Annotated in this window: 56 protein-coding genes and 3 pseudogenes (1 of these 59 running past the window's edge); 34 read left to right on the forward strand and 25 right to left on the reverse strand. The window is 59.4% G+C overall.

The features are described 5' to 3' along the window. Positions 1-379: 379 nt before the first annotated feature. A complete protein-coding gene (locus AC1D1N_RS24100; protein ID WP_436260131.1) occupies positions 380-622 on the forward strand; it encodes a hypothetical protein in 243 nt (80 codons plus the stop codon). Positions 623-693: 71 nt separating this feature from the next. Here AC1D1N_RS24100 and AC1D1N_RS24105 read toward each other — a convergent pair whose 3' ends face one another. Continuing rightward, positions 694-1,377, reverse strand: a complete 684-nt coding sequence (locus tag AC1D1N_RS24105) for an outer membrane protein (protein ID WP_436260132.1) — start codon at positions 1,375-1,377, stop codon at positions 694-696. 229 nt (positions 1,378-1,606) lie between these two features. Here AC1D1N_RS24105 and AC1D1N_RS24110 point away from each other — a divergent pair, with 229 nt between their 5' ends. Then, positions 1,607-1,921 (forward strand): hypothetical protein, encoded by a 315-nt coding sequence (locus AC1D1N_RS24110; protein WP_436260133.1) that lies wholly within the window; start codon positions 1,607-1,609, stop codon positions 1,919-1,921. 135 nt (positions 1,922-2,056) lie between these two features. On the opposite strand, the gene AC1D1N_RS24115 is transcribed toward AC1D1N_RS24110, so the two are convergent. Beyond that, the gene (locus AC1D1N_RS24115; RefSeq protein ID WP_352585903.1) at positions 2,057-2,278 is read right to left on the reverse strand and encodes a DUF768 domain-containing protein; all 222 of its coding nucleotides are present in this window, start codon (positions 2,276-2,278) and stop codon (positions 2,057-2,059) included. Positions 2,279-2,596: 318 nt separating this feature from the next. On the opposite strand from AC1D1N_RS24115, the gene AC1D1N_RS24120 reads away from it, so the two are divergent. The 3 genes from AC1D1N_RS24120 to AC1D1N_RS24130 all read left to right on the forward strand — a co-directional run bounded on the left by AC1D1N_RS24120 (position 2,597) and on the right by AC1D1N_RS24130 (position 6,413). Next, complete coding sequence (locus AC1D1N_RS24120; protein WP_436260135.1) at positions 2,597-4,015, forward strand: coiled-coil domain-containing protein; 1,419 nt, start codon at positions 2,597-2,599, stop codon at positions 4,013-4,015. 1,849 nt (positions 4,016-5,864) lie between these two features. Next, positions 5,865-6,071, forward strand: a complete 207-nt coding sequence (locus AC1D1N_RS24125; protein ID WP_112567323.1) for a hypothetical protein — start codon at positions 5,865-5,867, stop codon at positions 6,069-6,071. A gap of 135 nt (positions 6,072-6,206) precedes the next feature. Beyond that, on the forward strand, positions 6,207-6,413 hold the full coding sequence (locus AC1D1N_RS24130) for a hypothetical protein (RefSeq protein WP_112567296.1): 207 nt from the start codon (positions 6,207-6,209) through the stop codon (positions 6,411-6,413). Between the two features lie 220 nt (positions 6,414-6,633). Here AC1D1N_RS24130 and AC1D1N_RS24135 read toward each other — a convergent pair whose 3' ends face one another. Further along, the gene (locus tag AC1D1N_RS24135) at positions 6,634-7,605 is read right to left on the reverse strand and encodes an ATP-grasp fold amidoligase family protein (RefSeq protein WP_477351492.1); all 972 of its coding nucleotides are present in this window, start codon (positions 7,603-7,605) and stop codon (positions 6,634-6,636) included. Between the two features lie 283 nt (positions 7,606-7,888). Here AC1D1N_RS24135 and AC1D1N_RS24140 point away from each other — a divergent pair, with 283 nt between their 5' ends. Then, complete coding sequence (locus AC1D1N_RS24140; RefSeq protein WP_436261995.1) at positions 7,889-9,394, forward strand: HAL/PAL/TAL family ammonia-lyase; 1,506 nt, start codon at positions 7,889-7,891, stop codon at positions 9,392-9,394. Positions 9,395-9,415: 21 nt separating this feature from the next. Here AC1D1N_RS24140 and AC1D1N_RS24145 read toward each other — a convergent pair whose 3' ends face one another. Then, positions 9,416-9,994 (reverse strand): NUDIX domain-containing protein, encoded by a 579-nt coding sequence (locus tag AC1D1N_RS24145; protein WP_112567320.1) that lies wholly within the window; start codon positions 9,992-9,994, stop codon positions 9,416-9,418. A 143-nt stretch (positions 9,995-10,137) separates the two neighbouring features. On the opposite strand from AC1D1N_RS24145, the gene AC1D1N_RS24150 reads away from it, so the two are divergent. The 4 genes from AC1D1N_RS24150 to AC1D1N_RS24165 all read left to right on the forward strand — a co-directional run bounded on the left by AC1D1N_RS24150 (position 10,138) and on the right by AC1D1N_RS24165 (position 12,310). After that, positions 10,138-11,235 carry an NADH:flavin oxidoreductase/NADH oxidase gene (locus AC1D1N_RS24150; protein WP_477351494.1) on the forward strand — a complete coding sequence of 366 codons (1,098 nt, stop codon included), beginning with the start codon at positions 10,138-10,140 and terminating at the stop codon, positions 11,233-11,235. A gap of 125 nt (positions 11,236-11,360) precedes the next feature. Beyond that, on the forward strand, positions 11,361-11,687 hold the full coding sequence (locus AC1D1N_RS24155; protein WP_477351496.1) for an SH3 domain-containing protein: 327 nt from the start codon (positions 11,361-11,363) through the stop codon (positions 11,685-11,687). Between the two features lie 62 nt (positions 11,688-11,749). Next, entirely contained in the window at positions 11,750-12,028 is a 279-nt protein-coding gene (locus AC1D1N_RS24160; RefSeq protein WP_032891817.1) for a DUF982 domain-containing protein, read from the forward strand. Between the two features lie 42 nt (positions 12,029-12,070). Continuing rightward, on the forward strand, positions 12,071-12,310 hold the full coding sequence (locus tag AC1D1N_RS24165; RefSeq protein ID WP_112567278.1) for a DUF2188 domain-containing protein: 240 nt from the start codon (positions 12,071-12,073) through the stop codon (positions 12,308-12,310). Between the two features lie 79 nt (positions 12,311-12,389). Here AC1D1N_RS24165 and AC1D1N_RS24170 read toward each other — a convergent pair whose 3' ends face one another. Together AC1D1N_RS24170 and AC1D1N_RS24175 are read right to left on the reverse strand one after the other, a co-directional pair. Continuing rightward, a complete protein-coding gene (locus tag AC1D1N_RS24170; protein ID WP_436260139.1) occupies positions 12,390-12,668 on the reverse strand; it encodes a hypothetical protein in 279 nt (92 codons plus the stop codon). Positions 12,669-12,765: 97 nt separating this feature from the next. Next, positions 12,766-13,734 (reverse strand): alpha/beta fold hydrolase, encoded by a 969-nt coding sequence (locus AC1D1N_RS24175; RefSeq protein WP_477351498.1) that lies wholly within the window; start codon positions 13,732-13,734, stop codon positions 12,766-12,768. A 172-nt stretch (positions 13,735-13,906) separates the two neighbouring features. Here AC1D1N_RS24175 and AC1D1N_RS24180 point away from each other — a divergent pair, with 172 nt between their 5' ends. From AC1D1N_RS24180 to AC1D1N_RS24210, 7 genes are all read left to right on the forward strand, one after another. Continuing rightward, entirely contained in the window at positions 13,907-14,647 is a 741-nt protein-coding gene (locus AC1D1N_RS24180; RefSeq protein WP_436260141.1) for a competence/damage-inducible protein A, read from the forward strand. 98 nt (positions 14,648-14,745) lie between these two features. Continuing rightward, on the forward strand, positions 14,746-15,579 hold the full coding sequence (locus tag AC1D1N_RS24185; RefSeq protein WP_436260142.1) for a universal stress protein: 834 nt from the start codon (positions 14,746-14,748) through the stop codon (positions 15,577-15,579). Between the two features lie 105 nt (positions 15,580-15,684). Next, positions 15,685-16,185, forward strand: a complete 501-nt coding sequence (gene gpt / locus AC1D1N_RS24190) for a xanthine phosphoribosyltransferase (RefSeq protein ID WP_112567259.1) — start codon at positions 15,685-15,687, stop codon at positions 16,183-16,185. Between the two features lie 207 nt (positions 16,186-16,392). Then, a complete protein-coding gene (locus AC1D1N_RS24195; protein ID WP_477351501.1) occupies positions 16,393-16,890 on the forward strand; it encodes an NUDIX hydrolase in 498 nt (165 codons plus the stop codon). Positions 16,891-17,095: 205 nt separating this feature from the next. Next, entirely contained in the window at positions 17,096-17,416 is a 321-nt protein-coding gene (locus tag AC1D1N_RS24200; protein WP_112567254.1) for an ArsR/SmtB family transcription factor, read from the forward strand. Beyond that, positions 17,413-17,877 carry an SRPBCC family protein gene (locus AC1D1N_RS24205; protein WP_192251097.1) on the forward strand — a complete coding sequence of 155 codons (465 nt, stop codon included), beginning with the start codon at positions 17,413-17,415 and terminating at the stop codon, positions 17,875-17,877. Before AC1D1N_RS24200 ends, AC1D1N_RS24205 begins: the two co-directional genes overlap by 4 nt. Before the next feature lie 26 nt (positions 17,878-17,903). Then, positions 17,904-18,317 (forward strand): GFA family protein, encoded by a 414-nt coding sequence (locus tag AC1D1N_RS24210; RefSeq protein ID WP_436260144.1) that lies wholly within the window; start codon positions 17,904-17,906, stop codon positions 18,315-18,317. 44 nt (positions 18,318-18,361) lie between these two features. Here the strand turns inward: AC1D1N_RS24210 and AC1D1N_RS24215 are convergent, their stop codons facing one another. The 3 genes and pseudogenes from AC1D1N_RS24215 to AC1D1N_RS24225 all read right to left on the reverse strand — a co-directional run. Then, a complete protein-coding gene (locus tag AC1D1N_RS24215; RefSeq protein WP_477351504.1) occupies positions 18,362-20,167 on the reverse strand; it encodes an ABC transporter ATP-binding protein in 1,806 nt (601 codons plus the stop codon). Between the two features lie 527 nt (positions 20,168-20,694). Beyond that, positions 20,695-22,377 carry an NAD+ synthase gene (locus tag AC1D1N_RS24220; RefSeq protein ID WP_112567247.1) on the reverse strand — a complete coding sequence of 561 codons (1,683 nt, stop codon included), beginning with the start codon at positions 22,375-22,377 and terminating at the stop codon, positions 20,695-20,697. Between the two features lie 97 nt (positions 22,378-22,474). Next, positions 22,475-23,014: pseudogene (locus AC1D1N_RS24225) on the reverse strand (DNA-3-methyladenine glycosylase I); the annotation flags it as partial. An 88-nt stretch (positions 23,015-23,102) separates the two neighbouring features. Between AC1D1N_RS24225 and AC1D1N_RS24230 the strand changes: the two are divergent. Continuing rightward, the gene (locus tag AC1D1N_RS24230) at positions 23,103-23,888 is read left to right on the forward strand and encodes a hypothetical protein (RefSeq protein WP_477351506.1); all 786 of its coding nucleotides are present in this window, start codon (positions 23,103-23,105) and stop codon (positions 23,886-23,888) included. 46 nt (positions 23,889-23,934) lie between these two features. Here AC1D1N_RS24230 and AC1D1N_RS24235 read toward each other — a convergent pair whose 3' ends face one another. Next, on the reverse strand, positions 23,935-24,213 hold the full coding sequence (locus tag AC1D1N_RS24235; protein WP_477351508.1) for a hypothetical protein: 279 nt from the start codon (positions 24,211-24,213) through the stop codon (positions 23,935-23,937). A 127-nt stretch (positions 24,214-24,340) separates the two neighbouring features. Here AC1D1N_RS24235 and AC1D1N_RS24240 point away from each other — a divergent pair, with 127 nt between their 5' ends. The 4 genes from AC1D1N_RS24240 to AC1D1N_RS24255 all read left to right on the forward strand — a co-directional run bounded on the left by AC1D1N_RS24240 (position 24,341) and on the right by AC1D1N_RS24255 (position 27,039). Continuing rightward, positions 24,341-25,117, forward strand: coding sequence for a hypothetical protein (locus AC1D1N_RS24240; protein ID WP_477351510.1), 777 nt, complete (start codon positions 24,341-24,343; stop codon positions 25,115-25,117). Between the two features lie 153 nt (positions 25,118-25,270). Next, a complete protein-coding gene (locus tag AC1D1N_RS24245) occupies positions 25,271-25,582 on the forward strand; it encodes a TM2 domain-containing protein (protein ID WP_127383438.1) in 312 nt (103 codons plus the stop codon). Between the two features lie 62 nt (positions 25,583-25,644). Beyond that, positions 25,645-26,400: a hypothetical protein gene (locus tag AC1D1N_RS24250; RefSeq protein ID WP_477351512.1), complete on the forward strand. Its 756-nt coding sequence runs from the start codon at positions 25,645-25,647 to the stop codon at positions 26,398-26,400. A gap of 336 nt (positions 26,401-26,736) precedes the next feature. After that, a complete protein-coding gene (locus AC1D1N_RS24255) occupies positions 26,737-27,039 on the forward strand; it encodes a hypothetical protein (RefSeq protein ID WP_477351514.1) in 303 nt (100 codons plus the stop codon). 100 nt (positions 27,040-27,139) lie between these two features. On the opposite strand, the gene AC1D1N_RS24260 is transcribed toward AC1D1N_RS24255, so the two are convergent. Further along, positions 27,140-27,841, reverse strand: coding sequence for a nucleotidyltransferase domain-containing protein (locus tag AC1D1N_RS24260; RefSeq protein WP_477351516.1), 702 nt, complete (start codon positions 27,839-27,841; stop codon positions 27,140-27,142). Positions 27,842-27,845: 4 nt separating this feature from the next. After that, the gene (locus tag AC1D1N_RS24265; RefSeq protein ID WP_477351518.1) at positions 27,846-28,721 is read right to left on the reverse strand and encodes a pentapeptide repeat-containing protein; all 876 of its coding nucleotides are present in this window, start codon (positions 28,719-28,721) and stop codon (positions 27,846-27,848) included. 199 nt (positions 28,722-28,920) lie between these two features. On the opposite strand from AC1D1N_RS24265, the gene AC1D1N_RS24270 reads away from it, so the two are divergent. The 3 genes from AC1D1N_RS24270 to AC1D1N_RS24280 all read left to right on the forward strand — a co-directional run bounded on the left by AC1D1N_RS24270 (position 28,921) and on the right by AC1D1N_RS24280 (position 31,169). Beyond that, a complete protein-coding gene (locus AC1D1N_RS24270; protein WP_477351520.1) occupies positions 28,921-29,475 on the forward strand; it encodes a recombinase family protein in 555 nt (184 codons plus the stop codon). Next, on the forward strand, positions 29,475-29,663 hold the full coding sequence (locus AC1D1N_RS24275) for a hypothetical protein (RefSeq protein WP_477351522.1): 189 nt from the start codon (positions 29,475-29,477) through the stop codon (positions 29,661-29,663). The genes AC1D1N_RS24270 and AC1D1N_RS24275 overlap by 1 nt, the downstream gene beginning before the upstream one ends. Before the next feature lie 900 nt (positions 29,664-30,563). Next, positions 30,564-31,169, forward strand: coding sequence for a hypothetical protein (locus tag AC1D1N_RS24280; protein WP_477351524.1), 606 nt, complete (start codon positions 30,564-30,566; stop codon positions 31,167-31,169). 115 nt (positions 31,170-31,284) lie between these two features. Here AC1D1N_RS24280 and AC1D1N_RS24285 read toward each other — a convergent pair whose 3' ends face one another. Then, positions 31,285-32,286: a hypothetical protein gene (locus AC1D1N_RS24285; protein ID WP_477351526.1), complete on the reverse strand. Its 1,002-nt coding sequence runs from the start codon at positions 32,284-32,286 to the stop codon at positions 31,285-31,287. Positions 32,287-32,293: 7 nt separating this feature from the next. Then, positions 32,294-32,725, reverse strand: a complete 432-nt coding sequence (locus AC1D1N_RS24290; protein WP_477351528.1) for a hypothetical protein — start codon at positions 32,723-32,725, stop codon at positions 32,294-32,296. 305 nt (positions 32,726-33,030) lie between these two features. Between AC1D1N_RS24290 and AC1D1N_RS24295 the strand changes: the two genes are divergently transcribed. Further along, complete coding sequence (locus AC1D1N_RS24295) at positions 33,031-33,831, forward strand: thermonuclease family protein (RefSeq protein WP_477351530.1); 801 nt, start codon at positions 33,031-33,033, stop codon at positions 33,829-33,831. Positions 33,832-33,856: 25 nt separating this feature from the next. Here the strand turns inward: AC1D1N_RS24295 and AC1D1N_RS24300 are convergent, their stop codons facing one another. Both AC1D1N_RS24300 and AC1D1N_RS24305 read right to left on the reverse strand, forming a co-directional pair. After that, on the reverse strand, positions 33,857-35,773 hold the full coding sequence (locus AC1D1N_RS24300; protein ID WP_477351532.1) for a recombinase family protein: 1,917 nt from the start codon (positions 35,771-35,773) through the stop codon (positions 33,857-33,859). 82 nt (positions 35,774-35,855) lie between these two features. Further along, positions 35,856-36,032 (reverse strand): annotated as a pseudogene (locus tag AC1D1N_RS24305) (DNA-3-methyladenine glycosylase I); the annotation flags it as partial. A 189-nt stretch (positions 36,033-36,221) separates the two neighbouring features. Between AC1D1N_RS24305 and AC1D1N_RS24310 the strand changes: the two are divergent. Together AC1D1N_RS24310 and AC1D1N_RS24315 are read left to right on the forward strand one after the other, a co-directional pair. Next, a complete protein-coding gene (locus AC1D1N_RS24310; RefSeq protein WP_477351534.1) occupies positions 36,222-36,785 on the forward strand; it encodes a DUF1003 domain-containing protein in 564 nt (187 codons plus the stop codon). Then, positions 36,782-37,387, forward strand: coding sequence for a DedA family protein (locus AC1D1N_RS24315; RefSeq protein ID WP_436260150.1), 606 nt, complete (start codon positions 36,782-36,784; stop codon positions 37,385-37,387). The genes AC1D1N_RS24310 and AC1D1N_RS24315 overlap by 4 nt, the downstream gene beginning before the upstream one ends. A gap of 4 nt (positions 37,388-37,391) precedes the next feature. On the opposite strand, the gene AC1D1N_RS24320 is transcribed toward AC1D1N_RS24315, so the two are convergent. The 3 genes from AC1D1N_RS24320 to AC1D1N_RS24330 all read right to left on the reverse strand — a co-directional run bounded on the left by AC1D1N_RS24320 (position 37,392) and on the right by AC1D1N_RS24330 (position 38,886). Then, the gene (locus tag AC1D1N_RS24320; protein WP_436260151.1) at positions 37,392-37,985 is read right to left on the reverse strand and encodes a hemerythrin domain-containing protein; all 594 of its coding nucleotides are present in this window, start codon (positions 37,983-37,985) and stop codon (positions 37,392-37,394) included. A gap of 41 nt (positions 37,986-38,026) precedes the next feature. Beyond that, positions 38,027-38,386, reverse strand: coding sequence for a diacylglycerol kinase (locus AC1D1N_RS24325; RefSeq protein ID WP_112392261.1), 360 nt, complete (start codon positions 38,384-38,386; stop codon positions 38,027-38,029). Between the two features lie 80 nt (positions 38,387-38,466). After that, complete coding sequence (locus tag AC1D1N_RS24330) at positions 38,467-38,886, reverse strand: GFA family protein (RefSeq protein WP_477351537.1); 420 nt, start codon at positions 38,884-38,886, stop codon at positions 38,467-38,469. Positions 38,887-39,210: 324 nt separating this feature from the next. Here AC1D1N_RS24330 and AC1D1N_RS24335 point away from each other — a divergent pair, with 324 nt between their 5' ends. From AC1D1N_RS24335 to AC1D1N_RS24345, 3 genes are all read left to right on the forward strand, one after another. Beyond that, entirely contained in the window at positions 39,211-40,281 is a 1,071-nt protein-coding gene (locus AC1D1N_RS24335) for a GGDEF domain-containing protein (protein ID WP_477351539.1), read from the forward strand. 105 nt (positions 40,282-40,386) lie between these two features. After that, complete coding sequence (locus AC1D1N_RS24340) at positions 40,387-40,770, forward strand: MbcA/ParS/Xre antitoxin family protein (RefSeq protein ID WP_436260154.1); 384 nt, start codon at positions 40,387-40,389, stop codon at positions 40,768-40,770. Continuing rightward, positions 40,730-41,500, forward strand: coding sequence for an RES family NAD+ phosphorylase (locus AC1D1N_RS24345; protein ID WP_436260155.1), 771 nt, complete (start codon positions 40,730-40,732; stop codon positions 41,498-41,500). The genes AC1D1N_RS24340 and AC1D1N_RS24345 overlap by 41 nt, the downstream gene beginning before the upstream one ends. 57 nt (positions 41,501-41,557) lie before the next feature. On the opposite strand, the gene AC1D1N_RS24350 is transcribed toward AC1D1N_RS24345, so the two are convergent. The 3 genes from AC1D1N_RS24350 to AC1D1N_RS24360 all read right to left on the reverse strand — a co-directional run bounded on the left by AC1D1N_RS24350 (position 41,558) and on the right by AC1D1N_RS24360 (position 46,922). Beyond that, positions 41,558-42,931, reverse strand: a complete 1,374-nt coding sequence (locus AC1D1N_RS24350; protein ID WP_436260156.1) for a class II 3-deoxy-7-phosphoheptulonate synthase — start codon at positions 42,929-42,931, stop codon at positions 41,558-41,560. A gap of 134 nt (positions 42,932-43,065) precedes the next feature. Further along, positions 43,066-46,563 (reverse strand): transcription-repair coupling factor, encoded by a 3,498-nt coding sequence (gene mfd / locus AC1D1N_RS24355; protein WP_477351542.1) that lies wholly within the window; start codon positions 46,561-46,563, stop codon positions 43,066-43,068. Positions 46,564-46,634: 71 nt separating this feature from the next. Then, complete coding sequence (locus tag AC1D1N_RS24360; protein ID WP_436260158.1) at positions 46,635-46,922, reverse strand: succinate dehydrogenase assembly factor 2; 288 nt, start codon at positions 46,920-46,922, stop codon at positions 46,635-46,637. A gap of 357 nt (positions 46,923-47,279) precedes the next feature. Here AC1D1N_RS24360 and recG point away from each other — a divergent pair, with 357 nt between their 5' ends. After that, positions 47,280-49,388 carry an ATP-dependent DNA helicase RecG gene (recG, locus tag AC1D1N_RS24365; RefSeq protein ID WP_436260159.1) on the forward strand — a complete coding sequence of 703 codons (2,109 nt, stop codon included), beginning with the start codon at positions 47,280-47,282 and terminating at the stop codon, positions 49,386-49,388. On the opposite strand, the gene AC1D1N_RS24370 is transcribed toward recG, so the two are convergent. Further along, the gene (locus AC1D1N_RS24370; protein WP_352557568.1) at positions 49,340-50,098 is read right to left on the reverse strand and encodes a DUF502 domain-containing protein; all 759 of its coding nucleotides are present in this window, start codon (positions 50,096-50,098) and stop codon (positions 49,340-49,342) included. The genes recG and AC1D1N_RS24370 overlap by 49 nt on opposite strands. Before the next feature lie 93 nt (positions 50,099-50,191). After that, positions 50,192-52,015, reverse strand: a complete 1,824-nt coding sequence (gene glmS / locus AC1D1N_RS24375; protein ID WP_477351545.1) for a glutamine--fructose-6-phosphate transaminase (isomerizing) — start codon at positions 52,013-52,015, stop codon at positions 50,192-50,194. A 208-nt stretch (positions 52,016-52,223) separates the two neighbouring features. Here glmS and AC1D1N_RS24380 point away from each other — a divergent pair. Then, a pseudogene (locus tag AC1D1N_RS24380) lies at positions 52,224-52,588 on the forward strand (ADP-ribosylation/crystallin J1). Positions 52,589-52,591: 3 nt separating this feature from the next. Here AC1D1N_RS24380 and glmU read toward each other — a convergent pair. Continuing rightward, positions 52,592-53,962, reverse strand: coding sequence for a bifunctional UDP-N-acetylglucosamine diphosphorylase/glucosamine-1-phosphate N-acetyltransferase GlmU (gene glmU, locus AC1D1N_RS24385; protein WP_477351547.1), 1,371 nt, complete (start codon positions 53,960-53,962; stop codon positions 52,592-52,594). A gap of 334 nt (positions 53,963-54,296) precedes the next feature. Here glmU and AC1D1N_RS24390 point away from each other — a divergent pair, with 334 nt between their 5' ends. Next, positions 54,297-54,443: the beginning of a universal stress protein gene (locus AC1D1N_RS24390; RefSeq protein WP_352557565.1), read on the forward strand. 303 nt of this gene lie beyond the right edge of the window; only the first 147 of its 450 coding nucleotides appear in the window; it begins with the start codon at positions 54,297-54,299; its stop codon lies off the right edge, out of view.

A 54,443-nucleotide genomic window follows, 5' to 3' on the forward strand; every position in this document is an offset into this window, starting at 1 on the left:
CTCGAAACCCTCCAAGCTGTAGGATCCCTCCAAGCTGTAGGATTCCCAGGTGCCGCTGAGGGGCTGAGCGTCTTCTCGTAGTTTCAAATACCCGGTGCGACCGCATTCGCAAACCAGCTTTTCCCGCAATACAGTTGAGAGCACTTAGGACAGCCTTCTGATAATGCGGCGAACTGGTCCGATGCTACCCATGGGACATTTGGTATTCGGGTTTCCCGCACTGCCCAAGCTACAGGCATATTAGCGATCGCTCAACTAAGACTGAAGTCCCCTAAGCCCCCTCTCGAAGGTCGGCCTCCGCTCAAAAACGCTTGTCAGCTGGTCTGCCATGTAGGATTATAATCCTCGTTGCGGCGATCTCCTCAAACCGAGTTCGCCAATGGCCAGAACCAAACCTTCAAAACAGCTTTCGCAGGAGGAAATCGAGCGCTTCCTCGTGGCAGCAGAGGCGCTGCACAAGAGCATCATCGGTCCCCTCCTGGCGTACCACAGCGAGCACTACCAAGCGCTTCGTGAGGTCCACGGACCGTTGTTGAAGTCGATTGAGACCATTACCGGCAAGAGGGCGCCATTCATCCAGCCGAACGGCACAGGGCCGGTGAAGCCCCCCACGGCTGGATAGCGTTCAAGGGCGGCTTGACGGCCAAAGCATCACGAGTATGCCGTACAGCCGCTTGAAGTCGGGAAGCCGCTTTAGAAGTGGTAGTTGATACCCACGCGGACCGTGTCGAAGTCGATTCTGGAAGTCGAAGGATCTGGAGGATTAAGTGTGTTGAAGTCGGGAGTGCCCAGGTCGACGTGCATGTACTCAGCCTTGAACGACAGCTTCTGGTTCAGCGCCCATTCAACACCTGCGCCGGCCGCCCAGCCCCACCGGGTCTCGTCGTACCCGCAGGTCGGGGTAAAGCCACAGGCTCCAATGTCAGCCGTGCCTTTGACCTTGCCGACAGCAAAGCCACCCGTGACATAGGGAAGAAAGTTCTCGAAGGCATAGCCTAGGCGCGCACGGCCTGTGCCATACCAGTCGATATCCGCCGAACAGCCCTCGTCCCCGCAAGGCGGTACAAACGGCACCTTGAGGACGCTGCCGTTAATATCGGCGTAAGACACGTCACCTTCGACGCCGAAGACGATCTGCCCCGCCTGCCAATTGTAACCAGCGGTTATACCGCCGACAAAGCCGTCCGCATCGACGTCAACGGTGCTGCCACCGTAACGGTAGGGATCGCTGCTCCAGCCCCACCCGGCCACGGCGCCGAGATAGGCTCCCGACCAATTGATGCTTTCGGGCGGAGCATCGATGACAGCATCTGCGGCATACGCCGACCCAGCCAGCATCGCGAAAATACCTGCAATTGCAATTGAAAGGCTGCGCATCGTTGTCCCCACGCTAAAAGTCCCAGCACCTAATGTATCAGAGTTCGCTAAAGTTATTGTCTCATTCCTGCAACACTTGAGACTTGCTTCGTTCGCGGGATTTCTGCCCTTACACCGCAGACGCGTCCCGCGCGTCCTGGCGCCCGAACCAGCCCAGTTCCGCCCCCCACCGGCGGCAGTATATTAGCAGCTTCTTGACTAAGCGGCGGACAGCGCCAGAATCATCGGCATGGCTCGGGGCAATATCAAGGTAGGCGATGAAGTCGCCGTCACGGCGGTTGTGCGCGGTCGGGTGACACGCGATCGCATCAGTGTGACGATCCCCTCCTATGCCTTCCCGCATTCGGTTGTCGATTCCACTTCAAAGGCCGTGATCGGCCAGCATATGGAGCTAACCGGCCATGTCACTCGCATCGACGGCGATAAGGTAACCATCAGCCTCCGGCCGTTGGTGACGGTCGACGCCGAGCATGTCCGCCTGGTGGAGAGCTACGTCCCGCCGAAGCGAAAAACTCCACTAATCGGCAACCCTTCCCGAAAATGACCAAGCTCTCTGATCTCGTGCCACCTGCCCCCGGCTAGAGACATGGCGCCGAGCCAGCCGATCCGCGGAGGACAATGTTTTATCACCAAGGAGGAGCGGTGTAGGGCACAAGGCATCTCTCGCTACAGGAACGTTCTACTCTGCCCAATCGCTTCCGCGACGCTGCATCATATCGAGAATGACTTTGAATACGCTGCCAACTTCCTCGCTAATCTCGTCGGCGCTTATACCTTGCTCTTTCGCCGCTTCAATCACCTGGTCGGCCAGGTCGACGGCCGTGGCTGGATCATCGTTGGTGACGTGCAGAAGGTGTTCTGCCATCCATTCGTCCAGGAAGTGAATGCCGCGATCGCTCATGAACGAATAGATGCCTAACGCACGTATCCGATGGAAGGCGCGAAACCTGCGGTTGCGTTTCCAAGTCTGGATACACAAGCACGCGCTGCGAGTTGGCGGAAGTCCCGCGATCTGTCCTGACCGCAGAAAGCCCCGCCGGCGCCTGTTTCGGTCAGCGTGTCTTGAGGTCAGGTGACGGATATATCCGAAGATCTTAGATATCCACGGATAGCGTTGTAATCACTCCAGCATCTTGCCCTTCAAATGCATGAACCTCTCGCCTTAAAGGTGGCTTAAAGTGGCGTCGCAAAAGGTTATGTTGCGTAGGGAGTGCTTGATATGAATTTGCCGAACTTTATCAAACGTTATGACAAAGTGGAAAAGGCTGCCGAGGAACTCCAGATAGAGCTAGCCGAGGCTTTGAACAACTCCCTGAGCCTCGACGATATGGCCCCATCTCAGGACGATAGTGTCCCGAAAGACGACCTCGCGATAGCGACCGATGCCCCTCAACTTGAGGGCGTTTCCATTGAAGCTCCGCGACAGCTGACTCCGCATACGCAGAGCCGGCTCGATGCTTTGGGCTCTTTTGAGAGGCTGTTCCACGATGCTGAGGAGCATTTGGAGGAAGTCAAAGCGAAGCTTCTGGAGGTTGCAACCTCACACCACTACACACGCGAATTCTTCCACATCCTTCAAGCAGACTTCTTTCGCGCCAACGAACTGGAAATAGCAAACGCCAACCTGACTGCGGAACAGAAGGTCCTGTCTGAACAACTGCACGATGTGACGAGGAAGCAGCGCGAGCACGAGAGCGCGTTCGGTGCCATGCAGCAGCGTGAGGCGAGTCTGGTTCAGGACAGGGACGCTCTTCGCGGCGCACTGGCCGCAGTAAGGCTGGAACTGGTCGAGGCAGCCAATGCCAGCGCAAAGCGGGAAGCGGAATTCAGCGAGGTTGCCAAAGCTCTTGCGGTGAGAACGGCCGAGGCCGATAGGCGCTCACGGGAAAACGACACTTTGCGGGAAAAGCATGTGAGGCTTTCGATCGACCTCGACAAGGCACAAAAGCGCGAAGCTGAGGCGCGGCGCAGGCTCGATGAACTATCGACCATCCATGCCAACGATGCGGCGCGGCATTCCGAACTGCTGGCTGCGCTTGGCAAGAGCGAGAAAGAGGAAACGCGGCTGCAGAAGTCGCTTGAGATCATGCAGGCGAAATTGTCGGAAATGACAGAAGCCGCACGCATCACGGAAGATGACAGAGAAGCCGAACGCGCACGCACTCTTGCGGAGATACGCGGCTTGCGTTCTGAAATTCAAAGCCTTCAATCGCGACTGGATATGGCGCTGAGCAAGGCAAGCGAAGCATCCAGCGAGATCGCCAGGCTGACGGCTCAATTGAGCGATACCATGGCTGAAAAGCAGGTTGCAGATGAAAGGTATTCTGATCTCATGAAAGAGAGCGAAGCTGATAAGCTGAGCATTTCGAGGTTGACCGCGGACCTCTCGCAGCTCTCTGTCCAATACGCCTCCGAACAGATGCAATCCGATGTCCAGAGGCAGGAATGCGAGGACATGCGGGGAGAAATCGCTGCGCTCAGTGCGCGCGTCAAAGGGTTGTTGCCATATGAGCGCTTGCACAAAGTAACGAGTGCAAGGGAACGTGAGGGCGCCATTGGTGTTGACAGCGTGGCAGCGGAACCGGCCCGACCCAGGACCAGGCGACGTTCCCGCACAAGCCTGCGTGCAGCGTCATAGACGTGGCGGCGGCGTTACTGATGTTGGCGGGTATAAAGTGATCAGTGGGTAACGCGATCGGAACACTCAACCACGGAAAACCGGTATAGGTTCCTCTCAAGAAAAAAGCCCGCAAGGGGGCCAGCGAGCGTCAGAGATTGACGAGGGTAAGGGTTTGAATTCTCGTCGCAAGATAATTTAGCCGAAGCTTACATCTGGGCAACTGGTCCTTCGGGTGTCCGGCTAAGCCGCCTGTGTCAGTCGTCACCGCCGCCGTCGCCACCACCTTCGCCACCACCAGATGGTACGGAATCGTACAAAACGGCATCACGCATCCTGGCAGGGCGGCAAGTGGCAAACTCGCCGGGCGAAGACCCCCACGACCTCAAGCCCGGCGAGCCTCACAAACCTGATCAGAGTACGCGATCAGGACCGGGGTCAGCCGGCAAACCTGCGCTGCAAGATTGATGCCGACAAATCTTATTCGAAATGGCACAGGCTCACATCTGCGCGTCAATCAGAGATTGGAGGAGCCGCTATAGCCTCATTGACCATACACTACCAGTGCCACCTCCGCCGGCGCGGTTCTTCATCGCCTCCAAGATGACTTCGAACACGCTGCCTACGTCTTCGCTGGTGGCTGCCTCAGAAACGGCTTCTTGGTCGACTGGCCGTCAGGATTTTTTGTCGCCGTTTGGATTTGGCGCCGGCGCCTCGCGTACATCGCGCGGTGGCGGGTCGATATGTTGAGGCTCCGGCGATGCGTCCTTGTCCGGACGGACTGGCGCCTTCCTCTGGCTGGGTTTCGGCGGCGGATCCTTGATCTTGCCTCGCATGCTCAAAGAACCGACATAGCCGCTTCTTGTTCCCACTCACGCTCTGATATTTTAGCAGCTGCGAAACAAAGTACCCGCTCCCGCGTTGAGATTTCGTCCACGAAGGGGAGAAACTCGCAAATGGATTCGGCAACTGCAGCAATGATGGTTCTGCTGTCGTGCAGTCCAGGCCAGGCTGTCTGCAAACCGCTCGATCCGTCACCGGCCAAGATGTTCGTATCCCTTGACGAATGCCGGGTTGCTTTGGCCAACAGGCTCGCAGGCGCCCCCAACGGGGAGATCGTCGGGCGATGCAGTCCAGTCGACCCATCCGCTACAGGTTCCCTTCCCGCGGGATACAGGACGGTTGTCGTCACGCGGGGCAAGGGCGCGAATGCGGTGAGCAGTCGCTACATCGTGCTGCACAAAGACTGAAGCCCGCCACCGTGAGGAAGCCGGCACGGCCGCCCGAGCTACTCCAAAGGCGGCCCTTCGCTCGGTGGAGTCAAAACGGTAATATCCATTCTGGCGATTGTCGACGCGGCGCGCCCCTGCGCACCAGGATCTGTGTCGCCACTTTCTGCCACCATAGCCTTGGCGCGATGTCCTACGCTGTCTGCGCTTTTGCCTGGCACAAATACTTCGCCCGGTTCTGTCTTTGCGGGTTTCGGTTGAGTTTCCGGTACCTGCCGATGTTGATTTCCAATCGCCGAGACCATTGATACCTCCGCTTAGTCAGGCCGTAACGGTACCTGTCAAAGCTGTAGCGAGCCTGACCATTCTAAACAGTCGCCAACTTGGCAATTGATCAGAAGTGATCGGGTTGCTACCGCTCGTCGTCGCCTCTCGATGCCCTGGCGCTCGGCCCAAACGCCTGCGTTCGTCGCACTCTTCTGGCGTGCCGACAGGTGTGCGCCCACGACGTCGATGTTGGGATATCTCGTCGGTTCAACCTCAGTCCCCCTTGATGCCGCATCGGTTTCGCCCGACAATAGGGAACAATTTCGCCCGCCATGTGTTAGGCGCTTATGGACTTTGCGGACCCCGGACCCAGAATGGCAGCTGATCTTCTGACCATGCGAGTCGCCGATGCCGAGCAGCGCATCAAGCAGACCGAACTCGCGCTGGTACTCAGCGAGAAAATGGTGGCTGAGAACCTCGCCGCATCCAGCAGGATACGATCTGCGAGGCGGCGGGTCGTGAAATCCGGAGGGCGTCTGACGACAATCGACCCAACAGCGCTGAAACAGTTCGCACAATAATCGCACTCCACTGCGGATAGTGTGGGAGAGGTTGTTGGCAGCCTCGGCGGTGATCGGCCAATACGTCGCAGGAACCAAAGCGTTCGGCAGGGGTTGGTGTTCCGAAGGGATATCAACCCAAAAGGACGCGGAACAATGGACCTGATGAACTTGGAACTGGCCAGAGCGCGACAGAGCGTCGGCCGGGCAAAGTTGGATCTCGAACGCGCTGAAAACTTGCTCGATGAAGAGGGCGGCGTCGCCGTGAACCTCGCCTTGTGTTGCCGAATTCGCTCTGCGCAACGGCGCGTGGTCGAGGCTAGGCGCCGGCTGACGAAGATCGATCCCATCAAGGCAAATTGACCGATGATCGCGACCCTGAACCCCGAAATCGCGAGAAGTGGGCCCATCTATCGCCCGGCGCAACTTGCGCTACTCCGGCATCAGTTGATGCAACACTTCGAAAGCACCGACTCTGCAGCCAGGCAGGTCGAGGACGAGCTGGCCAAGCTGTCCAAAGCAACCGCTATAGATCGGCAAGCGCCCCACATCTGAAACGGGCAGGTCACCCGAAGCAGTTGCCTCAAATGTCGAGATAGCCGGCAGCGACAAGCATAGCCTTGTATCGTCGGGCAAATCGGCTGGGCACACGGCTGAGGTAGCCGGAGGCGCCAATATCCCAATGCGCGCCCAGTTCGCCATCGAAGCTGGCCGGGTCGAATTGCAGCAGCCCGCTGCGGGGATAGACCGTGAATTCTCCGAAGATCGGTTCTCCATCCTCCTCGTAGAAATCGACACGCACCATGTCGAATTCGCTGCTAAGCGCCTCGGCTGCCTCGATCATCCGGGCGAGGCTCCTTGGAGGAGGGATTTTCAGACTAGAGTCGATCGCGCCCTGGACGATGTTCAACGGGTGCCAATCACGGTCCAGGTGGCCCGTATTCTTGACCGTGGAACGGAAAGCGACGACGACGATGTATTCGACGCGGCCTGCCAGCACGCAGAGCTTGTAGTCGACCGGGTTATAGTCCTGGTCCTTGCCGACCAGCGCTTCGACGAAAACCCGCCGCCTGATATGCGCATAGCTGCGCTCCAGCTTGCGGGTACCATAGGTCTGCGCAAGGTATCCGGTCATCTCGGCAATGATTGCCTCCCGGTCGACGTTTGCCGGATCGCGGACGATGACATTCATGGCGCAACCGTGGTTGCATTTGACGGCGTAGGGAATGTTCAAGTCATCGAAGGGGATTTGTCGCGGGTCGTCGCCCTGCCACAGAATCTCGGGAATGGAGAGCCAGGGAAGCCGTTCACGGACAAGTTCCTTGGACTTTAGCTTGTCGAGAAGACCGACAAAGCGAGGATCGTCATCGAAAATCTTGCGCCAGTGGATCTTCTCCGTGAAGGTCACAGGGGCTGCGAAATTCGGCAGATGCCGCATCCGCTCAAGGAAACGCTGGGTCAACCGGCGGTAGCGGACAAGCAGCGCGGCGTTCAGCAACAGGAGAGATGCCCGCGCGCTGCTTCGCTTCAGCCATGCCTTTGCGCCACGCGCCATTCCGGTGTCCTTGCAACTTCCGGACGACTAGGCGACCGGGATTCGCGGGTCAAGCCCGATAATGCGCGCGCCGAAGTGGAGCCGTGGTTCAGCCCGAAAGGGGATTGAGCCTCAGGTGCTGGATCAGAGTTTTATTACCCACGACGTCGCTCCAGTCGCATCAATCGCCGATTCCATCGTCACTATGCATCGCGGTTCTGCGCTACGGAGCCAAGGGCAAGGTTCTCACCAGCGTGCGACCCAACAGCGTTTGCCCATCCGCAGCGCTAATTCGGAACGACCAATGACAATAACGATAGATGGCAACGCCAGCTGGCGCGACATCGCGCAGGTGAGCGAAGGCGAATCCCTGGCGCTCAGTCCGGCAGCGTGGGAGAGGATCGCCTTTGCGAACCAGATCGTCGCTTCCATCGTCGAAAAAGGCATCCGCGCCTATGGCGTCAACACCGGGGTCGGCGCATTGGCAAGCAAGGTGGTGGCGCCTGCGCTGCAAAAGAAACTGTCACGCAACATCATTCGCAGCCACGCATGCGGCGTCGGTGACCTGGTGCCGAGACGCGGCGTGCGCGCGATCATTGCCGCGCAAGTGGCAAATTTCGCGCATGGCCATTCCGGCGTAAGCCCCGCAATCGTCCGCAATCTGCTCACCTTTATCGAGCGCGACTGCATTCCCGACGTGCCATCCAGGGGGTCGGCCGGGTATCTGACGCACAACGCGCATGTGGCACTGGTCTTGATCGGTGAAGGCAGTGCAACCGTGGCAGGTCGCTCGATGAGCGGACTGGAGGCGCTTGCCGAAATGGGTCTGGAGCCCCTGGAGCTTGGTGCGAAGGAAGGCTTGAGTCTGGTCAATGGCACGGCGTGCGCGACCGGCCTGACCAGCATCGCCGTGCAGCGCGCGGAGCGCTTGCTGGGATGGGCTGACGCCGCGGCCGCTTTGACGCTTGAAGCCGCGGGCGCACAAATGCCGGCCTTCGGCGAGCAAATCCTGGCGATGCGGCCCTCGCCCGGCATTCAGGATGTGGGCAAAGCGCTGCGCGGCTGGCTTCACGGCAGCGAGCTCATCGCGCTTGCTCACGGCAGTCGCACGCAGGACGCACTCAGTCTTCGCGCCGTGCCGCATGTTCATGGCGCCGCCCGCGAGGTGTTGGACCGGTCCGCTGAGCTGGTTGACCGTGAATTGGCTGCCGTCACTGACAATCCCGCGGTATTCGGATCGTTGAACGATCCTCAGGTTGTCTCGGAGGCGCATGCGGTGGCGCCGGCGCTCGGACAGGCCGCCGATGGCCTGACGATCGCCTTGGCGCAGGTGGCCGGAATGAGCGAGCGTCGCATCGATCGTCTCGTCAATCCCCTGGTCAACAATTTGCCGCCCTTCCTTGCTGATGAGGATGGAGCCAATTCCGGCTTCATGATTGCCCAATACACCGCCACGTCGCTGAGCAACGTCAACCGGCGCCTGGCCGCTCCGGCGGCGACCGACGGCGGCGTCACATCCGGCCTGCAAGAGGATTTTCTGGCGCATCCAACGGTGGCAGCCAACAAGCTGCTCGCCGTTATCGACAACGCGGAATACATTTTGGCAATCGAACTCATGGCCGCCGCGCAGGCCCATGATTTTCTGGCCGAGCGCGGCGCACGCGCGCCCGGCACCGACACCATCTACCGCATGGTCCGGGACAACATAGCGCACTATTCCGACGATCGGCCTCTATCCGGGGACATGGAGGAATTGCGCAACTTTATCCGCGAAGTGGACGTGCCACCCTGTCCGCAGCCCACCGAGTGAGGCCCGCCGAGCTTCGCGGAGCTAAGCCTTCAGCGGGTACAGTTTCAGGTGCTGGATCAGGATGATCGTCTTGGCGTCGATGATGCGGCCGTCGGCTATGCCGGCGAGCGCCTCGTCGAGCGGCATTTCGAGCACCTCGATGTCCTCGCCCTCTTCCGGTGCGCCGCCGCCGGCCGAGATGCGGTCGGCAGGTGAATAGCGCGCCACGAAGAACCACAGCCGTTCGGTCACGCTGCCCGGGCTCATATAGGGCGCAAACAGCCGCTCGATGTTCTCTAAGTGATAGCCGAGCTCTTCCTCGGCCTCCTTGAGGATGGCGGTTTCCGGATCGTTTTCGTCGAGCAGACCGGCGCAGGCCTCGATAAGCGGTTCGCGGTGCCCGGTGACATAGGCGGGATAGCGGAACTGCCGCACCAGAAGAACCGTCTGGCGCTCGGGATCGAAGGGCAGGATCACCGCGCCGTCGCCGCGATCGTAGGTCTGGCGAATCTGCGTCTCCCACTGCCCGTCGCGCCGGCGATAATCGAGTACGGTCTTCTTCAGGACCGCCCAGTCATCGGACAGGACTTCCTCCGAGCGGATACGGATGCGATCTTCCATGATGAACTCCATGCTGTCGGCGCCATGGCGTAACCGCGAACCGTTTTTCGCGCAACCAGGACAGCAAAGCTTCACCGTCTCGTGTCTGGTGCCATCAGCTGCCATCGCCTAAATAGCTGCAATCCCGTCCCCGGAGTTTTTTGATGACCGCAGCGCTTTTCCAGCCGATCACCCTCGATGGCCTGACCTTCCCGAACCGCATCGCGGTGGCGCCGATGTGCCAATATTCCGCCGATGACGGCTCGGCCAGCGACTGGCACCTCTATCACTGGATGAACCTGGCCATGTCGGGCGCCGGCATGGTCACCGTGGAAATGACCGATGTCGAGCGGCGCGGCCGCATCACCCATGGTTGCCACGGCCTTTACTCAGACGACAACGAGGCCGCCGCCCGGCGCACGCTGGATGCCGCCAGGCGCGTCGCCGCCCCGGAGACGAAATTCGGCATCCAGCTTGCCCATGCCGGGCGCAAAGCGTCCAACCGAAAGCCCTGGGAAGGCGGCGGTCCATTGCAGCCGGGCGAGGATCCCTGGCAGACCGTATCGGCCTCGGCCATCGCCTACGACACCGGCTGGAACGTGCCGCATGCGCTGGAGGAGGATGAAATCCTGCTGCTTGTCGAGCGCTTCGCTCAAGCCGCAAGGCGGGCCGAGCGCGCCGGCTTCGACTTCCTTGAGCTGCACGCCGCGCACGGCTACCTGATCTTCCAGTTCCTGTCGCCGCTTTCCAACCAGCGCACCGACCGCTGGGGCGGATCGCTGGAAAACCGCATGCGTTTCCTGCTTGAGATCGCCAAATCGGTGAGGAAGGCCGTTCCAAACCTGATGCTTGGCGCACGCCTGTCGGTAACGGACTGGGTCGATGGAGGCTTCGACGTCGCGGACGCGATCGAGGTGGCCAAGGCGTTGAAAGCGCTCGGCATTGCCTATCTCTGCTGCTCGAGCGGCGGCAATTCTCCCTTGCAGAAGCTGCCGACCGGCCCCGGCTATCAGGTGCATCTGGCCGAAGCGGTGCGCAAGGGCGCCGGCATTCCGACGCGGGCTGTCGGCCTGATCGACGATCCCGCCCAGGCCGAAACGATCGTCGCCGACGGCCGCGCCGACATGGTGGCGCTGGCGCGCGCCTTCCTCGCCGATCCGCGCTGGGGTTGGCGCGCCGCCGCCACCTTTGGCGAGAAAATCCATCCGGCGCCACAGCTTGCCCGCTCGGTAACGACGATGCAGCACTGGATGAAGGTCTAAGCAGGCTGCACCGACGGATGCGCAAAAGCGCATTTGCTGGACAGGCAGCCGCAGCTTCGCTTTAATCCGACCACACTGTTTCCGTAGGGTAAGGTCGCCTTTGCGGCCGGGTTGGGAGCAAAGTCATGGTATCAAGGGCACTCTATCCCGCGGCCGCCGCTCTGGTGGTCGCGCTGTCGTTCGCTGCGTCATCTCCGGTTGGCGCGCAATATTGCGAAGGCACCGTGCACGGCCTGTCCAGGCACTACGATCTGGACTCAGGCAGCGGGTTTCTTGCCGTACGCGCGCGGCCGAACTCGTCGTCGCGCATGATCGGCCAACTGTTCAACGGCGACCACACCGAAATCTTCGACCCGTCGCGGCAACTGGTACCAGATCGACTTCAAGGGCCGGACCGGCTGGGCCAACGCGCGCTGGCTGCGCAACGACTGCGGCTACTGAGAGGCCTCTGAGACGTTTGGGCGCAGGCTGACTGCCACTTTTGCAACCAAATTGGCTGCTTTGCGTTGCGGCCATCATGGATAACAAACCTTTTGAAACGCCCGTCGTGGTCGAACTCGGCCACGTCGGCAAATATCGCCAGATCCGCAGCACCCAGGAAGCGGCGGAGTGTCTGATGACGGTCTGGCCGCTCAATCGCGGCCCGCGCCATCGTGATGCTCTCGACACTTGCCTCAAAGTGCTGGAAGGTTATCGTTCGACGGCCGATGCGCGCAGGGCTTTGATCGAAGCGGCCAAGGAATCGGAAGTGCTGGTTCCCGAAGACCGGTTGCCCGACGCCAAATTGCATTGAAGAACCGGCCGCATTGAACGAACGGACGAACCGGAGGATTTCATGGCGAAGCTGACTTACAAGATCGTCGAGCATGACGGGGGCTGGGCCTACAAGGTCGGTTCGACATTCTCGGAGACATTCCCCACCCACCAGGACGCTCTGCGCGCCGCCGAGATCGCCTCGGCCGAGCAGCAGGTCGCCGGCGCGACAGACGGCATCCAGTATGAGGATGCCGACGGCAAGTGGCACGACGAACTGGCCGACGGCCGCGATCGGCCACAGACCGAAGTTTCCGACTAATCGTTGGTTGTTTGATATCGCTGCCGGCCGTGGATGCCTGTTTCAGGCATCCTGCCGGTCAGTTGAGAGTCTGCGTCGATTATTTGCCGCAATACTGATCGTTCACGTTGGGCCTCACATTTCCGTAGGGTCCTGACGGGTCAGAGGCGCACGGCCCGGCAGAACCGATATAGTCCTGGCCGCCTGAGCCGTCGGCATTGATGCTTCCGGTGGTGCTCTGGTCGACGGTCGAGGACTGCTCGTTGCCGAACGGCCACCAGCTGCGATGGTTGGAGGAGGTTCCGTCAGATGATTGAGCCATCGCCGACGTGGCGAGACCGATCGTCAGAACAGATGCTGCGAAAAGTTTCCTGTACATTGAATTACTCCGTATCTGCCGCCTTGGGTGCGACCCGGAGTAAATCCGGACATCCGCCGAATGGTTCAGTGAAATTGTCGTGAGGCCGCGGTGATGCCTATGGCAAAAATGCCCGCTCGGCGATGCGCTTGATGAAGGTGATGACGCGGTCCGGCTCGGCGAATTGCGGCATGTGGCCGAGGCCATCGACCGTCTCGGAATCGAGCCCGCCGATCCTGTCCTTCATTGGCTCTCCGTGGATGCGCATGTCGATGACGCGATCGGCAGTACCGAAGAAAATGCCGGCCGGCATGGCGATCTCGCCGTAACGCTGCTCAATGCGGCCAAGATCCTCTTCGACCGCCACGAAATCGGTGGAGGTCGCATGGAAATGGCTTGGCCTCAGCCCGAGCCATCCGCCGCCATTGGCCATATAGTCGGCGGGAACGGCCTGCGGCGCGAAGATGAACTCCAGGGTCTGCCGCGCATATCGGAGGCTTGTCGGTACAGCGACGGTATAGGCCATGATCCGGCGCCAAAGCCGCGAGCGGATATAGAGCAGGCCCGCCTTCTCGCGCACGCCGGCTTCCAGATGCGTCAGCGGCGCCAGCAAGGCGATGCCGGAAATCGCCTCGGGATGTTCCACCGCCAGGGTCAGCGTGACGGCGCCGCCCAGCGAATGGCCGACCACGAGCGGCCTTTCCAGTCCGAGCGTTTCGATGAAGCGCCTAACGATCTCGGCTTGTTCCGGCAATCGGCCGGTGGCTCCTCTCGCCCGCACCGAATAGCCCGATCCCGGCCGGTCGAGCGCGATCAGCCGGTAGCCCGGGCCAAAGCGGCTAAAGAGCGTGTGCCGGAACTGGTGGAGCTGCGCGCCAAGTCCGTGCACGAACACGATCGGCCGCCCCTCGCCCGTTTCGACATAGTGGATGCGGTTGCCGTCGATCTCGACGAACTGTCCGCTGGCCGACACCAGTCTTTCGGCCTTGGCCGCAATCCAGAGCGTCGCCGCCACCAGGCAGGCGACGATGACGAGAGCCAGCACCAACAGGCCGACCAAGAGCCACAGCAGAATCGATACCAGCATGTTTCACCCGGGAGCGAACCGGCGCGCACCATCACCCACCGCCGGACGCACGGCAAGGCAGCCTGCCGGCTTCTGACGGCATTGCCGCCCGTCCCATGTCGCGCTATCTCAGGCGATCTTGTCTGCCCAAGGCGATCCGTCTGCCCTGAGGCACCTTCCACCGGAGCCTTCCATGCCTGAAATCGTCACTGCCGCCATGCTCGTCATCGGCGACGAGATTCTGTCCGGCCGTACCAAGGACAGGAACATCGGCCACCTCGCCGACATCATGACGGCCATCGGCATCGACCTGAAGGAAGTGCGCATCGTCCCCGACGAGGAGGACGAGATTGTCGCGGCGGTGAATGCCGTGCGTGCCCGCTACACCTATGTCTTCACCACCGGCGGGATCGGCCCGACGCATGACGACATCACCGCCGATTCGATCTCCAAGGCCTTTGGCGTGCCGTGCGAATACGACGCCAAGGCCTATGCCATGCTGGGCGAGAGCTATGCCGCGCGCGGCATCGAATACACCGAGGCGCGCAAGCGCATGGCACGCATGCCGCGCGGCGCCGACCATATCGACAACCCGGTCTCCGTCGCGCCCGGCTTTCGCATCGGCAATGTCCATGTCATGGCCGGCGTGCCGGCGATCTTCCAGGCCATGCTCGACAATGTCGTGCCGACGCTGAAGGCCGGCACCAAGATGCTGTCGGCCACCGTCCATTGCCCGTTCGGCGAAGGCCTGATCGGTGGTCCCTTGGGCGACATCCAAAAGGCGCATCCCGACACGATCATCGGTTCCTACCCGAAATATGGCGACGGCAAATTCTGGACGGAGTTGGTCGTCCGCGCCCGCAGCCAGGAGGCGCTGGATTCGGCACGCGCGGATGTCGAGGCCATGGTGGCCGGCTTCACCGCCGCCAATTGACCTTGGGTTCGAGGCCCATCGCCGAGCCGGAACCAAGCGCCATACTCTGACGTTTTCCCTCGGGCGCATCAGGCGCCGGCAGATTTGAGGGATTTCCGATGCGCTTCAAGACCATCGTCGCCATATTGCAGAACGAACAGGATGCCGAGCGCGTGCTCGACTGCGCCATCCCGCTTGCCGACCGGTTTGAAAGCCATCTCATCGGCATTCATGCCGAAGCGCTGCCCGTGCCCTACACTTCCGCCACCGGCTTTCCCGACACCGAGTTCCTGCAGGTCTCCGCCGACATGAATCGCGAGCGCGCCGAAAAGCTACAGGCGCTTTTCCTCGGGCGGATCGAAAAAACGGGCCTTTCCTTCGAATGGCGCAGCCTCGAGAGCTTTTCGGGCGACAGTGCGCTGACCGGCATTTCCAGCGTACGCGCCGCCGATTTGATCATCGCCGCGCAGCGCGAGACCGGCGGCGATCCGGGCGCCGATGTCGACACGCTGGTCTATGATGCCGGCCGGCCGGTGCTGGTGGTGCCGCATGAGGGTCCACTCGTCACAACATTCAAACATGTGCTGCTGGCCTGGAACGGCAGCAAGGAAGCCGCACGCGCCGCCTTCGACGCCCTGCCCTTCATCATCGAAGCCGAGAAGACCGATATTCTGGTTATCGATCCACCGGATACACTGGACGACAATCCGGAGGCCGCCGGCGCGGAGATCGCCGCGGCGCTCTCCCGGCATGGCGCCACCGTCAGTGTTTCGGTGCAGCAGTCGGGCAATGCCTCGATCGATGACGTCATCCAGACCCGGATCGCAGAAACCGGCGCCGACCTTCTGGTGCTCGGCGCCTACAGCCATTCCTGGCTGCGCCAGCTTTTGTTCGGCGGCGTCACGCGAACCGTGTTGCGCACCGTGCCGGTGGCGGCTTTCCTGTCGCGCTGAGCGAGAATTGATCCGGCCCTTGCCAAGACCAAGGCTTTCCAGCTAATTCCGCCCGCATTCCATCGTGACTGCGCGCGGCTTGCGCGCCCTGCGGAGTGCGCGACCATGTCTCTTCCTGAAAAAGCCTTTCCGGTCTCCTGGGACCAGTTCCATCGTGACGCCCGTGCGCTCGCCTGGCGGCTAGCCGGCGCCAACAAGGGTCAGTGGAAAGCCATTGTCTGCATCACCCGTGGCGGGCTTGTTCCCGCCGCCATCATCTCGCGCGAACTTGGCATCCGCGTCATCGAGACGGTCTGCGTGGCCTCCTATCACGACTACACCAGCCAAGGGCAGTTGCAGGTGCTGAAGGAGATCACACCGGCGCTGCTCACCGATGACGGCGTCGGCGTGCTGATCATCGACGACCTCACCGACACCGGCAAGACGGCCGGCATCGTGCGCGCCATGATGCCCAAGGCGCATTTCGCCACGGTTTATGCCAAGCCGAAAGGCCGGCCTTTGGTCGACACCTTTGTCACCGAAGTCAGCCAGGACACCTGGATCTACTTTCCCTGGGATATGGGTTTTACCTACCAGAAGCCGATCGCCGACGATCACGCCGGCTGATTCGCAGCACCCCTTTATCCGCCCAAGTGGCAAGGCCCGCGCGGTTTGCTGTGGAAACTGGCGCCGCAAGACACAATATTCTGTTGAATCGACACCTGTTGGCGGATTTTGACGGGTTGGTGTGACGTTTTTTACTTTTATGACTTACACTTCGCCGTAAGATTCGTGTGACGGCAAACGATTCTGAGGGCTGGGGTAGCTTCTCCGATGCTTACGAGACCAACGACGCACAGCCATATGGCCGAAAGGGTCCGGCGACTCTTCGGCACCGCGCCGTGCCGTCTTCAGGTTGCCGCGCTACCCTGGCGCACCACCGAAAACGGCATCGAAATCATGCTGATCACCAGCCGTGACACCGGCCGCTGGGTGCTGCCGAAGGGCTGGCCCGAGGCCAGGGAACCGCTCTGCGAGGCCGCGGCGCGCGAGGCCGGCGAGGAAGCCGGATTGCGCGGCAAGATCTCTCATTTCGAGGCTGGCCGTTACTTCTACGCCAAGGCATTGGCGTCCGGCGAGGAAGTGCCTTGCGAAGTGCTGGTGTTTCCAATGCAGGTCGAGCGCGTCTCCGACCGCTGGAAGGAAAAGCGTGCGCGCACCCGCAAATGGGTCAACGCGGCCGAGGCCGTGCGCATGATCAACGAGCCCGATCTTTGCCAGATCATCGCGCATTTCTGCGCCGATCCGGACAAATTCGTCGTTAAAACCTAGTCACAACTCCACAGCCGCCGTGCCGTATTCCCATGCGCCAGCATGGGTCTTGCCCATTGATTCCATTCGATGTTTCGCCTGCGGCGGCATCGATCCGACTCCCATCTGACATCGACAGATCCCTCCCCCTTCCGGGTTACGATTGGTTGCGAGTTGACATGCAGGTATTTACCTGCATATTGTGATTGCAAGATGAGTGAGACCGATGGACGCCGACAAGGTTTTCAAAGCGCTGGGCGACCCGACACGCAGGAAGCTGCTCGATCTTCTGTGCGAGAAGAACGGACAGACGCTGGGCCAGCTTTGCGAAAACCTCGACATGGCCAGGCAATCCGCGACGCAGCACATCGACTTGTTGGAGGCGGCCAATCTGATCAGCACGGTCAAGCGTGGCCGCGAAAAGCTGCATTTCATCAACCCCGTGCCGCTGCATGAAGTCTACGAGCGGTGGGTGCGCAAATTCGAACGGCAGCGGCTGAGCCTGCTGCACGACTTGAAACAGGAACTCGAAGGAGACAACCAATGACCCGGGAAACCACCAGTTTTGTCTATGTGACCTACATCCGCTCGACGCCGCAAAAGGTGTTCGAGGCCATCACCAAGCCCGATATCGCCAAGCGCTATTGGGCCCACGAGAACGTCTCAGACTGGAAGCCGGGTTCGAAATGGGAACACATCCGCGCCAATGACGAGCGCACCGTCGAACTCGTCGGCAAGGTCGTCGAAATCTCGCCGCCGACCCGTCTGGTCATGACCTGGGCCAACGCGTCCCAAGCCGACGACCCGACCAAACAAAGCCGGGTGACCTTCGCCATCGAGGAATATGACGCCATGGTCCGGCTCACCGTCACCCATGATGAGCTCGAAGCCGGCAGCGGCATGGCCAAGGGCATCAGCCAGGGCTGGCCGGCCGTGCTGTCCAGCATGAAATCCTTCCTCGAAACCGGCAGCGGAATCGACCTGTTCGCCAAACCGAAATCGGCCTGAAGCAAGTTTCCAGCAGGAGAACCGCAATGACCAGGCACTTTACCGGCGGCTGCGCCTGCGGCGCGATCCGCTATGAGGCGAGCGGGGAGCCGATCTTTCAGAATCACTGCCAATGCCTCGATTGCCAGAAGCGCAGCGGCACGGGTCATGGCTCCTATGTAACCTTCGGCCGGCGCGCTGACGTTGAGATCAGCGGCCAGCCGAGCACCTGGCGGATGATCGCAGACAGCGGAAACGAGAAAATCCAGGCCTTCTGCCCGACCTGCGGAACGCCGCTCTACCTGACCTTCGTCGCCATGCCGGAAGTGACAGCAATCCACGCCACCAGCCTTGACGATCCCGGCCAGTTCAATCCGCAAGCGGTCACCTACACCGTGCGCGGCCATGCCTGGGACACGATCGATCCCGTGCTCCAACCATTCGAGAGAATGCCTGGATGAACCAAGCAGAGCCCTATCCCTTCGGATAGGGCTCTGCTTTCAGCTCAGACCACCAGGCCCTTGGTCAGTTCCAGTGCCTGGCGCTCGAACAGGCGGCGGTAGATACCGCCCTTCAGCCGGATCAGCTCGTCATGCGAGCCTTCCTCGACGATCTTGCCGCGATCGAACACCAGCAGCCTGTCCAACGCTCGCACCGTCGACAGCCGATGCGCGATGACCAGCGTTGTGCGGCCGACCATCAGCCTCTCCATCGCCTGCTGGATCAGCACTTCCGATTCCGAATCGAGGCTCGATGTCGCCTCGTCCAGGATCAGGATGCGTGCGTCCGCCAGGAAGGCACGCGCGATCGCCACGCGCTGACGCTCGCCGCCCGACAGTTTCACGCCGCGTTCACCGACCAGCGTCCCGTACCCCTTCGGCAGGCTGGTGATGAAGTCATGTGCGCTAGCGAGCTTCGCGGCATGCTCGATCTCAGCCTGCGTGGCGTTCGGCCGGGCATAGGCGATGTTTTCGGCCAGCGACCGGTGGAACAGGATCGGCTCCTGCTGGACGATGGCGATCTGGGCGCGCAGCGACGCCTGTGCAACCTGCGAGATGTCCTGGCCGTCGATCAGGATCTTGCCGCCGCTGACGTCGTAGAGACGCTGGATCAGCTTGACGAAGGTCGTCTTGCCTGAGCCCGAATGACCGACCAGCCCGACGCGCTCACCCGCCGCAATCTCCACCGAAAAGTCGCTGTAGAGCGGCAGGCGATGGCTGCCATAGTGGAAGGTGACGTTGTCGAAGCGGATAGCGCCCTGTGTGATCCGGATCGGCGGAGCATCCGGCCGGTCTTCGATGCCGAGCGGTTGCGACTGGAAGTCAACCAGTTCCTCCATGTCGTTGATCGAGCGCTGCAAATTGCGGATATGCGTGCCGATATCCCTGAGATAGCCCTGCAGCACGAAGAACGAGGTCAGCACGAAGGCGACATCGCCGGCGCTCGCCTGCCCCCACGTCCACAGCATCAGCGACAGCCCGATCACCGCCGTCCGCAGCACCAGCAACATGGCGCCTTGCGTGGTGCCGTTTATGGTGCCGCGCACCCAGGTGCGGCGCGTGCGCGCCCGCCATTTGGCAACGACCTTGGCAAGCCGCGTTTCCTCGCGCGTCTCGGCACCAAAACCCTTGACCACCGCGTTGCAGCTCACCGCATCGGCAAGCGAGCCGCCAAGCCGCGTATCCCAGCCATTGGCAAGCCGTGCCGCTGGCGCGACATAGCCGAGCGATAGCAGCGCCGTCACCATGATGAACAGCACCGAGCCGACTGCCACGACCAGCCCCATCAGCGGCCAGAACCAGCCGAGCAGCAGCGTCGAGCCGACCAGCATGGCAACCGATGGCAAAAGCGCGATCAGGATCGTGTCGTTGAGCAGGTCGAGCGCCCACATGCCGCGCGTAATCTTGCGCACCGTCGATCCGGCAAAGCTGTTGGCGTGCCAGTCGGTGGAGAAGCGCTGCACGCGATGGAACGCGTCGGCGGCAATGTCGGCCATCATCTTGAGCGTCAGTTCGACAATGCCCATGAAGGCGAGGTTACGCAGCACCACGCCGGTCAGCGCCAGGCCGATGAGCGCGAAGAAGGCTGCCATCGCCGCATTCCACGCGACATCGTCGGCCGCCGCACTGCTGGCGACGGCATCGACCAGTCGGCCGGAATAGAGCGGCGTCAAGACGTCGGCCAGCGTCGACAGCAGGAAGCCGCCCATGATCAGCGACAGCCGCCAGGGCTGGCGTCGCCAGTGGCTGAGCGTGAAGCCAAGAACACTGCGAAAGGCGCTTGCGCGCAGATCGATTCGAAAACGAGCCATGATGTCATCCGGACGCAAAGGTGCCCGGTCCCGGTAAGGTCGAAAATTGAAAACCGCGCTGGGCAATTCGCCCGGGGCTGCGGAGGTTCGGCATAGGTGGCGGCGCGCCCTAGATATCGGGTGGCGACCGGCATCGGCAGAAGCCTGTACTCGACCCGGCATCGGCGCGAAGGGCAAACCTTCGCCGGACGCCGGGTGAGACCTAGGCTTCGCGGCCTCGCACTACCATGTGAAATACTGCCATTCGGACCTCCCGCAAGACAATTGCGGAGGGGTCCTTATAGAGACGCCATGACGGATCGCCAAGACGGGGCGCACGCGCAAAGCGTAACTGGTCCAACCAGTGATGTTATTTTGCAACAACAGATATAGAGGACTGTCACGGCACCACCGAATAAGCCTTCTGGTCGGCGGTCGCGATCGTAACGTCGGTGCTGGATTAGAAGTCGACCAAATCGACTTCCATCAGGTCGCCGAAGTGATGCCGCCCCTGCTCGCCCCCAAGGCTCTCGAATGAAATCAGGATTTTAGCCGCGATCCCTGAAACGGTTGGTGATGGGATAACGGCGGTCGCGGCCAAAATTCTTCCGGGTGATCTTCACACCCGGCGCCGCCTGCCGGCGTTTGTATTCGGCAATGTAGAGCAAATGTTCGACGCGCGTCACCGTCGCCCGGTCGTGGCCGCGCGCGACAATGTCATCGACGCCCATCTCGTTTTCGACCAGGCACTCCAGAATATCGTCCAGCACCGGATAGGGCGGCAGCGAATCCTGGTCGGTCTGGTTCTCGCGCAATTCCGCCGACGGCGCCTTGTCGATGATGTTTTTCGGGATCACCTCGCCCGACGGCCCGAGCGCGCCCGGCGGCACATGGCTATTGCGCCAGCGCGACAGCGCATAGACCTGCATCTTGTAGAGGTCTTTTATCGGATTGAAGCCGCCATTCATGTCGCCATAGAGCGTGGCATAGCCCACCGACATCTCGCTCTTGTTGCCGGTGGTGACCACCATCGAGCCGAACTTGTTGGAGATCGCCATCAGGATGGTCCCGCGCGCGCGGCTTTGCAGGTTTTCTTCGGTGATGCCTTCCTTGGTGCCTTCGAACAGCTGCGTCAGCGCATGCAGAAAGCCTTCAACCGGTTCGAAGATCGGCACGATGTCATAGCGACAGCCAAGCGCGCGGGCGCAGTCCTCGGCGTCCTTCAGCGAATCCTTCGAGGTATAGCGGTAGGGCATCATCACCGCGCGTAGCCGCTCCTCGCCGAGCGCATCAACGGCCAATACGGCGCAGATCGCCGAATCGATACCGCCGGACAGGCCGAGCACGACGTTCTTGAAGCCGTTTTTGTTGACGTAATCGCGCAGGCCCAGCATGCAGGCGCGGTAGTCTGCTTCCTCTCGCTCGGGTATTTTCGACATCGGCCCTTCCGAGCAGATCCAGCCGGCATCCGTGCGCTTCCAAGTGGTGACGTCGACAGTCTCCTCAAACTGGCTCATCTGGAAAGCCAGCGTCTTGTCGGCGCCGATCGCAAAGGAAGCGCCGTCGAAGATCAACTCATCCTGGCCGCCGATCTGATTGGCATAGATCATCGGCAAACCGGTTTCGATGACCTGGCGGATAACGACCTGATGGCGCACGTCCATCTTCGCGCGGTAGTAGGGCGAGCCGTTCGGCACCAGCAGGATTTCCGCTCCGCTTTCAGCCAGGGTTTCACAGATGCCGACGTCGCCCCAGATGTCCTCGCAGATCGGAATTCCGATGCGCACACCACGGAAGTTGACCGGTCCCTGAGCCTCGGGTCCGGCCTGGAAGACGCGCTTCTCGTCGAACTCTCCATAGTTGGGCAAATCGAGCTTGTAGCGCTCGGCCAGGATCTTGCCGCCATCGGCGAAGATGATCGAATTGTGGGTGCCGCTCTTGCGCTTCAGCGGCGTCCCGATAATGACGCCCGGCCCGCCATCGGCGGTGTCGTTGGCGAAGTCTTGCGCAGCCTTTTCGCAAACCTTGAGGAAGGCCGGCTTCAGCACCAGATCCTCGGGCGGATAACCGGCAAGGAAAAGCTCGGTGAAGAGCACGATGTCGGCGCCCTGGCGGGCCGCATCCGCCCTCGCCTCGCGCGCCTTGGCAAGATTGCCGGCGACATCGCCGACCGTGGGGTTGAGCTGGGCGACGGCGATGCGCAGAATATCGGGAGCGGTCTTCTTGGTCATGCCTGCGGTTTAGCGCGGCAAAATTGCCCCGGCAATGGCGTTCGTTTGGACCAATCCAGACCGATCGAGTTCGATCGTGTCCTGAGGGGCGACAGCCCTACTCGCCCATATATTCGCGCAGCGCCTCCGGCGAATGGTTCTCGCCGATCGACATCGCCAGGATGCGCGAGATGTGCCGGCGCGGCAGGCCAGTTTCCTGTGCCCATTTGTTGATCTGCGCCTGGATCTTGTCGAGATCCCTCTTCGACGTCGGGCTTTCGGCGATGTCGAGGCCGGCGTCGCGCAGGGCGGCCGCCATATCGGCCGAGATGACGAAAGCATCCCATTCCAGCCAGCGCAGGAAATACTGGCCGGTGTTGCCGCCGAGCCGGCTGCCATGCTTGCCGAGATATGCCATCAGTCCGACCTGGTCGTCGGCAGGCCACGCGGCCAGGAACTTGCCGAAGCCGCCATGCTCCTTCGACACACGCTCGACGAAGGCGGCGTTGTCGCGCACCGACTTGATCTTCTGCGGGTTGCGCACGATGCGCTTGTCGGCCGTCAGATCGTGCCAGAAATCGTCGGGCTGGAACAGCAACCGCTTCGGCTCGAAATGCAGGAACGCTTCCTCGAAACCCGGCCATTTTTGTTCAATGACTGCCTTTGAGTCAATTAAACATCATGGTTTCCTTGGGTTTTGATTGTGTTTGATGGATGTTAGAAAAGGTATTGGGGAGGAATTCAAAATGCGCAAAGCGTTCCTGTCTGTACTGGTGCTAATGCAACCCGGTCATGCCTTTGCCGACGACTACCCAACGGTTGGGTCCGTCGCAAACGTGGCAAAGAAGACCGCCATTTCATTCCAGTGCGGCCAGCCGAACGCTGGTAAAATCCAATGCCACTTTAGGGAAATGAGACTCGCCAAACCCACCACGGCAGAAATCGAAAAGCGCATTACCGATGGTGTCGCTAGCATCCTGAAAGCCCCACCAGAAGAATTCAAATCATGTGACACGTTTGCGGAGAGTGCGGCGCTCCTGAAGGCTGGAAAGCCACCAACGAACGCCAAGGCAGAAGAGTTCTATGAATCGTGGGCTGCGATGCCAGACGAAGCAAAAGCCCATACGATAGCGATCATGGAGGCAGGGGCAAAACTCTGCCAAGATCGGCATGACGCATCATCTGCCGAAGCGTTCATTCGCCTGACAGAGGAAGAAAAAGCTTCCACATGCCAAATTACCGAATGGGAGTATGACCGGGAATTTTTCCTCAATCCAGCAACGAAAAAATGGCAGACCACAATGCAAAGTGCCGACGAGTGCGGAACGATTGCCTACGGAGAAATCTACCGTGCCGACACCGCAAAGGATTTCACGTTTTGGAACTACAGCACCAAGGACATTGTGACCAATCCATCAGGCAAGCAGTGGAGCGGCGAAAGCTGTTCGCAACGTGACCAATCCGAACACCGGTTCACATGGAATGTCACCACAATGGTTGCTGAATGCAAATACGTGGAGCTACACCCATAGGCGAAGCGCCAATTATGCACCGCTGCTGCGATGCCCCCTATAAGCGCTATTTCGGCGCAATGCGTTCAAACTTAAATTTATAGAGTGGACTGACCATCGAGGGCTCTTCGAGCAGATTTCTATCTACAAGCCCACTGACATCCGACGGGTAAAAATGCCCCGAGAAAACAATCGTTTGGCCGACCTCCAGACCCAACAGGGTTTTAAACAAGCTCGAATCGGCGGTTATAAAACTGCCCTCCTCCGGCGTTGCTCTCTCGGATGACCCAAGTGTTTCTGCGGTCTGGTTCAGAATTCCGTTCACCATTGAATCCGGATTATCCAATAGGCCTCCCGATTGAAGGGACCCGGCTTTTGAGATAGGCCCATCGAACGACGATTGGCATGATCATGCCGGCGGCATCGCTTCCCCGTCGAGAGGAAGACACCATGAAGGGCCTATCGAGGACAGCATGATCTCAAGCGACACAGGAAAGTCTAACTCTAATGAAGAAAAAATACAAAAGCTTAGGAATTTTTCCCAGCTTCTGAAAGAGTATGACGAAGATCCATCACCTCATCTCCGGAGTAACATTAATCAAGAAAGAGGCTCCGTCCGGCAGATCGTCCTTGAAGCCCACGGTCTGCAATTATATCACATTGCTCCCCCTCCCGCCATTGGAGGATTTGTTCAAAGAAATGTCGATCTGTTTGACCGACTCTTCGATTCGATACATGGCTTAAATGTGACAGACAGAATTATAGACATGATCGACGTGGCCGTTGGCAACATTAAGGGCGGCGTATTTGATCGTGTTGTGCAGAATACGGAAGTGGCCACGCCAGAAGTCCGGGCTGGCTACGCCTTCATTGCCATGTCCATAGATCCTTCCAACAAAGAACTGGAAGACGTTTTGGACGCCATAAAGGCAACGGCCAGCGATTTGGGGATTGAGGCGGAACGGATAGACGAGCAAGAATCCAACAATCGCATTACTGATCGAATTTTCGAAGCGATACGTGTAGCACAGTTTGTAATCGTCGACGTCACTGGCGCTCGGCCAAACGTATTTTACGAAGCAGGATACGCACAAGGCATCGGAAAAATACCGATCTTCTTGGCTAAGGAAGGTACCAAGCCAGAATTCGATATCAAGGACTATCCTATAATTTTCTATGGCAATATGCGTTCTTTGAGAGAGCGACTGAAGAGCCGGTTGCAAGCAGTGGCTAAGGGCTCGGAAAAATAGGGCAATCGTTCGTCCTAGGAGTTTTTCTGCTAAACAATCCTACAGGCTACTCGCTCCCTTGTCCGACCGCTCGCTGGCCTGCAAAGCTCTGCAGATGTGGTCTTTCTAAATCCTCATTATGAGCTATTGTCCGACAGCTTTGGGGGGATAGAGATGAAATCGGGCGTCGTTGCATTCATACTTTGGTGCGGTGGTTTTTTCCTCGTTTGCGGACTCCACCGTTTCTACACAGGGCGAACCGGCTCTGGAATCTTGTGGCTTCTGACGTTTGGACTGCTGGGGATTGGACAGATTGTGGATTTGTTCATGCTGGGCTCGATGGTCCGACAGGCGAACATGATGAGGGGTTTGGCCGGCGCATCAGCCTTTGTCCACAACAACAATGTAGTGGCGCCTGTGATCAACATAACCGTTGACCCCCGATATGTTACATCGCCACCTTCGAACCAGAGCACTCCATCCTAAGACTGGCTGATGATAGAAACGGCCACTCAGCCGATTAGTCCATCAGTTGCCGAGGGATTGCCATGAAATTATCGTTGATCGAGAGGTCGGCGTTAACGCTGGAGAACTACATTGATGGAAAGATGGGAAGCCATTTTCTGTCGGAAAAGTTCTTGGACGGCATTGCCGAACAGCGGAATGAAATCAGCCGGCGACAGGCAAGAGTGTCATCAAGACTGTTCCTGCTGACCACCATTTTAGCGTTTTTTTCCAATATAACAGGTAACGTTACGTTTCTCGGAGCCTCAGTTAGAATCTCACCTGAATTTGCATCGGCACTCTCAACGCTTGTGGCGGCTGGGTTGGTTGCCACTGTATTTGCGCTCCTCGACCAAATTATCTTGGACCGCTACGTCACATCAATTGGGAAGAAGGTGGGCATGTTCTCCTTCCCAATTTTCCTCCTACACAAGACCGCATTTAATCTGTGGATTGATCCGTTGATGCCAAGATACTACGGTCCAAAATCAAGGCGCCCACAACACCTCGCTATGCGCCTTATGCTAATTTTTGCAATTTTTCAGTTCTTGATAGTAATCATTTATCCCACATCGGTATGCGGATATCAGGTGTGGAAGATTTTCACTGAAAATAGCGCAAACATCGAAATGTTCTTCGGCGTTATGACTCTGCTGCTGTTGACCTATGCGGCATTTAACGTATTGGTTTTCTGCCTTAAATTTCGTTTCGATGCGGCTGAATTTAATGAATCTGACGGTCAGCCTACCGACGAATTTCTTGCCTTTCTCCGTGCGGAAGAAGCCAAGAGAGCCTCATAGTTTGGCGGGGGCCTCGGTAGGAGCCGACTCTTTGGAGTTTCCGTTGCCTGACTGACCCAGAGGCGTTTTCGACCAATCGAATAGGAAACAGCGTTCCTGTTCCTCGACAATCCGCTCCTTAGGTTCGAGGCCAAGATCTGCATACAACACAGCGTCTTCGGATGGCCTCCTTGTGGCGGCATTCACCACTACAACGGAAAGGAGTGGGTAACCGGCGTCACGACACCGTATGGCTATTCCGCCAAGGATGTCTCCCCAGCCCCGAGTGGCAACATTGAATTTAGTCGAAAGCTCGCCGTAAGTGATTGTGCCCCTCGCAGCCGCAACTGCTGCAAGATGCCGGGCGACATCCAACCGGAAGCTGTTTTTCATTTTCAGATAATGTGCAGCAGAAATTTGCCCCATGATATTCCCGACTCAGAATCTCTCCCCACCAGTGAGAAGTTGAGTGAGCTTTCCCTTCAACTCCTCGATCTCAGCGCCGATTTCTTCGTCATCCTGATCGAAAATTGCTCGACTGTTGTCGACAATTATCCCAGCTGCAAGAGCTATTGCGTGGAGGTGATGAGCTACATTTCGGATAACCGGAGCCGCATCATTCTGGGATGCCCGTCTTTCCCAGTCATTGATTGCAGCTGAGGTCAGTCCCGCCAAGGGTGAATGTCTGCTTTGGCTCGCCGAATTCACGATGCTCAAAACCGAACGCTCCACAATAATCCGGTTGCGGAAACGTTGGCTCCTATTTCCTTGTCTCAGCACTTGCAGACACCTCTCTCAAAACGTCATCAGCCCATGGAGCCAGCTTCTCGTATAGTTCAAGCGCACAGCTCTGAGTTGCCTCCGCTGGAGGAGGAATGCCACGCTGGCTTGCCATTCGACAGGCCATTATCAACTCGTATTCTCCCATCGACAGGGGAAATGGAACTGTTGGCAGCTTGAAAGGCGAGTAGCGTCCAAAATCGGGAGTCGGCGCCAGATGCCATGTGGCAGACATGGCAATGTTTCGAGCGCAGACATACAATACTCCCAATTCGAAGACGGCGTTATGTGGCGATGACGTCGCCTCCTTTCCGACACCCAACAGTATGCTTCGTAACTCGAAGATATCGTGGCAGGCCGTGCTGTAATCCGATGGCCTTCCGAACATGCTCGCCACATCAGGGAAGGCGCCCAAGGGTCTCGACTCCAAATACAGGTGCCACGCAAAGAGATCGCCTGAGGTGAACATCTCGGCCACCTTCTTCTCGCCATACCACGAAATAGAGGGTTGGCCGATGAGGATCGATCCCAAAAACTGCAAGATACCTTCCTCGGGTGTCTTACCGGTCCCATCCCGAACGACAATAAGAACGTCAACATCACTATTCTGATCGGTGTCGCCTCTTACGGAAGAACCAAACAGGGAAATGTTCAAAACGCTCGAAGGCAGCTCGTTCGTCATTTGCCTACCGGTGCGACAGCCACCGGAATAGCCCGGAAATTAGCACGCCGAATGCCAGATAGCGGGCCAAAACTATAACCCATTCCAACCAAATGATCCTTGGGACTTGCCGCTGGAATTCTATGTCCAGAAAGAGGTTCGCATAGTAGGTCAGCGCTCGAACAAAATCGCCTGCTAGCGATGATATGGTTGGATCGGGCTGCGCCAACGCTTGAGTAATCATGGAGGCCCCAGCAGCCAACACCAACAAGGCACCAATTGAAAACGTCATTTTCCAGAGCCGTTCTCCATGGCCCCAAAGAAATGAGTCGAGCGCTAGCCCAACACGGCTCAGACCAACATGCGCCCGTTTCCAAAACCCGTTGTAGTGCGACTTGTAGTATTTTCCATCTTGTCGCCATGCCCTCCTCAAATGTTCTTTCTTGGCTGACAACTCGCTGAGAACAAAGGTTCTCGATGAACTTACATCCCCCATTGAAAGCGCATTCTTACGGAGAATTTGTAAAAGCTCCCTACTGATATTCGGCTCATCTGGCAGGTTCTTCAGAATTTCCGCCGTGTCGATTCGAGTTGAAGTGAAATCAGCGTATCGGAAGTCACAAGCTCCAACTTCGGCGCTTCTAAAATTGCATTCCGTGAATCTGGCGCCGACAAACGAGCAGTTGATGAACTTCGCTTTGTGAAAATATGCTCTCGTAAAAACCGCATAGGAAAAGTCGGCGTTTTCGAAAACGGCATTCTTCCCGCTAACGTCCGTCAGGATTGCGTGTCGAAAGTCCTTGCCTTCCAGCTTGCCGAGATTCACCGCCTCCAAGCGTAACGGTTTGTATTCCACGACTTCTGGCACGGCCACTTTGGCCTTAACTACATCCTTGCCCATCAGGAAATCGCCCCCCTTCAACAGTTTCCATCCAGACCAACGTCGACATCGCATGCGTTTTCAAACGCTGCGGGAGTCCAAATAGCTCCTGCCCTTGTGGGAAAGACCATATCGATCCGCATCCGTCCCACAAGAGTTCAATTGACTTTTTGGGAATTTTGTCCTACAAGGTCTTAGAAGCTAATGGGAAGGATACGACATGTTTGTAGGCTACTGCCGAACAAGCTCCATCGACCAGTTGGCCGGCTATGAAGCCCAGCTTCGGGACTTGAAATCGGAAGGTTGCGAGAAGGTCTTCAGCGAACAGGTTTCGTCCGTCAATTCGCATCGCTCGGAGCTTGAAAGGGCCATTGAGTTTGTTCGTGAGAACGACGTTCTGGTGGTTACCCGACTAGATCGGCTCGCCCGCTCTGTGGGCGATCTGCATCAGATCGTAGCCCGGCTTGAGGCGAAGAAGGTCGGGCTCAAGATTGTGGACATGGCGATGGACACCACCTCGCCCACTGGCCGGCTGCTATTGAACCTTGTCGGGTCCATCGCCCAGTTTGAACGTGAGATTATGCTTGCCCGGCAGCGTGAAGGCATTGCCAAGGCCAAGGCCGAGCACAAGTTCAAGGGACGTGCACCCACTGCCCGGCGCAAAACATCCGATGTTGTCTCGATGCACCGGGCAGGGAAGAAGGCTACCGAGATCGCCGAGGCGCTCGGCGTTGGCCGCTCGTCCGTGTATCGGATTTTGTCTGAGACCGCTTGATGGCTGAAACTGCGATTGGGTTACTTCTAGACCAGCTGCCCGATGCCGTAAGGGCGTGGATCGGCAACCTCCCCCTGCCCGCTCGTGCTGAGATCGACAGACTGCTCAAAGAGACCGGGGTTGAGAACTTCAAAGGCCACTGGCGAGAGCTCGACGAACTGGAGGATAGTTTCGCTGCCAAAGCGTGACACCGAACAGCGCTGCCGCCGTCTGCGGTTCAAGATCGAAGGACTGCTATTCGAATTCTCAGCAACACATGGCGGACCAGTCAACTTTCGGGCAATCGGCGGACAGACACCGTTAAAGGCCTTCTCCGGGGCCTCGTGGGGAGACTGGGACGATGAAAGCGTTCAGTTCACTGGTAGTGGCTATTTCCGGAATGGATTTCCCGTTCTGCGGCACGTTGCGTCTCTGACAATCGGGTGGGTGCTGCGGGAAAAGCCATACAGCTTCCATTTCGAAGCCACGGATCATAGAAAGCATGAGATTTATGGGCGTCTCGTCGCCCGATACGGCGCATCCATAGAGCATCTATACGTGCACTATATGTCAGGCCATCGATTCTGGTTTGTTCGCCGTGAGGCATAACTCAAGATGAAACTGTCATTACGTGAGCATTTCACCAAATGACGAAATTTTACTCCTGTTCGATAGATGAAAAAGCAATAATATTTCGCAATATTGCACACCAATTCGAGATACATATTACAGACTAAATCGTAGTACGGATTGACATCAAGCTCCAATCTCGTCGTGATTTACTCAAGCGCCAAGCGCTTTATCATGAACAATTTTTGAAAGGCATTGAGCCACCAACGTTATCACTGTGTCTAAAAAAGGAAAAAAATTGGAAGTTGAAGATTTAAACGAATTTCTTGCGTCAATGGATGGAGAAACAAAACCAAAATCAATAAAATCAATTATGGAGAACTTTAGGGAAGAATACCGAGTTATCTATATGGAGTTCATAACTTCGGTTGACGAAAATAGATACCAAATCGCCAACTTTAAATTTTCTCAGCTCTTGGTCGAGATGAACCTCTCGATCTTATATATCCTCCAATCCGCAAATCTGGACCCGAAGCAATATGTTTAGTGTCCGCCTCGACCAGCCAACTCACGACGCACTGAGCATTCTTGCCAAGCGATCATTTCTCGACAACAGCGCCTTGGCCCGAAAAATCTTCAACGACCATCTGGCCAAGGCCGGCACCGGCATTGCTAAGGAACTGATCCGTCAGGAGGTGCGAAGGCACGATATGACCCAGTTCGTCACGATTTCGTTCGTGGCAGCAAATGATCCGGAGGCCGCCTACCGGCGACTATCTGGAAAGACCAAGGATGCCAAAGCGCCTGCAAAGCCATTCGCTCTTTTCGAGAGGGACCGTCCGACAGCAGAGCGGTTGGTTAAAGCCTATTTCTCGGCCATGCGCAGAAAGTTCGGCTCAAACGGAAAGCTGCCAGCGCTGGGCGTCTGCGAGACGATCAAAAAGAACGGCGTCGATGATACCTTCCTGCACTACCACTGCCTCCTTGCCGTTCCCTGCGCCAAAGAGGGCCTTTTCCAACAGGCATCGCAGGACTTCTGGACAAAGATAGGGAAGCGCCATTTTGGCGCTCCCATTCACATGCCAAGTCGAACGAGCGAATTGCAAGGAAGCCGTCGCTCGATATGCGCTGAAGAATGTCGATGACGATTACCCAATCGACTCTATCATCATGGTGGGCTTCGACTATCCGCCCGGCAAATTCGCTTGATGGTGCTCGGAGGCTCCAATCGGCCGATTCCTTGCCAACTCCATGGCAACTTTAGGCTGAAACCAGTTCTGCTATATCCGTCAGCGGACCAAGATTGAGGAAAACAGGTGTTGAAGGGCGATTTTTTTTGGGCGCCAAGATAGCCCGAAACTCTCGTTGATAAGCGTATCGGAAATGTTTGAGGAAATGGATTTCGTTGGGGGTTTCGACATCAATCAGCTTGCAAGGGTCATAGTATACTACAGGCGAAAAATTGGCCTGAGCAATCACATCGTCAGGGCTCTCTGCGTTGTAGTCATATACGCTTTTGACAACACGCTTTTCAAACTCAGAAACGTCTCGAATAACTATACAGCTATCGGCCTCGAACTCGGCATACATCCTCAATTCATAGATGCAGGATAATGAGCAAACCCAAAATTCAGCGTCCAGTTCATAGTACCCTCCATTGCTGACATGAACTTGATTTTCATTGTCAAACTGGGCCGGAAGAAGAGCGCCGTCCTTATATGCTAGCGAAGGGGCAAAGCGAAGTTGCCCTTTATGAAGAAGGGACTCGTTGTATTTCTTGGCTGAGAACCGGAATATTGTTTCCGGTTTTCGATATGTGGTAGAGAATACTCTGTTTGAGGCTTTCAACTCTGGCCTGACAGCCCACCTCTGAGTAAGGAGAACCTGCTCAGCATCGATCAATTTTCGCTTATTGTTTGCCTTTATTATTTCTTTTCCCCTGAGTTCCCCCTCGTATGCCACCTCAATCAGCATCTTGAAAAAATCTAGATGCGGCAAGGAATAGTATATGCCATCATCAATGTTTACATCCGGCTTGTACTTTTTGGTTTCCCAATCCAGAACCATTATGTTGTCGAAAATGTCGCACATTCTGCCTTCTAGATAATCAATCGATTTCGTCAGCAGGTAGCGATTCTTCAGATATTCATGCCGCCAAAGCCGGGGCATTTCGGTATTCATCGACACGGGCTTTGGAAATCGATGGATTTTTTGGAAGTCCGGATTGAGAGCCGATCCACGGGCGTTGTCCTGATCCTTCATACCGCCCTCATCGGTGACTGGTCCTTTTCGCCAATTCACTGTCTATCAACATAATATGGAAGTCGTCAGCCGGAAGCCCCGCCTCAAGGAAGGCCTGTCTCGCATGAGCTAGGCTTCCAGTGCTTTCTTTGCTCCGATTGTCCATGCAACGGATTTCAGCTTCGAGGCCAACAAGGCGACCGGAAACATCAACAAATTTGTTCGGTTTCAAAGGCAGCTCTTTAGGTATTGGCTGACTGACAATTGCGACCATCCCCCAAACCAGAAGGGCGGCGGCGAGGATGAGGAACCCGGTTGTCGTTTCGATTCCTGCCAGTCGGAAAATGAAGAAGAATAGCAGGGCGATGGCCCCTATTGCGGAATAGCCACCTAATCCTCGCCGGAAAGCTGAAGCACCTAAAAGAAGAATGAGCACGGTGACTATGAGAAAGAATTCCATGAGGCCCCCGCCACCGGATTCAAGAGGTTTCAATAAGGCCACTGCGTGCCAACAATGACAAGCGGCGGCTTCCTAGACATACCCGCACATCCATGCCGTCTGTTGGGTCCCTGCGGCCCTTGTAGAGAGCTTTGTGAGATGGTCCGACCATGCGAAACGGGTTTTGCACGAAAGCGCATTCCAGCTTCGCATGTCGCTGCCGGCCTAGAGGCAAAAACTTCCCAAAGGCCTAGGAGGTAGGCGGACATTGCGCATTCTTGCCAAGGACGTGCTTGCTTCGTTAGAGTAGCGTCCAAGGGTTGTAGATGCCTCGGCCACTTGATTTAGGATTCCAACGTCCTTCGTGCTGCATCACCGATGTCATGAGCCAAGGAAATTCGACAATTATTGTGCCCGAAAATCCGGAAGGGGACACTATTAGAGCCCCAGTCCTGAAGATATTCGACGGTGACGGATTTCTTACAAGAATTAAAACTAGTGAGTTCACTGGCAGGCCAAGTGACCAATCAGAACTTGACGTTGCGGTCCGGTTTGCGTTCATCGACGCACCCGAATTGGAACAGCCCGGAGGGCGTGAAGCCAAAGATTTCCTTACATTTTTGATCAGCGATAGATGGCTGGAACTTGAGGTTCGGCTGAAGATGGATACAGGCCAGATTGTGGACAGACATAAGCGTATCGTCTGTGTGCCGTTTCTGACCGAGGAATACTTCGGTGCCGAATTTAGAACACCATCTAACCACACCCATAACGCTGGAACATTCGGGGGGCCGCTGCTCGTCACTAGGAACATCGAGTTAGAGATGGTTTTGAATGGGTGGGCGTGGGTTCTCGAACGATATGGACCGGGCGCACGATATATGGAGGCGTTGGGCGATGCGCAGCGGCACAAAAGGGGAATATGGGCCGCCACGGAGACCAACATTCCACCATGGGCGTTTAAGCAGCAGAAACACCGTCAAAAGCGATCCTCGGACGAGACAGGCACAAAATGTCCGATGGGGGGGTGTGGTGGCGATTTGGTGAAACGCAATGGTAGGTTTGGAGCGTTCTTCGGTTGCTCGACTTTCCCTGACTGCAAATACACATGCCGAGCTGCGGTCTGAAAAATCGTCCCACCCTACCGCCAAGCTAGAGTTTCCCCTGCCGAGCCATAGTGAATTCCTCTCGGGTTCTGGTGGCCTTCGGCAGCTTGCTTGTGTCGGCTCCTTCAAACCCCAAGTTCAGCACAAAGAAGGCTTCCTTGCCGCCCTTGTCCCGATTGTCGGGATAGATCGTGCGTGTAGCTCCACCTTTGAATTTGATGATGTATCGGGAATCCAATGCGGAGTTCCTTGATGCCCCTTCGGCAGAGCGTAACCAAAACTCCTTGGCACCTTCATTGTCGGCTTCCATGGCGGCTTTGCGATACACCTTTGCCCAATGCTTCCTGTCCAATTCGATGGACTTCACAATGGTCCTTATGTGGTCAGCCGCCTTGGCCCTTAGCTGGAAAAGCTCATCAACACTGACTTCGCCTTTGCCAGTTCCTACCTTGGGAAAGCGAATCCTATTGCCGTCTATGGCTGCCTCACGTTCTGACTGGACTTTGTTCCGCTCGATCTCCAATGCCCCTATCTGTTCGTTGATCGCCTTGATCCGGGTGGCGTTCTTGACCATGGCCTCTCTCAACGAGTCTCGAAGGATTTCATCGGCTTCAATCATTTTCAAATGGCCCTGTTGGGATTTGAACAGCCCTAGCCGCTCACCTTCCAACTGCTGAATTTTTTGGGTGATGGTCTCTTGGCGGGATGACGCTGTGCCGCCGTGGATGATTTCCTGTAGATCGAGTTCAGCGGCAAACGACAAAAACGACCCTTCGAAACGTTCATAGTTCCATGGAGCCGCTTCATGACATTTCCCAGTCAGTGAGCCTTTGCAATAAAACTGTATGGCCCTGCCCGGTTTAGGGTTCCTGATGGTCATCGGCTCTTTGCAGAACGCACACTTGGCGATGCCACCAAACAGGTTGGAATAGGTCTTTCCCTTCCTTCCTTTGCCGGTGCGCTGCCGTTGTGCCATGCCTGCCTGTGCCCGGTTGTACTCCTCTATCGTGATGGCCGGTGGGAAGATCATGCACGGATCGGACTTCGGCGGGTGATAAAGCCCATAGGTAGCCTTTGATTTCAGGATGTAATGGACATTCGCAATCGTCCAATATTCTGCCCTGCCCTTCCTCCGCTTATCTATGGCGAATGGCCTGATACCATTCGCATTCAGGGTCTTGGCGATCATGGGCAAGCCACACCCGTTCAAGCACATGTCAAATATCCGCCTGACAATCTCTGCCTTGTCTTCGTTCAGCTTCGCCTTGCCTGTCTCTGGGTCTTTGTAGAGCCACCCCGGTAGGTTGCCCGACACCACTTCGCCTGTCTTTTGGGCACGGGCATTGCGCCTGATATAGCTGTCTTTGACTCGCTTGCCCTTCGTGGCCGACTCTTCCTTTGCCCGCATGGCCACCAACACGATTGTCAATGCGTCCATGTCGTTGCAGTCGGGATGGTAGGCCTTGCCGTCCGAGAGTGTGACGATGACGATTCCAGCCTTCCAAAGCTCTTGGACGATGGCAGCGGTGGCGAACATGCCTTGACGGGATAGCCGATCAATCGACTCCACCAAAAGGTAAGAGGCCCGGTTGATTTTGCCTGCCTCTGCGGCTTTGAGGAACGCACCAAGGGCACCGATTTCGATATTCCTGCCCTTGAATGCAGACACGCCGGCATCCGTCATCACCCGGTCATCGGCGAGCGGGATAGCGTTTTCAATGCTCCACTTTTCAGCCAAGGAATATTGTCGCCTGTAGCTATCGCCTTGGCCTTGAATAGCGGTGGACCAACGAATGTATGAGTACGCCACGGGTCCGGTGTAGGGCACCAGTGCCGTCTCGGTGGTCAACGCCTTCTCTAAACTTTCACCGCCTGCCTTTGTGGAATCAAAGTTCAGAGATTTGGCCACGATAGATTCAAAGTTTTGATCGGCGGCCGCTATAGATTTGTCATTTGTTTTCATAGGGTTAGCTCCTTCTGGGCACCATATGGGGATGCCCAAAACGGTTACAAGAGCCTACCCAATGTCCAAACGTTTAGGACGTGACGCGCCAGACGAAGCCGGCAGCAAACACCCGCTCGGCCATCGTCGACAGGATGCGGTCGTCGGTGATCTTGGCCACGGCGGCGTTGTCGGGCAAAGGCCCGAGCAACTCCGTCAGCACCGCGTCGCCGCCTTTGCGTTTTGCGGCACGGGCACGAATCCTATGGAAATCAGCCATTGGCTTCCCTGATTCACTTCGGGTAGACGCGGCAATCTACCACTTCCCGTTCGGGCCGGCAGCCTCTAGGTCTAATGCATGTCGCTCAAAAGTGGCCCCGGTTTTGAGAGAGCGACATGCATAAAAACAAAGACCTAAAGCGCGTCGCTTGAACGCGCTTTAGGCCAGACGCTGACCATGGAGGCGACCATGCATAAGACCGTGCCCGAACTGGCCGACCGCTGGCTGAGGCGAACGCCTGAGACCCTCAGCGAGCTTGAGCGGCGGGTCTTGCAAAGCACCGTCGATCGCAAGCCGATCTCGCAGGACATCAACGACAGTCTCGCCGGGCTTCAGGGGGCCGGCGACCGGATCGCCGATGCCATTGCCCGCATCGGCGGTTCGTGGACGTTCATCCTGTCCTTCATCGCCTTCCTGGTTCTCTGGATCGGCGCCAATTGGTGGCTTCTGGGGCGAGATTCGTTCGACCCCTACCCGTTCATCTTCCTCAATCTCGTCCTGTCGATGATCGCCGCCCTGCAGGCGCCGGTGATCATGATGTCGCAGAACCGGCAGGCCGCGCGCGACCGCATCGATGCCGCGCACGACTACGAGGTCAATCTCAAGGCCGAGATCGAGATCATGGCGCTGCATGAAAAGCTGGACGAACTGCGCCACAGCCAGATCATCGGAATGCGCGAGGACATAGCGCGCCTGGCCGAACAGGTGAGCCGCATCGACGAACAACTATCGGGCCGGCAAACGTCTCAATGACCGGGATCGTCCATCACCTCATCGAGCAATATGGGCTTATCGCAGTTTTCCTGGGCTGTGTCGCCGAAGGCGAAAGCGCTGCCATCCTTGGCGGCTTCTTCGCCCACCAGCATGTCTTCGTCCCTTGGAAGGCTTTCCTCGCGGCCGCCATTGGCGCCTTCGTCGGCGACACGTTTTTCTTCGTCCTCGGCCGCAGCTTCGCCGATCATCCCAGGGTACTGAAACTGAAGGCGCGTCCCGGCTTCAACCACGCCTATCGCCTCGTCTCGTCGCATCCCAACATCTTCGTGCTGTCCAACCGCTACATTTACGGTCTGCGTCTGGTCGGCGGCATCGCGGCCGGCTTCGCCAGCATATCGGTGCCGCGCTTCGTCATCCTCAACGCCATCTCGTCGCTGGTCTGGGCAGCCTTGTTCTGCGGCATCGGCTATGTCTTCGGCCTCGGCGCCGAGCAGATGGTCGGCAAGGCACTGCTCCACCACGAAAGGTTGCTGATCGCGCTCGGCATCGGGCTTGCCGTCGCCATCCTTGCCTGGCTCATCGCCCGCACCGTCGCCGGTAAGGAGCGCGCCAAGGACGCTCGCGAGAGCGAAGCTGCTTAATAGCTCAGTCGTCGTCCTCGACCAAAGCGCGGTCGCCGCGGTCGAGGATCAGCGGGATGATCAAATCCTCCTCGTCGGCAAGATGCCGTTTCAGCATGGCGATCAGCCGGCTGTTCTCGTCGGCATAGGCACCGGCGGCGAAGCGCTGTTTGTCCTCGCTCTCCTCAAGCGTGCGGATGAACGCGTTCGCCGCTTCGGCGTTGCGCTCCAGCCCTTCATGAATGGTGTGGTGATCGGCGTCGAGTATCTCGAAGCCGCGCTTCAACCGCGGCTCGGCCTTGGCGAAAGCCGGGAAATATTGATAGTCCTCGACATTGTGGTGGCCGTCGAGATTGCCGAGGAAATGGTTGAGCCGCGGCGCGAACCAGCGCGCGAAATCCGGCGCCGTCAGCCTTCCCTCGCGATAATCGCCAATGCCGTTGGTCAGCATGCCGCCGAGCTCGCGGAACATGTCGTGCCGCTGAAGCCACATATTGGCGAGGCCATGGATGTTGGTGTGACCCTGCCAGTTTTCGCGCGGGTATTTCTGCGCCAGCCAGCGCAAATCGTCCGGCAGGCCGGCACGTTCAAGCAAGAGGGAATTGGCGGCTTCGCTCAACGTCAGTCTCCTTTAGTGACTGACAGATAGGAACGCAGGTTCTAGATCGGTAGACCCGTGATGCGCTCGATGATGGCGATGCCCCAGACGCCGGCGACGATGATTACCGAAATCAGCACCGCCAGCGAGCCGCAATCCTTGGCAAGCTGGATGTCGACGTTGAACTCGCGGCTGAAGGCATCGCAGGCAGCCTCGATGCCGGTGTTCAGCACCTCGACCATGATCAAAAGCAGCACGGCGCCGATCAGCAGCGCATAGCCCCGCCACGACACCGAGACGAACCAGCCGAGCGGCAAGGCGAGCACGAGCAGCATCAGTTCCTGCTGGAACGCCTTTTCGCTGGCTGCGAGCTTGCGAAAAGCCCGCACAGAATTGAAGAAAGCATCGATCAGCCGCTGCATTGCCCGCGCATCCCCTTCGAATCACCGGCAGGGGATATCGCAATGGCTGGATCAAGGGAATAAGGCAGCCATACCAAAAATCATTCGTCCGCAACCTTGATGGTCGGCGTCGACCTCTCGAACTGCGGCAGCCCATCGTCGATCGTATAGTAATCGCCCTTGTCGCCGACGAAGATATGGCATTCGCCCTCGAGCCCGGTCGGCCCATCGAACGACCCGGCCAGAACCGAGACGTAGGCATCCTGGCCCGGCTTCCAGAACAGCACCGAGCCACATGTCTTGCAAAAGCCGCGCCGGGCAAACGAAGATGCTTCGTACCAGGTGATATTCTCAGACCCTGTTACGGTGATGTTGTCATCGGCGACGTTGGTTGCGGCGTAAAAATGCCCGCTCTGCTTGCGGCACTGCGGGCAGTGGCAATAGATCACGCCGCGCAGCGGCCCTCGCGTCTGGAAACGCACCGCCCCGCACAGGCAAGATCCGCTGCTGATATCACTCATCCCTGCCCTCCACCGGCCATCGTTCACGGCTTCACCGCCACCGGAGAGGATTTCAGTTTTGCGGCGGCCAGGTACGAGCAAATGCGACACGAGATGGGCGTGTTCGCGCTTCTCCCCTGCAGCCTGAAGTAGAATAGTCGCGTTACCTAGCGGCACATTAAGGAAACTTTAGCGCCAGCGCATCTATGGTCGTTGCCAAGCGAAGGCCGCGATTGGGGACGCGTCCTTCGTAAGATGATCCGAAATACGGCTGGTTCTCCCCCGGTCGGCGACATCTCGCACGCGCAAGTCTGCGACGGTTCCCAGGGGTAGAGTGAACAGAACATGCAGCCGGCAGCCGCCCAGACCGACCGAAACAGCGACATTGCAACAGCTGTTGTGACGACCATGCGCCAGCTCGGCGTGCTTGGTCTGCCGCGCAATTATGAGATCTTCTACGAAGCGCTGAAAGGCACCAATCGCGAACTCAGCCTTGCCGTCGTGGCGCTCGGCAACCGGCCGACGCAGGACGATCTCGACCGCATCGGCCGCGCCTTCTTTGCCCAGCACCATGGTCCAGGCATTGTCGAGCAGGCGCGCGATGTGCTGGCCAGGGAACTCGAGGATATCGCCTTGCTGCTGCGAAGCGAACGCAGCCATATCGAGAAATACGGCAAGATCCTCGATGAGACGTCGAGCGGCCTCGCCAACCGCAGCCTGCTTTCACAGGATCTGCTGCAGAAGGTCGCCAACGCCATGGCGGTCGCCACCAATTCGACCCTCGACCATGGCAGGCAGGTTGCCACCACGCTCAGCGACAAGACGGCGGAACTGGAGAGCGTCAAGTCGAAGCTCGAGGAGTACAAGCGGCTCGCCGACACCGATCCCTTGACCCATATCTGGAACCGCCGCGCCTTCGACAAGCAAATCACCGGGATTTACACCTCCAACAGGGGCATCCTGTTCAACGCGCTGATTCTTGCCGACATCGACCATTTCAAGGACATCAACGACCGCTACGGCCACCCGGTCGGTGACAAGATCATCCAGATCATCGCCGAAATCTTCCAGACCAGCATCCGTGAAGACATGTTCGTTGCCCGCACCGGCGGCGAGGAATTCGCGCTGATCATCGAGGGCGCCAGCGAGGATACCACCTACGAGATCGCCGAACGCATCCGCGTGCTGATCGAACAGACGCCCTTCACCAGCAGCCAGACCGGCACCAATTACGGCACGGTGACCGTTTCCATGGGCATCTGCATGGCTTCCGAGGCCGAAAGCCCGGAAGATCTCTACACCAAGGCGGATCGGGCGCTCTACCGCTCCAAGGTCGCCGGGCGCAACCGCGTCACCAGGCATTCGACAATGGCCGGCCGCACTGGCAAGAACTGGCTGCTCTACAAGAAAGACTGACGCTTCGGCGCACAGCCTATTCGCGGACGTGGGCAAATTTATCGAGCACGACCTCTTTCCATATGAATTTTCATGGCCTATATTTTCCATGGAAAGAGAGAGGCCATGTCTGTTTCACAACCCAATGCTGCCGCCAATGCAGCCGAAAACGCGGTTCTGACCAAGGCCACGCTGCGCGCCGCCGAGCTTATGGATATTACCGCCAGGACGCTGGCGTCGATCATCGGCGTCTCGGAAGCTACGGTTTCGCGCATGCGCAGGCAGGAATTCCTGCTCGAGCGCGGCACCAAGCCATTCGAACTCGCGGTGCTGTTCGTGCGGCTGTTCCGTTCGCTCGACGCCATTGTCGGCGGTGACGAGGCGATCGCCCGGGCATGGCTCAAGAACACCAACACGGCGTTCGACGGCAGCCCGCTTGAAAAGATCCTCACCATCACCGGGCTTGTCGATGTCATTGCCTATCTGGACTCCCGACGCGCTCTCGTCTGAAGCCGTACGGCTCGACGGCAAATACTGGCGCATGGTCGAGGCGCAGCACCGCGTCTCGACGCTGAAAATCGTCGACACGCTGGACGAACAGGCGCTGATCGAGGATCTGATCGAGGAGACCAAGCCGCAGATCCCCATGGAATGCCGGCATCTCCATTATCTCCTGGCGACGCCCTTTCGCTACGGCTCGATCTACCCTTACGGCTCGCGCTTCCGCCGCGCCGGCCGCACCCTGGGCGTCTATTACGCGGCGGAGACGATCATGACCGCCGTCGCCGAAATGGCCTTCTACCGCTTGCTGTTCTTTGCCGATTCGCCCGACACGCCGTGGCCGCACGACGCCGCCGAGTTCACCGCCTTCGCCGCGGCGATCCGCACCCACAAAGCTGTCGACTTGACGCGGCCACCGCTTGACCGCGACCAGGCTCAGTGGACGCATCCGACCGACTATGCCGCCTGCCAGGCCATTGCCGACGTTACGCGCGAGGCCGGGCTGGAAGCGATCCGCTACCGCTCGGCGCGTGATCCCAAAGGCGCCAACGTGGCGCTGCTGACATGCCGCGGCTTCGCCAAGGCCAAGCCGCTGGAGCCGCATACCTGGCGCATCCGGCTCGGCTCGTTCGGCGTGCAGGCGATCTGTGAGTTTCCGGAAAGGCGCATCGAGTTTTCCAGAACCGCTTTCGCCAATGATCCCCGGCTCAACGGCCTGCGTTGGGAACGCGGCCGCTGATCAACAAAAAAGCGCCGGATTTCGCCGGCGCTTTTTCTCTTCAGCCTGCAAACAGGTTCAACCGTTGGCTACCTGCTTGTGCTGGACCGGATGGCTCTTCTTCAACAGGTCGGAGACCAGGAACGCCAGCTCGATCGCCTGGTCGGCGTTGAGGCGCGGGTCGCAATGGGTGTGGTAGCGATCCTGCAACTCCTCGGCGGTGATGGCACGCGCCCCGCCGGTGCATTCGGTGACGTTCTTGCCGGTCATCTCGACATGGATGCCGCCAGGGTGCGTGCCCTCGGCGCGATGCACCTCGAAGAAGGTCTGCACTTCCTTGAGGATGCGGTCGAACGGCCGCGTCTTGTAGCCGGCAGCCTCGATCGTGTTGCCGTGCATCGGATCGGATGACCACACGACGCTGCGGCCTTCCTTCTGCACCGCGCGCACCAGCTTCGGAAGATGGTCGGCGACTTTGTCGGAGCCGAAGCGGGCAATCAGCGTCAGCCGGCCCGGCTCGTTCTCCGGATTGAGCAGGTCGATCAGTTCCAGCAAGCCATCCGGCGTCAGCGACGGGCCGCATTTGAGGCCGAGTGGGTTCTTGATGCCGCGGCAATATTCGACATGGGCATGATCGGGCTGGCGCGTACGGTCGCCGATCCAGATCATGTGGCCGGAGGTTGCATACCAGTCGCCCGAGGTCGAATCGATGCGGGTCAGCGCCTCTTCGTAGCCGAGCAGCAACGCCTCGTGGCTGGTGTAGAAATCGGTCTCGCGCAAGGCATAGTTGGTTTCCGAGGTGATGCCGACGGCCTTCATGAAATCCATCGTCTCGGTGATGCGGTTGGCGAGCTTGCCATATTTCTCGCCCTGCGGGCTGTCGGAGACGAACCCCAGCATCCAGCTATGCACGTTCTCCAGGCTGGCATAGCCGCCCTGGGCGAAGGCGCGCAACAGGTTGAGCGTCGCCGCCGACTGGCGGTAAGCCATCTCCTGGCGGGCCGGGTCGGGAATGCGCGATTTGGCGTCGAACTCGATGCCGTTGATGATGTCGCCGCGATAGCTCGGCAGCGTCACCTCGCCCTTGGTCTCGTTGTCGGACGAGCGCGGCTTGGCGAACTGGCCGGCAACGCGGCCGACCTTCACCACCGGCTGCGCGCCGGCGAAAGTCAGCACCACCGACATCTGCAGGAAGACGCGGAAGAAGTCGCGGATATTGTCCGCGCCATGCTCGGCGAAGCTCTCGGCGCAATCGCCGCCCTGGAGCAGGAATGCGTCACCGGCAGCGACAGCTGCAAGCTGCTTCTTCAGCTTGCGCGCCTCACCTGCAAAAACCAGCGGCGGAAAGGTGGCGAGCTGGGCTTCCGTGTTCTTCAGCGCGGCAAGGTCCGGATAGGCAGGAACCTGCTTGATCGGCTTTGCTCTCCAAGAATTCGGCGACCATTTCGTCATCGCTGCACCCAAACGCTCTTTCCAGCGAGCTGTTGCCCGCCATTCCCGCCCCATATGGGGATCGCGGCTCCATACACGAAGCCGATTTCCTATTCTAGACCGGAATTCAAGTGCTGGCGAATGCGCCAGGCAGGCTACGCCGCCTTCTCGACCAACCGCGCCAGCTGCGTCATGACGACCGCCGAGCCCGCCAGACGCTTCTCGGCTGTCGGCCAGTCGCGGATGAAGACCACGCTGTGGTCAGCCCTGATCTTGGCCAGCGAGCCCTGTTCGCCGATGTATTTGACCAGCCCGACCGGGTTGGAGAACTCGCGCTTGCGGAAATGGATGACGACACCCTTTGGCCCGGCATCGAGCTTTTCGACATTGGCCTTGCGGCAGAGCGCCTTGATGAAGACGATCTTCAAGAGATGCTTCACCTCTTCCGGCAGCGGACCGAAGCGGTCGATCAGTTCGGCGCCGAACGCATCGATCTCATCGGTATTTTCGAGATCGCCAAGGCGGCGATAGAGCGCCAGCCTGAGCTGCAGGTCCGGCACGTAGCTTTCCGGGATCATGACTGCCGTGCCGACGGCGATCTGCGGCGACCAGCCGCCATCCTGGACCTCGCCGGAATCCTTCACCTCGGCGACAGCCTCTTCCAGCATCTGCTGGTAGAGTTCGAAGCCGACCTCCTTGATGTGGCCGGACTGTTCTTCGCCCAGAAGATTGCCGGCGCCGCGGATATCGAGGTCATGGCTGGCGAGTTGGAAGCCGGCGCCGAGCGTGTCCAGCGACTGCAGCACTTTCAGCCGGCGCTCGGCCGTATCGGTGAGCTTGCGGTTGGCCGGGAGCGTGAACAGCGCGTAGGCGCGCACTTTGGAGCGGCCCACACGGCCGCGCAGCTGATAGAGCTGCGACAGGCCGAACATGTCGGCGCGATGGATGATCAGCGTGTTGGCGGTCGGGATATCCAGCCCGGATTCGACAATGGTCGTCGACAAAAGCACGTCGTATTGGCCGTCATAGAAGGCGTTCATGATGTCGTCGAGCTCGCCGGGCGGCATCTGGCCGTGGGCCACCGCGACTTTCAGCTCAGGCACGGATTCCCGCAGGAAATCATGGATTTCGGCGAGATCGCTGATGCGCGGCACGACATAGAAGGAATGGCCGCCGCGATAGCGCTCGCGCAGCAGCGTTTCGCGGATCACCAACGGATCGAAGGGCGAGATGAAGGTGCGCACTGCCATGCGGTCGACCGGCGGCGTGGCGATCAGCGACAGCTCGCGCACGCCGGTCAAGGCGAGCTGCAAGGTGCGCGGGATCGGCGTCGCCGACAGCGTCAGCACATGGACATCGGTCTTGAGGTCCTTCAGCCGTTCCTTGTGCTTGACGCCAAAGTGCTGCTCCTCGTCGATGATCAAGAGGCCGAGATTCTTGAACGAGATCGCCGAGCCCAGCAGCGCGTGGGTGCCGATGACGATGTCGACCTGGCCCTCGGCGATGCCCTTCTTGGTTTCCGCCAGTTCCTTGGCGCCGACCAGCCGCGAGGCTTGGGCGACGCGGATCGGCAGGCCGGAGAAGCGCTGCGAAAACGTCTTGAAATGCTGGCGCGACAACAGCGTCGTCGGCACGACGACCGCCACCTGAAACCCTTCCATCGCCGCGATGAAGGCGGCGCGCAGCGCCACTTCGGTCTTGCCGAAGCCGACATCGCCGCAGATCAGCCGATCCATCGGCTTGCCGGCGCCGAGATCGTCCATGACGGAATCGATCGCGCCCTGCTGGTCGTCGGTCTCCTCATAGGGGAAGCGCGCCGAGAACTCGCCATAAAGCCCTTCCGCCGGCACCATGGTGGGGGCCGAGCGCATCTGCCGCTCGGCGGCGATGCGGATCAGCTGCCCGGCCATGTCGAGCAGCCGTTTCTTCAGCCGCGCCTTGCGCGACTGCCAGGCGCCGCCGCCGAGCTTGTCCAGCGATGCTTCCGCCGAATCCGAGCCGTAGCGCGACAGAAGCTCGATGTTTTCCACCGGCAGGAACAGCCGGTCGTCGCCGGCATAGTGGATCTCCAGGCAGTCATGCGGCGCGCCGACCGCCTCGATGGTGCGCAGGCCGATGAAGCGGCCAATGCCGTGGTCGGTGTGGACGACGATATCGCCGGCCGACAGCGACGACGCCTCGGCGATGAAGTCGGACGCGCGCTTCTTGCGCTTGGAACGGCGGATCAGCCGGTCGCCGAGAATGTCCTGCTCGGCGATGACGACCAGCTGTTCGGTCTCGAAGCCGGATTCCAATGGCAGCACCGCAAGTGCGGCCTGTCCGGGCTCGAGCTTTTCAACCTCGGCCAGCGTCGCTACCGGCACGAGATTGCCGAGATGATGCTCGGCCAGGATCTGGCCCAGACGGTCAAGCGAACCTTCGGTCCAGCCGGCGACAATGACGCGGCGGCGCGCCGCGCGCTCGTTGGCAATGTGCTTTACGACAACGTCGAAGACGTTGGCGTTGGGGTCGGCTCGTTCCTCGGCAAAGCTGCGGCCATGGCGCGAACCGCCATGGAAGACCTTTTTGGCGCCGACGTCAGGCGCGTCAAAGGCAGTGAAGTCGATGGCTTCGCGCGGTCCAAGCGACGCGACGAGGTTTTCCGGGGAGAGATAGAGCAAGTCCGGCGCCACCGGCTTGTAGGGCACGGCATCCTTCAAGGCGGCATCCGCTTGTTTGCGGCGCGCTTCGTAGTGATCCAGGATCAGCGTATGGCGCTCGGCCAGCGCCTCATGCGCCAGATGGTCGAAGATGACGGGCGCATTCGGCAGATAGTCGAACACGGTCTCCAGCCGCTCATAGAAGAGCGGCAGCCAATGCTCCATGCCGGCAAAGCGCCGGCCCTCGCTGACGGCTGCATAGAGCCCGTCGTCGCGCTGCGGCGCGCCAAAGGCCTCGATATAGGAGCGGCGGAAGCGGCTGATGGTTTCAGGCGTCAGCGCCACTTCGCTCATCGCTTGCAGCGCCATCGACTTGCGCTGGCCGGTGGTGCGCTGGGTGGCGGCATCGAAGACGCGGATCGATTCCAGCGTGTCGCCGAAGAAGTCGAGCCGAAGAGCCTCGGTCCAGCCGGGCGCGTAGAGGTCGAGGATGCCGCCGCGCACCGCGAACTCGCCGATACCGCGCACCGTCGGCACACGCTCGAAGCCGGAAATCTCCAGCCGCGACACCAGCGCGTTCATGTCGATCTGGTTGCCGGGCCTGGCGTGAAAGGTCTGCGCTTCGACCAGATCGGCCGGCGGGATGCGCTGCAGCAGCGCATTGGCCGTGGTCAGGATCACCGCGCGATGCGGCTTTTTTGCCAGCGCGATCATCGCCGTCAGCGCATCGAGCCGCTTGGCGGCGGCGTCCGAACCGGGCGAGACGCGGTCGTAGGGCAGACAGTCCCAGGCCGGCAGCTCCAGCACCGGCAGGCCGGGCGAAGCGAAAGTCAGTGCTTCCGTGATCGCCGGCAGGCGCTGGCCGTCGCGCGCAACGAACAGCACGGGCTTGTCAGGCGCGATCTCATGGATCGCCTGCACCAGCGCAAAGGCTTCGTAGCCGTCGGCGACGCCATCGACGATGAACTGGCCGGCGCGGCCTTTCGGCAGACCGATTTTGGGAATGAGGCTCATGAAATCACGGTCTTGGTTGTCGCAATTCCGGACGGAAAACCGCTTCGCACTTTTCCTGGAATTGCTTGTGTTCAGAATGTCATGGTCCGGCGCGATGCCAGGATCTTTTGCAGGACGGCACAGTCGACATCCCCGGGAACCGGGCGCTCGCCGGTGACCATGGGCAGGAATTCGGTGTCGGGAATGTCGAGGAGCCTTTCATATTGGTCGATTTCGTCGCCGGTCAAGGCGCCGATCTCGGCATCGGCAAAGGTGCCAAGGATAAGGTCCATCTCGCGCATGCCGCGATGCCAGGAGCGGAACAACAACTTGCGACGCCTGATATCCAGCCCCTCGCTCGATCGTTTCGTCCCGGTCATCGTGCCGCATCCTCGCTTAGTGCGGCGCATATAGCGTGGATAGAGGGCGGTGTCAGCCTTGCAACAGCCGGGTGGGCGTCTAAACATCCGCACGTGGCCAACGCTCCTGACAACACCTCCCTCTGTCCTGGCGGATATCGCCGGAGCGCCACCCTCCCCCTTGTGGGGAGGGTCGGCGAGCACGCTTCGCAAGGCGAAGCGGGTGAGACGGGATGGGGGTACGGCGCTGACCTACCGACTTCCTCGAAAGTTAGACGCGCACCGACCCCCACCCCGCTCCGCTTCGCGGATCGACTTGCCGGGGCGAGCCACGCGTCTCGCCCGTCCTACGGACCCCCACAAGGGGGAGGGTAAGGCATGCGACCTTCCCTGCTCGATCCGCTGTTCGTCCCGATCACCTCGCTTGCCGGCGTCGGGCCGAAGGTCGGCGCGCTGATCGAGAAGGTCGTGACGGCCGATCTTGGCGAGCGGCCGGCACGCGCCGGCGACCTGTTGTTCGTGCTGCCGCACACCGTCATCGACCGCCGCAACCGGCCGGGCATCGCGCTCGCGCCGGCAGGCGCCATCGTCACGCTCGACGTGCGCATCGACCGTCACCAGCCGCCGCCGCGCGGCAACCGCTCGGTGCCCTACCGCGTCTATGCCCATGACGACACCGGCGAGATCGGGCTGACCTTCTTCCACGCCCATGCCGCCTATCTCGAAAAGGCGATGCCGGTGGGCGAGCATGTCGTCGTCTCCGGCCGCATGGAGTGGTTCAACGGCCGCCCGACCATGGTCCATCCCGACCATATCGCCCTGGTCAGCGAAGCGGAAACCCTGCCCCTGGTCGAGCCGGTCTATCCGCTCACCGCCGGCCTTTCGGGCAAGGTGCTGCGCCGCGCCATCGGCCAGGCGCTGGGAAGGCTGCCGGAGTTGCCGGAATGGCAGGACGGTGCCTTCATGCGCAAGCAGACTTTTCCGGCCTTTGGCGACGCACTCGCCGGCATCCATCATCCCTCGGACCCGATCGATGTCGCCATCGAGGGGTCGGCATGGCGCCGCCTCGCCTATGACGAATTTCTCGCCGGCCAGGTGTCGCTGGCGCTGGTGCGGGCAAAAGTGCGCCGCCTGTCGGGCCGACCGCTGATCGGCGACGGCCGCATTGTCGAGAAACTGCGTGCGGCCCTGCCCTATTCATTGACCGGCAGCCAGGAATTCGCACTCGCCGAAATCAACGCCGATCTCGCCGACCCCGAACGCATGCTGCGCCTGCTGCAGGGCGATGTCGGCTCCGGCAAGACGGTGGTGGCGCTGCTTGCCATGGCGCGCGCCGTCGAGGCCGGCGGACAGGCAGCGCTGATGGCGCCGACCGAAATCCTGGCGCGCCAGCATCTGGCAACGATCACGCCGCTGGCCGAACAGGCCGGCCTGCGTGTCGCCATCCTGACCGGCCGGGAGAAGGGCCGCGAGCGCACCGAAACGCTGGCAGGCCTTGCCAGCGGCGACATCGACATCGTCGTCGGCACCCATGCGCTGTTTCAGGAAACGGTGACCTATCACGACCTCGTCTTTGCCGTCGTCGACGAGCAACACCGCTTCGGCGTCCACCAGCGGCTTGCCATCACCGCCAAGGGCGACGCGCCCGACATGCTGGTGATGACGGCGACTCCGATCCCGCGCACTCTGGTGCTGACCGCTTTCGGCGACATGGACGTCTCCAAGCTGACGGAAAAACCGGTCGGCCGCCAGCCGATCCGTACCGTCACTCTGCCGCTGGAGCGGCTGGACGAACTGGTCGGCCGCATGCTCGACGCCGTTGCTGACGGCCAGAAGATCTACTGGATCTGCCCGCTGGTCGAGGAATCCGAAGAGATCAAGCTGATGTCGGCCGAGGACCGTTTTGCCTCGCTGCAACCTTTGTTCGGCGACCGCATCGGCCTCGTCCATGGCCGCATGAAGGGCGCCGAAAAGGACGAGGCGATGCGCGCCTTCAAGGTCGGCGAGACCCGCATCCTGATCGCCACCACGGTGATCGAAGTCGGCGTCGACGTGCCGGATGCCACGATCATGGTCATCGAGCATGCCGAGCGTTTTGGTCTGGCGCAACTGCACCAGCTGCGCGGCCGCGTCGGGCGCGGCGACAAGCCCTCCTCCTGTGTGCTGCTCTACAAGGACCCGCTCGGCGAGACGGCAAAGCGTAGGCTGTCGGTGATGCGCGAGACCGAAGACGGTTTTTTGATCGCCGAGGAGGATCTGAAACTGCGCGGCGAAGGCGAGCTGCTTGGCACCCGCCAGTCCGGCACGCCGGGTTTCCAGGTAGCGCGCATCGAGGCGCATGCCGACCTCTTGGAAGCCGCCCGCGACGATGCGCGGCTGATCCTGTCGCGCGATCCGGAACTGCAATCCGAACGCGGCGAAGCGCTGAGGCTGTTGCTTTACTTGTTTGGCCGCGACGAGGCGGTGCGGCTCTTGCGCGCCGGCTGAGCCAGGGCTTCGACCGAAGGGTTGGCAAGTGCGCTCTCGAGCGGCTCACCGTTGAGGTCGACGAGCCTGGTCTTGACCTCGGGCGCTACCAGGCCGGCCGAAACGATCAGTCTGGCGCCGTCCTCGATCGTCATGTCGAGCAACACAATGTCGGATTTCAGCACATACATCAGGAAGCCGGTGGTCGGGTTCGGTGTGCACGGCATGAACACGGCGATCATCGGGTCGCCCTCCCGGTCGAGCTTCTGGTTGATCTCGGTCTCCTTCTCGCTGGCGACGAAGACCAGCGACCAGACGCCCTTGCGCGGATATTCGACCAGCCCGACCTGGCGGAACATGTCGCCCTTGTTCGACAGCACCGTCTGGAAAATCTGCTTCAGCGAACCATAAATGCCGCGCACCAGCGGCATGCGGCCCAGCAGCCGCTCGCCGAAATTGACGATGGCGCGGCCGACGATGTTGGCGGTCATGAAGCCGATCAGCGTGATCAGGATGAGCGCCACGATCAGGCCGAAACCCGGAACCGGAAACGGCAGATAGGTGTCGGGGCTGTAGCGCGCCGGAATATACGGTTTCACCCAGGAATCGACCCAGCCGACGAACGACCAGGCGATATAGGCAGTGATCGCCAGCGGCGCGCAGACGATGAAGCCTGTGAGGAAATAGTTCCTCAGCCGGGTCATGCCTGAAGTTCTGGGAGCATCGGACATGATTCACCGGAGGCGCGGGTTGCAGCGCAACATTAGTGAAGCGGAAGGCGCTTTGGAACTGCGAAGTTTTTAAAGACCGCCTATGAGCGCTGACTACTCCACCGTCACCGATTTCGCCAGATTGCGCGGCTGGTCGACGTCGGTGCCCATGAAGACAGCGGCGTAATAGGCCAGCATCTGGATCGGCAGCGCGTAGATGATCGGCGAGATGATTTCCGGCACGTCGGGCAGGATGATGGTCTCCATCGTCTTGACGCTGACCTGCGCCGCGCCCTTGGCATCGGTGATCAGGATGATCTTGCCGCCGCGCGCCGCCACTTCCTGCATGTTCGACACGGTCTTTTCGAAGATGCGGTCATGCGGCGCGATGACGATCACCGGCATGTTCTCGTCGATCAGCGCGATTGGGCCGTGCTTCAGCTCGCCGGCGGCGTAGCCTTCGGCGTGGATGTAGGAGATTTCCTTGAGCTTYAGCGCGCCTTCCATGGCCAGTGGGAAATTGGTGTCGCGGCCGAGATAGAGCACGTCCTTGTAGCGCGAGATTTCACGCGCRATGCGCTCGATCTGCTCTTCGAGCTTCAGCACYTGGTTGGCGTAGCGCGGCGCTTCCGAAAGCGCGCGCACCAGCGTCTTCTCCTCGTCCTTCGAGATCGTGCCGCGCGCCACGCCGGCGCGCACCGCCAGCGACGCCAGCACCGAAAGCTGGCARGTGAAAGCCTTGGTCGAGGCGACGCCGATCTCCGGCCCGGCRAGCGTCGGCAGCACGACATCGGATTCGCGCGCCATGGTCGATTCGCGCACATTGACGATGGCGCCGATCTTCATGCCGGCCTTGCGGCARTAGCGCAGYGAGGCAAGCGTGTCGGCGGTCTCSCCCGACTGCGAGATGAAGAAGGCGGCATCATCAGCCGACAGCGGCATTTCGCGGTAGCGGAATTCGGAGGCGACATCGATGTCGACCGGCAGCCGCGCATAGCGCTCGAACCAGTATTTTGAGATCAGGCCGGCGAGATAGGCGGTGCCGCAGGCCGAGATCGCCARSCGGCCGATCTTGGCGAAATCGAACGGCAGCTCCAGCGGCTTCGACACGCCGGAGACGAAATCGACATAATGCGCCAGCGTGTGCGAGATCACTTCCGGCTGCTCATGGATTTCCTTCTCCATGAAATGGCGGCGGTTGCCCTTGTCGACCATGAAACTGGTCGACAGCGACTGCTGGCGCTTGCGATCGACCTTTTTGCCGTCGATGTCGAAGATGGTGACGCCGTTGCGGCGCACCACCGCCCAGTCGCCGTCTTCGAGATAGGTGATCGAATTGGTGAACGGTGCGAGCGCGATGGCGTCGGAGCCCAGAAACATCTCGCCGTCGCCATGGCCGACGGCCAGAGGCGGGCCGTTGCGGGCGCCAACGATGAGGTCCTCGTCGCCCGTGAACATGATGGCCAGCGCAAAGGCGCCTTCCAGCCGCTTCAGCGCCTGGTGCGCGGCCTCGACCGGCTTCAGCCCTTTGGCCAGTTCCCGCGCCACCAGATGCGCCACGACCTCGGTGTCGGTCTGCGACGAGAAGACGTAGCCATCGCGGATCAATTCGTCACGCAGTTCGGCGAAATTCTCGATGATGCCGTTGTGGACGATGGCGACGCCGTTGGAAAAATGCGGATGCGCGTTGGTCTCATTGGGCACGCCATGGGTGGCCCAGCGCGTGTGGCCGATGCCGATCGTGCCATCGAGCGGCTCGTCCTTCAGCCGCCGTTCGAGGTTGATCAGCTTGCCTTCGGCGCGGCGTCGCCCGAGCGCGCCTTTCTCGACGGTGGCGACACCGGCCGAGTCATAGCCGCGATACTCCAGCCGTTTCAAAGCGTCGACAATGAGCGGCGCGACCTGGTGCTGGCCGACAATTCCGACGATACCGCACATGCGCCTGCCCCCGATTCCCATGGAAAACCAGCGCTATCTAGGGATTGCCGGCCCGCCGCGAAAGTCACTTTGCGTTTCGTCTGGTGTAACGGAACGCTTGTCAACCCGCTGCACCATGGCAGACCGCTCTTGCAATCCGGTTACTGCAATCACTCGATTTTTCAGGCGTCTGGTTCTCGTTTTCGCAATATCTGGCTAAGGTCCGGCCATGATGAGCCAAGCCACCGTCACACTCTGGCGTCCTGTCGGACCGAAGGAACTGGAATTGATCAAGGCGTCAGGGATGCGGGAATTCCCGCCGCGCCTGCCGACCAGCCGATTTTCTATCCGGTTTTGACCGAGGCCTATGCGACTCAGATCGCGCGCGACTGGAACGTGCCGGCCAGCGGCTCGGGATTCGTCACCCGCTTCGACGTGCTGAAAAGCGTCCTCGACCGCTATAAAGTCGAACATGCCGGCAGCAGGGCGCATCTGGAATACTGGATTCCGGCCGAAGACCTCGCCGATTTCAACAAGGCGATCGTCGGCCGGATCGAGGTGACGGCCAGCTTCGGCAAGGTTGCTACCGACTGACCGCTAGTGGTCGGCAGCGGCTTTCTTTTTCGCCGCAGCCGAAGCAAAGCGCTCGCGCAATTCCTTGCCCTTGCCGGGGATCGTCTTCTGGCGGGCGCGGCCAAAAGCCAGCGCATCGTCGGGCACGCTTTGGGTGATCACGCTGCCCGAGGCGATGTAGCCGCCTTTGCCGATGGTCACCGGCGCCACCAGCGACGAGTTTGAGCCGATGAAGGCGCCCTCGCCGATATCGGTGAAGAATTTCGAGTAGCCATCATAGTTGCAGGTGATGGTGCCGGCGCCGATATTGGCGCCCGCACCCACTCGTGCGTCGCCGATATAGGTCAGATGGTTGACCTTGGCGCCTTCCTCGATAACCGCCTGCTTGACCTCGCAGAAATTGCCGACCTTGGCCTTGTTGCGGAGATCGGCGCCCGGCCGCAACCGCGCGAACGGCCCGACGTCACAGTTGGAGGCAATGGTTGCGCCCTCGATGTGACTGAAGGCGTGGATTTTCACGCCGCCAGCGATCTTCACGCCCGGGCCGAACCAGACATTGGGTTCGACGATGGTGTCGGCGCCGATTTCCGTGTCATGCGAGAAATACACGCTTTCGGGCGCAATCAGCGTAACGCCGGACAGCATAACCTCGTGCCGCCGACGCTGTTGCCAGATGCCTTCTGCCTGCGCCAGCTCGGCCCGATTGTTGATGCCGAGCGCGCTCTCGAAGCTGGCTTCAGTGGCAACGACATCAAGGCCTTTCGCGCCGGCGATCTCGACGATGTCGGTCAGATAATACTCGTCCTTGGCGTTTTTGTTGCCGACCCGGTCGAGCAGATCGAGCGCATGCTTGCCGGCCACCGCCATCATGCCGGCATTGCAAAAGCCGATCTTTTTCTCCTCGGCGCTGCAATCCTTCTCTTCGCGGATGGCGTTGAGCTTGCCGCCTGTTTCGATCAGCCGGCCATAGCCGGTCGGGTTGGGCGGACGGAACCCGATCACCACCACAGCGGCTCCTTCGGCCAGCTTTTGCCGCGCGTTCGCGAGCGCCTCGGCCTCGATCAGCGGCGTGTCGCCAAACATCACGAGAATATCGTCATAACCCTTTGATATCGCATCGCGCGCGGCCAGCACGGCATGCGCGGTGCCCAAGCGCTTCTCCTGCAGGAAAGTCTCGGCCTTGGGCGCGAATTTCGCCGTCGCCTTGCGCATCTCATCGGCGCCATGGCCGATCACCAGCGCCTGGCTGCCGGCGCCGGCGGCTTCCGCTGCCTTCACCACATGCGCGACCATCGGAAGCCCGGCGATCTGGTGCAACACCTTCGGCAGCGCGCTCTTCATGCGCGTGCCTTCGCCGGCGGCGAGGATGACGGACAGGCAGGATCTCAGGCTCATGGAAGGACAACCGTATGAAGGGGATCAGGAATCGCAGAGTGGTAGCATCTGGCGCCATGCTGCATCAATGCGGTTAAATTCCGGTGAGACCATAGAGCAGCTGACTCTTAATCAGCGGGTCCACAGTTCAATCCTGTGCGCACCCACCAATCTTTCCAAAGGCTTGGTGGAGATTCGGGAATGCACCAAAAAATGGTGCAACCAAATGGCAACCAGACGACTAGGAACTGCCAGTTACTTAGGGGGTGAGCAAGCTACGATCCGCACGAATGATGTGGCATAATTGGCTGTTGCCCGACTTTGGGGACGTTGCATTCGATCCGTGTGGCACAAGATGTATCATCATATCCTGATCCCCACCGATGGCTCGGAAAGATCCGAGAATGCCGTTGCGCACGGCGTTGGCCTCGCCGCGGCCCTGAACGCACAAGTAACTATTCTTACGGTGGAAGCCCCGTTGCATTCGGTCGCATCCGACCCC

This window comes from Mesorhizobium sp. P2_B5, from assembly GCF_056404775.1.

Excerpts from the sequence above, each read along its gene's own strand:
- AC1D1N_RS24100 (WP_436260131.1), top strand. The coding sequence starts at position 380 with ATGGCCAGAACCAAACCTTCAAAACAGCTTTCGCAGGAGGAAATCGAG.
- AC1D1N_RS24105 (WP_436260132.1), bottom strand. The coding sequence starts at position 1,377 with ATGCGCAGCCTTTCAATTGCAATTGCAGGTATTTTCGCGATGCTGGCT.
- AC1D1N_RS24110 (WP_436260133.1), top strand. The coding sequence starts at position 1,607 with ATGGCTCGGGGCAATATCAAGGTAGGCGATGAAGTCGCCGTCACGGCG.
- AC1D1N_RS24115 (WP_352585903.1), bottom strand. The coding sequence starts at position 2,278 with ATGAGCGATCGCGGCATTCACTTCCTGGACGAATGGATGGCAGAACAC.
- AC1D1N_RS24120 (WP_436260135.1), top strand. The coding sequence starts at position 2,597 with ATGAATTTGCCGAACTTTATCAAACGTTATGACAAAGTGGAAAAGGCT.
- AC1D1N_RS24125 (WP_112567323.1), top strand. The coding sequence starts at position 5,865 with ATGGCAGCTGATCTTCTGACCATGCGAGTCGCCGATGCCGAGCAGCGC.
- AC1D1N_RS24130 (WP_112567296.1), top strand. The coding sequence starts at position 6,207 with ATGGACCTGATGAACTTGGAACTGGCCAGAGCGCGACAGAGCGTCGGC.
- AC1D1N_RS24135 (WP_477351492.1), bottom strand. The coding sequence starts at position 7,605 with ATGGCGCGTGGCGCAAAGGCATGGCTGAAGCGAAGCAGCGCGCGGGCA.
- AC1D1N_RS24140 (WP_436261995.1), top strand. The coding sequence starts at position 7,889 with ATGACAATAACGATAGATGGCAACGCCAGCTGGCGCGACATCGCGCAG.
- AC1D1N_RS24145 (WP_112567320.1), bottom strand. The coding sequence starts at position 9,994 with ATGGAAGATCGCATCCGTATCCGCTCGGAGGAAGTCCTGTCCGATGAC.
- AC1D1N_RS24150 (WP_477351494.1), top strand. The coding sequence starts at position 10,138 with ATGACCGCAGCGCTTTTCCAGCCGATCACCCTCGATGGCCTGACCTTC.
- AC1D1N_RS24155 (WP_477351496.1), top strand. The coding sequence starts at position 11,361 with ATGGTATCAAGGGCACTCTATCCCGCGGCCGCCGCTCTGGTGGTCGCG.
- AC1D1N_RS24165 (WP_112567278.1), top strand. The coding sequence starts at position 12,071 with ATGGCGAAGCTGACTTACAAGATCGTCGAGCATGACGGGGGCTGGGCC.
- AC1D1N_RS24170 (WP_436260139.1), bottom strand. The coding sequence starts at position 12,668 with ATGTACAGGAAACTTTTCGCAGCATCTGTTCTGACGATCGGTCTCGCC.
- AC1D1N_RS24175 (WP_477351498.1), bottom strand. The coding sequence starts at position 13,734 with ATGCTGGTATCGATTCTGCTGTGGCTCTTGGTCGGCCTGTTGGTGCTG.
- AC1D1N_RS24180 (WP_436260141.1), top strand. The coding sequence starts at position 13,907 with ATGCCTGAAATCGTCACTGCCGCCATGCTCGTCATCGGCGACGAGATT.
- AC1D1N_RS24185 (WP_436260142.1), top strand. The coding sequence starts at position 14,746 with ATGCGCTTCAAGACCATCGTCGCCATATTGCAGAACGAACAGGATGCC.
- gpt (WP_112567259.1), top strand. The coding sequence starts at position 15,685 with ATGTCTCTTCCTGAAAAAGCCTTTCCGGTCTCCTGGGACCAGTTCCAT.
- AC1D1N_RS24195 (WP_477351501.1), top strand. The coding sequence starts at position 16,393 with ATGCTTACGAGACCAACGACGCACAGCCATATGGCCGAAAGGGTCCGG.
- AC1D1N_RS24200 (WP_112567254.1), top strand. The coding sequence starts at position 17,096 with ATGGACGCCGACAAGGTTTTCAAAGCGCTGGGCGACCCGACACGCAGG.
- AC1D1N_RS24205 (WP_192251097.1), top strand. The coding sequence starts at position 17,413 with ATGACCCGGGAAACCACCAGTTTTGTCTATGTGACCTACATCCGCTCG.
- AC1D1N_RS24210 (WP_436260144.1), top strand. The coding sequence starts at position 17,904 with ATGACCAGGCACTTTACCGGCGGCTGCGCCTGCGGCGCGATCCGCTAT.
- AC1D1N_RS24215 (WP_477351504.1), bottom strand. The coding sequence starts at position 20,167 with ATGGCTCGTTTTCGAATCGATCTGCGCGCAAGCGCCTTTCGCAGTGTT.
- AC1D1N_RS24220 (WP_112567247.1), bottom strand. The coding sequence starts at position 22,377 with ATGACCAAGAAGACCGCTCCCGATATTCTGCGCATCGCCGTCGCCCAG.
- AC1D1N_RS24230 (WP_477351506.1), top strand. The coding sequence starts at position 23,103 with ATGCGCAAAGCGTTCCTGTCTGTACTGGTGCTAATGCAACCCGGTCAT.
- AC1D1N_RS24240 (WP_477351510.1), top strand. The coding sequence starts at position 24,341 with ATGATCTCAAGCGACACAGGAAAGTCTAACTCTAATGAAGAAAAAATA.
- AC1D1N_RS24245 (WP_127383438.1), top strand. The coding sequence starts at position 25,271 with ATGAAATCGGGCGTCGTTGCATTCATACTTTGGTGCGGTGGTTTTTTC.
- AC1D1N_RS24250 (WP_477351512.1), top strand. The coding sequence starts at position 25,645 with ATGAAATTATCGTTGATCGAGAGGTCGGCGTTAACGCTGGAGAACTAC.
- AC1D1N_RS24255 (WP_477351514.1), top strand. The coding sequence starts at position 26,737 with ATGCCGGGCGACATCCAACCGGAAGCTGTTTTTCATTTTCAGATAATG.
- AC1D1N_RS24260 (WP_477351516.1), bottom strand. The coding sequence starts at position 27,841 with ATGACGAACGAGCTGCCTTCGAGCGTTTTGAACATTTCCCTGTTTGGT.
- AC1D1N_RS24265 (WP_477351518.1), bottom strand. The coding sequence starts at position 28,721 with ATGGGCAAGGATGTAGTTAAGGCCAAAGTGGCCGTGCCAGAAGTCGTG.
- AC1D1N_RS24270 (WP_477351520.1), top strand. The coding sequence starts at position 28,921 with ATGTTTGTAGGCTACTGCCGAACAAGCTCCATCGACCAGTTGGCCGGC.
- AC1D1N_RS24275 (WP_477351522.1), top strand. The coding sequence starts at position 29,475 with ATGGCTGAAACTGCGATTGGGTTACTTCTAGACCAGCTGCCCGATGCC.
- AC1D1N_RS24280 (WP_477351524.1), top strand. The coding sequence starts at position 30,564 with ATGTTTAGTGTCCGCCTCGACCAGCCAACTCACGACGCACTGAGCATT.
- AC1D1N_RS24285 (WP_477351526.1), bottom strand. The coding sequence starts at position 32,286 with ATGAAGGATCAGGACAACGCCCGTGGATCGGCTCTCAATCCGGACTTC.
- AC1D1N_RS24290 (WP_477351528.1), bottom strand. The coding sequence starts at position 32,725 with ATGGAATTCTTTCTCATAGTCACCGTGCTCATTCTTCTTTTAGGTGCT.
- AC1D1N_RS24295 (WP_477351530.1), top strand. The coding sequence starts at position 33,031 with ATGCCTCGGCCACTTGATTTAGGATTCCAACGTCCTTCGTGCTGCATC.
- AC1D1N_RS24300 (WP_477351532.1), bottom strand. The coding sequence starts at position 35,773 with ATGAAAACAAATGACAAATCTATAGCGGCCGCCGATCAAAACTTTGAA.
- AC1D1N_RS24310 (WP_477351534.1), top strand. The coding sequence starts at position 36,222 with ATGCATAAGACCGTGCCCGAACTGGCCGACCGCTGGCTGAGGCGAACG.
- AC1D1N_RS24315 (WP_436260150.1), top strand. The coding sequence starts at position 36,782 with ATGACCGGGATCGTCCATCACCTCATCGAGCAATATGGGCTTATCGCA.
- AC1D1N_RS24325 (WP_112392261.1), bottom strand. The coding sequence starts at position 38,386 with ATGCAGCGGCTGATCGATGCTTTCTTCAATTCTGTGCGGGCTTTTCGC.
- AC1D1N_RS24330 (WP_477351537.1), bottom strand. The coding sequence starts at position 38,886 with ATGAGTGATATCAGCAGCGGATCTTGCCTGTGCGGGGCGGTGCGTTTC.
- AC1D1N_RS24335 (WP_477351539.1), top strand. The coding sequence starts at position 39,211 with ATGCAGCCGGCAGCCGCCCAGACCGACCGAAACAGCGACATTGCAACA.
- AC1D1N_RS24340 (WP_436260154.1), top strand. The coding sequence starts at position 40,387 with ATGTCTGTTTCACAACCCAATGCTGCCGCCAATGCAGCCGAAAACGCG.
- AC1D1N_RS24345 (WP_436260155.1), top strand. The coding sequence starts at position 40,730 with ATGTCATTGCCTATCTGGACTCCCGACGCGCTCTCGTCTGAAGCCGTA.
- AC1D1N_RS24350 (WP_436260156.1), bottom strand. The coding sequence starts at position 42,931 with ATGACGAAATGGTCGCCGAATTCTTGGAGAGCAAAGCCGATCAAGCAG.
- mfd (WP_477351542.1), bottom strand. The coding sequence starts at position 46,563 with ATGAGCCTCATTCCCAAAATCGGTCTGCCGAAAGGCCGCGCCGGCCAG.
- AC1D1N_RS24360 (WP_436260158.1), bottom strand. The coding sequence starts at position 46,922 with ATGACCGGGACGAAACGATCGAGCGAGGGGCTGGATATCAGGCGTCGC.
- recG (WP_436260159.1), top strand. The coding sequence starts at position 47,280 with ATGCGACCTTCCCTGCTCGATCCGCTGTTCGTCCCGATCACCTCGCTT.
- AC1D1N_RS24370 (WP_352557568.1), bottom strand. The coding sequence starts at position 50,098 with ATGTCCGATGCTCCCAGAACTTCAGGCATGACCCGGCTGAGGAACTAT.
- glmU (WP_477351547.1), bottom strand. The coding sequence starts at position 53,962 with ATGAGCCTGAGATCCTGCCTGTCCGTCATCCTCGCCGCCGGCGAAGGC.